Source organism: Streptomyces sp. DF42 (assembly GCF_058267695.1).
In genome coordinates this window covers 2,502,623-2,560,293 of the sequence record NZ_CM177859.1, presented here as the reverse complement: position 1 = coordinate 2,560,293, position 57,671 = coordinate 2,502,623, and the positions used below count along the sequence as shown (strand labels likewise).

Below are 57,671 nucleotides of genomic sequence, written 5' to 3'. Positions count from 1 at the left end.
CGCCAGAGCATGGGCAGCAGCGGCACCGCGACCGCGAGGAGCCCCAGCAGAGCCCAGCCCGCGATCTTGTACCACGGGAGGCCGTCGTCGCCCGGCGTGGCGGTGTCCAGCGGGAGCGCCGCCGCGCAGGCCTCGAGCTTCTTCAGCTGCGCCGAGCAGCTCGTGCTCGCCGACGGTGCCGCGGAGGCGGACGAGCCCGCCGACTGCGAGGGCCGCGTCACGTCGGGAAGGCTGTTGCCCGGCGTGTCCGTCTGCGTGTACGAGGGCGTCACGCCGCGGTTCGGCGTCGGCTCGAAGCGGGTCCAGCCCACGCCCTCGAAGTACAGCTCGGGCCAGGCGTGCGCGTCCTTGAGACCCACCGACACCGAGCCGTTCGCCTGTGGCGTGCCCGGGGCGAAGCCCACCGCGACCCGGGCGGGGATGCCCAGGCTGCGGGCCATCGCCGCCATCGCGAAGGAGAAGTGGACGCAGAAGCCCTCCTTGTCCTTCAGGAAGCGGGCGATCGCCTGCGGGCCGTTGCCCACCTGCACCTGGGTGCTGTACTGGAAGCCGCCGTTCATCGCGAAGTAGTCCTGGAGCTTGACCGCCTGTTCGTAGTGGCTGGTCGAGCCCTTGGTGACCGTGCGGGCGGTCCTGCCCACCACCGCGGGCACCGAGTCCGGAAGCCTGGTGTAGTCACGCTTCAGGGACGCCGGCGGCTCCGGGGCAGCGGCGAGCTGCTGCGGCGTCGGCTGCACATCGAGGCTCTTGACCAGATAGGTCTTGCGACGCGTGGTCTCTCCGTGGTCGCCGACCAGCGTCATGCCCACCGGTTCGTAACGCCACTTGCCACCGACGTCCACGCCACTGGGCGGGTACGGCATCGGCAGCCAGTCCTGGGCGTACCGGTCGGCGGCCGAGATCCGGGTCTCGATCTCCGCCCGCTTGACGTCCGGGGCGAGGCCGACCGGGGTCGGGAACTTGTCCGGTACGCCGGTGACATGCCGCTTGGACGGCTTCCAGGTGCTGCCGTCGAAGTCGTCGAGCGACACGATCCGCAGGTACATGTTCGAGAGGTCGTTGCTGTTCGTCTTGAGGGACAGGACCTGGCGGTCCTCGTCCACGTTCAGACTGTCGCGCAGCGACACCAGGGGGTTCACCGCGGAGATGGTGCCGCCGCTGCCGTTGCCCGAGCCCACGCCCGTCCCGGCCGCGTCCAGCAGGCCGCCGTTCATCGCGGGCAGAGCCGCCGGCACCACCAGGGCGACGCCCAGCGCGACCACCCCGATACGCCGGCCGGTGCGGACCGGCGCCACCGCGCCGGGCTCCCCGCTCTGGGAGCGCGCCGCACCGCCGAAGATCCGGCCCCACTGCGAGAGCCGTTCGCGTCCCTCGGCCAGGAGCAGCATCAGATAGCCGGCCGCCGCGACCAGGAACCACAGCCAGTCCGTCCCACCGTCGGAGAGTCCTGCGGCGACGGAGTACAGCGCGAGCAGGGGCAGTCCGGCCGGGGCGGCGCTGCGGAAGGTCACCGCGAGCGTGTCCACCGCGAGACCGATCAGCAGGACTCCGCCGAAGACCATCAGCCGGATGCCGGCGGACTCCAGGGGAGCCGGGATCGCATACCGCGCGATGTCGTCGCCCCCCTGGCGCAGCAGATCGGCGATGTGACGGAACGCCTCAGGCCCGGGGACGATCCCGAGCAGCGCCTGCTGCCGGGCGAAGACCAGGGTCAGCATCATCAGCGTGACGAGCGCCTGCGCCGCCACTGTCAGGGGCCGCGCCAGGGGCACTCGCCGGGTCGCCGCGCCCACGCCCGTCTGCACACCCAGCATGACGGCCACCTGAAGGATCCACGTGGCCGGGGTGAGCAGGGGCAGCAGGGCGCAGGACGTCATCAGAGTGGCCGCCCAGGCACACAGCGCCAGTCGTGCGCGCCCGCTCATGAGACCACCCCCTCACCGGTCGTCCCGCCCGCCGCGGCGAGGCCCGTGCGCTCACGGTCCGCCTGACGCCACAACCCAGCCAGCGAAGCGCCCCTGGGCACCCTCAGGGCTGTCCATCCCGCCTCCCGCAGCATTCGCAGCCGCTCCTCGCCCCTGTCCAACGGACCGGGCACATCGGTCGGTTCCCGCACCCAGCCGCCGGTGTCCAGCAGGAAGGCGACCGCGCCTCCGCTGCGCTGCCGCATCTTGGCGGCCACCGCGGCCTGTTCCTCGTCCAGATCGCCGAAGAAGGCCACGAGAAGCCCTTCGTTCCCGCCGCGCAGTACGTCGTACGCCCGGGACAGACCCGTGCCGTCCGAGTGGTCGACCACCGCGAGGGTGTCCATCATCAGTCCGGCCGAGTCGGCCGTCTCCTGGCTCGCGCCCGCGAACCCGTCGGCGCCCTCGCCGGGCACCGAGGTGCCGGTGTCGGTCAACAGGCGGACGGAGAAGCCCCGTTCCAGCATGTGCACCAGGACGGACGCCGTGCCCGACACGGCCCATTCGAAGGCCGAGTCGGGGCCCGCGCCCTCGAAGGCGATGCCCCGGGTGTCGAGCAGCACCGTGCAGCGGGAGCGCTGGGGCTGCTCCTCGCGGCGCACCATCAGCTCGCCGTAGCGGGCGGTCAGGCGCCAGTGGACGCGGCGCAGGTCGTCGCCGTAGCGGTAGCCGCGCGGGATCACGTCGTCCTCGCCGGCCAGGGCGAGCGAGCGCTGCCGCCCGTCGCCGTACCCCTTGGCCTCGCCCGTCAGCCGCACCGGCGGCAGCGCCTCCACGCGCGGGATCACCGTCAGGTTGTCGTACGTCGAGAAGGACCGGGTCAGCTCGCACATCCCGAACGGGTCGGTCAGACGCAGCTGCAGCGGGCCCAGCGGATAGCGGCCGCGCAGGTCGGAGCGGACCCGGTAGGACACCTCGCGGCGGCCTCCCGGCTCCACCCGGTCCAGTACGAACCGGGGGCGCGGGCCGAGCACGTACGGCACCCGGTCCTGCAGCATCAGCAGGCCGGTCGGCAGCCGCGAGACGTTGTCCATCCGCAGATGGACACGGGCTTCGCTGCCGGCGGGCACGCGCGCGGGGGAGAGGCGGCGGCTGCCGGCCACCCGGTAGCGCGTGCGGTACAGGAACAGCGCGCAGACCAGGGGCAGCACGGCGAGCAGCAGGCCGACCCGCAGCAGGTCGCTCTGTCCCAGGACGTAGGCGCAGACGGCGGCCGCGACGCCCGCCGCCAGGAAGGAGCGTCCGCGGGTGGTCAGGCCCGCGAGGGCCGTACGGACACCGCCCCTCTCGCTGTGGCCGGTGTCCGGGCGGCCCGTCCCCCCGGTAGTCATCACAACCTCCGCGGCGGTTGCTGGCCGTACGCCGCACTGCCGTGGCCCAGGGGGCCGTAGCCGCTCTGCTGGGGCGCCGCGGGCACCGGGGTGCGCTGCAGGATCTCCTGCACGACCTGCTCCGCCGAACGGCGGTTGAGCTGGGCCTGGGCGGTGGGCAGCAGGCGGTGCGCCAGGACGGCGACGGCGAGTGCCTGCACGTCGTCCGGCAGCGCGTACTCCCTCCCGCTCAGGGCAGCGGATGCCTTCGCCGCGCGCAGCAGATGCAGCGTCGCGCGCGGGGAGGCGCCGAGTCTGAGGTCGGGATGGGTGCGGGTGGCGGCGACCAGGTCCACCGCGTACCGCCGGACCGCGTCGGCGACGTGGACGCCGCGAACGGCCTCGACCAGCTTCACGATGTCGTGTGCGTGCGCCACCGGCTGCAGGTCGTCCAGTGGGTTCACCCCGCCGTGGATGTCGAGCATCTGCAGCTCGGCCTCCGCGCTGGGGTAGCCCATGGAGACCCTGGCCATGAAACGGTCGCGCTGGGCTTCGGGCAGCGGGTAGGTGCCCTCCATCTCGACCGGGTTCTGTGTGGCCACCACCATGAAGGGGCTGGGCAGCTCGTAGGTCGTCCCGTCGATGGTGACCTGGCGCTCCTCCATCGATTCCAGCAGCGCGGACTGCGTCTTCGGCGAGGCGCGGTTGATCTCGTCGCCGATCACGATCTGCGCGAAGATCGCGCCCGGCTTGAACTCGAAGTCCCGGCGCTGCTGGTCCCAGATGGACACACCTGTGATGTCCGAGGGCAGCAGGTCGGGGGTGAACTGGATACGTCGCACCGAACAGTCGATGGACTTGGCCAGCGCCTTGGCCAGCATGGTCTTGCCCACGCCGGGGACATCCTCGATCAGAAGATGTCCCTCGGCGAGCAGTACGGTCAGCGAAAGCCGCACGACCTCGGGCTTGCCCTCGATCACTCCTTCCACCGAACTGCGGACCCGCTCCACAGTGGCAGTCAGATCTGTAAGGCTCGCTCGATCGTCATAGGTCGTCACCCGGCCCTCCTCGGCCCGTTCTTTCTCCGGGCCGTCGCTCTGCGATGAGGACCGGCCCACCCCGAAACACGGACACCACGCGTGAATAGTTCCGCGCGACGTCACACACCGCATTCTTGCTGCCGTTACCGATTCGTGTCACTCGACTGTGGACAACTGGCTGCGATATGTCGGGTTTTGCGACGCTTGGGCTTCAGCGTGCGGCGGTTTTGCGAAAAACGAGAAGGGCCGGGGACGGTCACACGGGGTCGATCTCGCGCAGCAGGCCCGTCCTCACGTCGAAGACGAAGCCGCGTACGTCGCCGGTGTGCAGCAGGAACGGCGAGGTGCGCACGCGCTGCATGGACTGCCGCACGTCCTGGTCGACGTCCGCGAAGGCCTCGGCCGCCCAGGCGGGGCGCTGGCCGACCTCCCGCTCCAGTTCGGTGCGGAAGTCCTCGGTGATCGACTCCATGCCGCAGCCGGTGTGGTGGATGAGGACGATGCTGCGGGTGCCGAGCTTGCGCTGGCTGATGGTGAGCGAGCGGATCACGTCGTCGGTGACCACGCCGCCGGCGTTGCGGATGGTGTGGCAGTCGCCGAGCTGCAGGCCGAGCGCCTTGTGCAGGTCGATACGGGCGTCCATGCATGCCACGACCGCGACGTGCAGGACGGGGCGGGCGTCCATTCCGGGGTCGGTGAATTCGGCGGCGTACCGCTCGTTGGCGACCACGAGGCGGTCGGTGACGGTGTCTCCCCGTATTGCGCCTTCGGAGTCGGTGGGAACGGATGCGGAAGTCGTCATATCTATAACGTTACTGGTCACAAGCGATCCGGTCGCGGTGTGAGAGCGGGAAAAGGGAGTCATCACAGTCCTCTTGTGAGGTAACCCACATGGGTGGCCGGCAGGGAGCCGCGCGGATGATTTTCCCGGATTCACCGCATCGCACTCATGCCGGACCGCGACGCGCAGGCCGGTTGATTGACCGCGAGACACCGTGGACTAAAGTGACGCGAAGCGGGAGACGAGGCTCTCCCTGCTGGACTGCATTCCCCGGAGGCCCCGGCTCGCGCACGGACGGTCTCCCCACGTGCGCGGCGCGTACGTACGGCTCGGCCTCCTCCCGCTCCCGGTCGGCTGACGCTCTCGGCGCCGGCAGGCCTCCCCTTCACCGGGGGTCCCCCAGCTTGCTGGGGTAGGGCGGGGACCCGGCGGTGCGTACACCGTGCCGGATCTGAGAGGGCCCCTTGAGCCAGAGTCGACACGTCCCGGTGATGCTCCAGCGGTGCCTGGACCTGTTGGCCCCCGCCCTGCAGCGGCCGGGAGCGGTGGTCGTCGACTGCACGCTCGGCCTCGGCGGCCACAGCGAGGCCCTGCTCACCCAGTTCCCCGAGGCTCGGCTCGTCGCCCTCGACCGCGACAAGGAGGCGCTGCGCCTGTCGGGCGAGCGGCTCGCGTCCTTCGGTGAGCGGGCCACCCTGGTGCACGCGGTCTACGACGAGCTCCCGGACGTACTGGAACGGCTCGGCCTCGCGCGCGTGCAGGGCGTCCTGTTCGACCTCGGCGTCTCCTCCATGCAGCTCGACGAGGCCGACCGCGGCTTCGCCTACGCCCAGGACGCCCCCCTCGACATGCGCATGGACCAGACGACCGGCATGAGCGCCGCCGAGGTCCTCAACACCTACCCCCCGGGTGAACTCGTCCGGATCCTGCGCGCGTACGGCGAGGAGAAGCAGGCCAAGCGGATCGTGTCCGCGATCGTGCGCGAGCGCGGGAAGGAGCCGTTCAGCAACAGCGCGCGGCTCGTCGAGCTCATCAGGGACGCGTTGCCGCAGGCCGCCAAGCGAACCGGCGGCAACCCCGCCAAGCGCACCTTCCAGGCCCTGCGCATCGAGGTCAACGGCGAGCTCTCCGTCCTGGAGCAGGCGATCCCGGCCGCGGTGAAGTCGCTGGACGTGGGCGGACGGATCGCCGTCCTGTCGTACCACTCGCTTGAGGACCGCCTGGTCAAACAGGTGTTCGCAGCGGGCGCCGCGAACACCGCCCCGCCCGGTCTGCCGGTGGTGCCCGAGCGCTACCAGCCCCGGCTCAAGCTGCTCACGCGTGGTGCCGAACTTCCCACCGAGGAAGAGGTCGCCGAGAACCGGCGGGCGGCACCGGCGCGGCTGCGCGGCGCCCAGCGCATCAGGGAGGACGCCGAGTGAGTCGGATTTTCGAACGAGCCGGGGAGTGGGCGAGTTGGGAAACCGGACTCACTGGAGGCCTTGTGAGTAGGAAACCCGAACTGAGAGGGCGCGCCGCCCGGCTCGCCCGGCTCTTCCCGGGACCGGGAAACCGTGGACAGGCGGCCCGCACCCCCTTCGTCCTCCTCGTCGTGCTCCTCCTCGGCGGCGGACTGATCGGGCTCCTGGTGCTGAACTCCGCGGTCAGCGAGGGCTCGTTCCGGCTCGACGACCTCCAGAAGGACACCAAGAGCCTCACCGACGAGGAACAGGCGCTCCAACGGGACATCGACTCCTACTCCGCCCCGGAGGCCCTCCAGCGCCGCGCCCGTGAGCTGGGCATGGTCCCCGGCTCGGACCCCGCCTTCCTGAACCCCGACGGCACCGTGAAGGGCGTCCCCTCGGCCGCCGCCGAGCAGTCCGCGGCAGGGATGCCACTCGTCCTGCTCCCGCCGGAGGCCCTCGCCTCCGCACCGGACCCCGGCACGCCCCCCACTCCCACTCCGGTAGCCACTCCCACTCCGGCGGCCGCCCCCGCCCAGGCGACCACCCTCACTCAGGCGACCACCCCCGCCCAGACGACCACGATCCTCGGCAGGTGACGGAAGTGTCCGACAGGGAACCGCCGCGCCGCCGCGTGCCCGGCCCCGCACGTCCCGCCCGTCCCGTCGCCGGCCAGCGCCGCCCGAGCCCCGGCGCCCGCCCGGCCCGCCGTCCGGCGCCGGCCCGCCCCGCGGCCCCGAACGCACTGAGGCTGGGCAGCCCGCGTCCCCGGCTGCGCATGGTCAGCCTGGCGCTCACCCTGGTACTCATCGCGTTCGTCGTGCGGCTGCTGCAGGTGCAGGCCGTCGACGCGAGCGCGTACGCCGCCAAGGCCGAGCAGAACCGCTACGTCGGCCATGTCCTGGCCGCCGAGCGCGGCGGCATCACCGACCGCAACGGCGTGGCTCTCGCGGCCAGTGTGGACGCGTACGACCTCACGGCCGACCCCACGATGTTCAACCGCAAGCAGCTGAAGATCGACGACGGACCCGAGCAGGCGGCCGCGCTCCTCGCGCCGATTCTCGGCATGGACCAGGACACGCTCCTGAAGAAGCTGCGCCCTCAGAACAGGGAACTGCGCTACGTCCTGCTCGCCCGCCGGCAGACCCCGCAGGTCTGGAAGCAGATCAAGGACCTGAAGGCCGCGCTCACCGCGAAGGGCGAGAAGGACAAGTCCACGGTCAACGTCCTCGCCGGCGTCTTCGCCGACCCCAGCAGCAAACGCGTCTACCCCAACCAGGACCTCGCCGCCGGGATACTGGGCTGGGTCAGCGACGACGGCAAGGGCGGCGGAGGCGTAGAGCAGGAGTTCAACCAGGACCTCGCCGGCAAGGACGGCAAGATCCGCTACGCGCAGTCCGGCGGCCGCCTGGTGCCCACCGCGGGCTCCGCCGAGACGCCCCCCGTGCCCGGCAGCGACGTCGAGCTCACCATCGACCGCGACATCCAGTGGGCGGCGCAGAACGCGATCACCGAGCAGGTCAAGGAGTCCAGGGCGGACCGCGGCTACGTGATAGTGCAGGACACCCGGACCGGCGAGATCCTCGCCATGGCCAACTCACCCGGCTTCGACCCGAACGACCTGTCCAAGGCGAACCCGAACGCCCTGCACAACTGGGCCGTCGAGGACGCCTTCGAGCCCGGCTCCACCGCGAAGATCATGTCGATGGCGGCCGTACTGCAGCAGAACGTCGCCACCCCCCTCACGCATGTCGTCGTGCCGAACCGGCTGCACCGCGGTGACCGGCTCTTCAAGGACGACATCGACCACGCCACCTGGAACCTGACGCTCAACGGTGTGCTCGCCAAGTCCAGCAACATCGGCACCATCCTGGCCACCGGCCAGCTGGGCAAGACACAGGCACAGGCCAACAGGGTCCTCTACTCGTACCTGCGCAAGTTCGGCATCGGCAGCTACAGCGGACTCGGCATCCCGGGGGAGACCAAGGGCATCCTCGCCCCGCCCGACAAATGGTCGACGTCGCAGCAGTACACGATTCCTTTCGGCCAGGGTGTGTCCCTCAACGCGATGCAGGCGGCCTCCGTCTACTCGACCATCGCCAACGGCGGCGTCCGCGTCGAACCCACGCTCGTGCGCGGCACGAAGGGAGCCGACGGGCGCTTCACGCCTGCCGCGCAGCCGAAGAAGACCAGGGTCGTCAGTGCCAGGACGGCGAAGACGCTCGCCCAGATGCTGGAGTCGGTGGTGGACGACGAGGAGGGCACGGGCGCCAAGGCGCGCATCCCCGGCTACCGGGTCGCGGGCAAGACGGGTACGGCCAACCGCGTGGATCCGGCCACCGGCAAGTACCGCGGCTACACCTCGTCGTTCGCCGGATTCGCACCTGCGGACAACCCCCGCATCACCGTCTACTGCGCCATCCAGAACGCCACGAGCGGCAGTTACTTCGGCGGCCAGATCTGCGGACCCATCTACAAGAAGGTGATGGAGTTCGCACTGAAGACCCTTCAGGTCCCGCCCACGGGAGCCAAACCCGCGAACCTGCCGGTCTCCTTCACGCCCTGATCAGCGCAACCAGCCAGGAACGCTCCGTGACCATGATCACCCCCGGCCCGGGCAACCCGGGCACCCCCCGCCCCTCGCCCGCCCGTCGCCCACCGCCACCCTTGCCGGACCGCGCTGCGCGCGGGCCCCTATTTAGCCCGCAGGCGGGTGCGCCCGGTACGCTCACCGCCGTGCCACACGCTGATCAGTCCCAAACCACCCAGAAGGGCGCATCCGTGACCTATCCGGGGCCGCCCAGGCCGGTGCAGCTCTCCGTCACCCCCCTCGCGGAACTCGCCGATCAGCTGGGTGCCACCGCGCCGGAGAGCGCCGCCGAGGTCACGGGCATCACCCATGACTCGCGCGCCGTCCGACCCGGCGATCTGTACGCCGCCCTGCCCGGCGCCCGCCTGCACGGCGCCGACTTCGTCGTCCAGGCCGCAGGCCTCGGCGCGGTCGCCGTGCTGACCGACCCGATGGGGGCCGAGCGCGCCTTGGCGACCGGCCTGCCGGTCCTGGTGGTCGACGATCCGCGCGCGCAGATGGGCGAGCTGGCGGCCACGATCTACGGCCACCCTGGCCGCGACCTGCTCCAGATCGGCATCACCGGCACCTCCGGCAAGACCACCACCGCCTACCTCGTCGAGGGCGGTCTGCGGACCAAGAGCAACACCGGCCTCATCGGCACGGTGGAGATGCGCATCGGCGACGAACGCATCAAGTCCGAGCGCACCACCCCCGAAGCCACCGACCTGCAGGCCCTGTTCGCGGTCATGCGCGAGCGCGGCGTCGAGGCGGTCGCCATGGAGGTCTCCAGCCATGCGCTGGTCCTCGGTCGCGTCGACGGCTGCGTCTTCGACATCGGCGTCTTCACCAACCTCAGCCCGGAACACATGGAGTTCCACTCCGACATGGAGGACTACTTCCGGGCCAAGGCACAGCTGTTCACACCCGAGCGCAGCAGACTCGGCGTGGTCAACGCCGACGACGAGTACGGCCGGCGGCTCGCCAAGGAGGCCGCCGTCCCGGTCGTCACCTTCTCCGCCGAGGGCCACCCGGACGCCGACTGGCGCGCCGAGGACGTCGAGATCGGCCAACTGGACTCGACGTTCACGGTGATCGGCCCCCAGGGCGAGCGGATCCACGCCAAGGCGCCGCTGCCGGGCCCCTTCAACGTGGCCAACACCCTCGCCGCGATCGTCGCCCTGGCCGCCGCGGGCCTCGACCCGCAGACCGCCGCCGACGGCATCGCAGCCGTCCCGGGGGTGCCGGGACGGCTGGAGCGGGTGGACGCCGGCCAGCCGTATCTCGCGGTCGTGGACTACGCCCACAAGACCGACGCCGTCGAATCGGTCCTGCGCGCCCTGCGCCACGTCACCGAGGGCAAGCTGCACGTCGTGCTCGGCTGCGGCGGCGACCGGGACAGGACGAAGCGGGCCCCGATGGGCGCCGCCGTGGCCCGGCTCGCCGACACCGCCGTACTGACCTCCGACAACCCCCGCTCCGAAGACCCCCTCGCCATCCTTGCAACCATGCTCGAGGGCGCCGCGTCCGTACCGGCACACGAGCGCGGCGAGGTCCAGGTCTTCGAGGACCGGGCCGCCGCGATCGCCGCAGCCGTCGCCCGTGCGCGGCCGGGCGACACGGTACTGGTCGCCGGGAAGGGCCACGAGCAGGGCCAGGACATCGCCGGGGTGGTTCGTCCCTTCGACGACCGCCAGGTGCTTCGCGAAGCTATCCAGAAGACCCAGGGATGAACTTGTGATCGCCCTCTCTCTCGCCGAGATCGCAGAAGTCGTCGGCGGGCAGACACACGACATACCGGATCCGTCCGTCCAGGTCACCGCTCCGGTGGTCCGTGACTCCCGCGAGGTGGAGCCCGGCAGCCTCTTCGTCGCCTTCGTCGGCGAACGCGCCGACGGTCACGACTTCGCCCGGCAGGTCGTCGAGGCGGGCGCGGTCGCCGTCCTCGCGTCGCGCCCCGTGGGCGTGCCCGCGATCGTCGTCGAGGACGTCCAGACGGCACTCGGCGCCCTCGCACGTCATGTCGTACGACGCCTCGGGGCGACCCTCGTGGCCCTCACCGGCTCCGCGGGCAAGACCAGCACCAAGGACCTGATCGCCCAGGTGCTCCAGCGCAAGGCGCCGACGGTGTTCACGCCCGGCTCCCTCAACAACGAGATCGGGCTGCCGCTCACCGCCCTCACCGCCACCGAGGAGACCCGGTTCCTCGTCCTGGAGATGGGCGCCCGCGGCATCGGCCACATCCGCTACCTCGCGGATCTGACGCCCCCGAAGATCGGCCTCGTCCTCAACGTCGGGACCGCGCACATCGGCGAGTTCGGCGGCCGAGAGCAGATCGCGCAGGCCAAGGGCGAACTCGTGGAGGCCCTCCCCGAGGACGGCGCCGCGATCCTCAACGCGGACGACCCCCTCGTACGGGCCATGGCGGCTCGTACGAAGGCGAAGGTGCTCCTTTTCGGCGAGACCGACGAAGCGGACGTACGCGCCGAGAACGTGCGACTCACGGACACCGGACAGCCCGCCTTCAGGCTTCGCACACCCTCCGGTGCAAGCGACGTGACCATGCGCCTGTACGGTGAGCACCACGTGTCGAACGCGCTCGCCGCGGCCGCCGTCGCCCATGAGCTGGGCATGTCCGCGGAAGAGATCGCCACCGCACTCTCCGAGGCGGGCTCCCTCTCCCGCTGGCGGATGGAGGTCACCGAGCGACCGGACGGCGTGACCATCGTCAACGACGCCTACAACGCCAACCCCGAATCCATGCGAGCCGCCCTGCGCGCGCTCGCGGCCATGGGCCGGGGGCGGCGGACCTGGGCGGTGCTCGGCAAGATGGCCGAGCTCGGGGACGAGGCGCTCGCCGAGCACGACGCGGTCGGACGGCTCGCCGTCCGGCTCAATGTCGGCAAGCTCGTCGCGGTCGGGGGCAGGGAAGCGTCCTGGCTGCAACTGGGCGCATATAACGAGGGTTCGTGGGGTGAGGAGTCGGTGCACGTGTCCGACGCACAGGCGGCGGTCGACCTGTTGCGCAGCGAGTTGCGCCCGGGGGACGTCGTCCTCGTGAAGGCGTCCCGTTCGGTCGGCCTCGAGAGTGTCGCCCAGGCGCTGCTCGCGACCGGTGCCGAGGGTGAGGTTGCCGCCCGATGATGAAGCAGATCCTGTTCTCAGGAGTCATCGGCCTGTTCCTGACCCTGGTGGGCACCCCGCTGCTGATCAAGCTGCTGGCCCGCAAGGGCTACGGCCAGTACATCCGTGACGACGGCCCGCGCGAGCACGCCAGCAAGCGCGGTACGCCGACGATGGGCGGTATCGCCTTCATCTTCGCGACGGTGGCCGCGTACTTCCTGTCCAAGGTCATCACCGGTTTCACGCCGACCTATTCGGGTCTGCTGGTGCTCGGCCTGATGGTCGGCATGGGCCTGGTCGGTTTCCTCGACGACTACATCAAGATCGTCAAGCGGCGTTCGCTGGGCCTGAGGGCCAAGGCGAAGATGGCCGGCCAGCTGATCGTCGGCATCAGCTTCGCGGTGCTCGCCCTGCAGTTCCAGGACGCCCGCGGCAACGCCCCGGCCTCGACGAAGCTGTCCTTCATCACCGACTTCGGCTGGAAGATCGGCCCGATCCTGTTCGTGGTCTGGGCGCTGTTCATGATCCTCGCGATGTCGAACGGCGTGAACCTGACGGACGGTCTGGACGGTCTGGCCACCGGTGCCTCCGTGCTCGTCTTCGGCGCCTACACCTTCATCGGCGTCTGGCAGTTCCAGGAGTCCTGCGCCAACTCGCAGACCCTCACCAACCCGCACGCCTGCTACGAGGTGCGCGATCCGCTCGACCTCGCGGTCATCGCCTCGGCACTCATGGGTGCCTGCCTCGGCTTCCTGTGGTGGAACACCTCGCCCGCCAAGATCTTCATGGGTGACACCGGTTCGCTGGCCCTCGGCGGTGTCCTCACCGGTCTGGCGATCCTCTCCCGCACGGAGCTGCTGGTCGCCATCATGGGCGGCCTCTTCGTCCTCATCACCATGTCGGTCGTCATCCAGGTCGGCTCCTTCAAGCTCACCGGCAAGCGGGTCTTCCGAATGGCCCCGCTCCAGCACCACTTCGAACTCAAGGGCTGGTCCGAAGTCCTTGTGGTGGTCCGCTTCTGGATCATCCAGGGCATCTGCGTGATCGTCGGACTGGGCCTCTTCTACGCGGGATGGGCAGCGGACAAGTGACCGACTGGCAGGGCAGGCACGTCACCGTCGCCGGGCTCGGCGTCTCCGGAATCCCGGCGGCCAAGGTGCTGCACGCGCGCGGGGCCGTCGTCACGGTCGTCAACGACGGCGACGACGCACGCGCGCGTGAACAGGCCGCCGAACTGGAGGCGCTGGGCATCACGGTGCGCCTCGGTGACGGAGCGACCCTGCCGAAGGGCACCGAACTCGTCGTCACCACACCCGGCTGGAAGCCGGACAAGCCGCTGTTCGAGGCGGCCCGTGCGGCCGGCGTCGACATCTGGGGCGACGTCGAACTCGCCTGGCGCCTGCGCGGCCCGGACGCGGCACCCTGGCTCGCCGTCACCGGCACCAACGGCAAGACGACGACGGTGCAGATGCTCGCGTCGATCCTGACGGCCGCCGGTCTGCGCACCGCCGCCGTGGGCAACATCGGTGTCTCGCTCCTCGACGTGGTCCTCGGCGGCGAGCAGTACGGCGATCTCGATGTACTGGCCGTGGAGTTGTCGAGCTACCAGCTCCACTGGGCCCCCTCCCTGCGCGCGCACTCCGCCGCCGTCCTGAACCTCGCCCCGGACCACCTCGACTGGCACGGCTCCATGGAGGCCTACGCCGCCGACAAGGGCCGTATCTACGAGGGCAATCGAGTCGCCTGCGTCTACAACGCCGCCGACAAGGCCACCGAGGACCTGGTGCGCGAGGCCGACGTCGAGGAGGGCTGCCGGGCCGTCGGCTTCACCCTGGGCACCCCGGGCCCCTCCCAACTCGGCGTGGTGGACGGCATCCTGGTCGACCGCGCCTTCGTCGAGAACAGGCAGCAGAACGCCCAGGAGCTCGCCGAGGTCTCCGACGTCAACCCGCCGGCCCCGCACAACATCGCCAACGCTCTTGCGGCGGCGGCCCTCGCGCGCGCCTTCGGGGTGCCCGCCGCGGCCGTACGCGAGGGCCTTCGGAACTTCAGGCCGGACGCGCACCGCATCGCGCACGTGGCCGACGTGGACGCGGTCGCGTACATCGACGACTCCAAGGCCACCAACACCCATGCGGCCCAGGCCTCGTTGGCGGCGTACGAGTCCATCGTGTGGATCGCCGGCGGCCTCGCCAAGGGCGCGACCTTCGACGAGCTGGTCGCCAAGTCGGCCGAGCGGCTTCGCGGTGTCGTGCTCATCGGGCAGGACCGGGCCCTGATCCGTGAAGCCCTGGCGCGACACGCGCCGCAAGTACCCGTCGTCGACCTCGACCGGACCGACACTGGGGCGATGCTCGCGGCTGTCCAGGAGGCCCAGCGGCTCGCGGTCGCCGGCGACACGGTGCTGCTGGCCCCGGCCTGCGCCTCCATGGACATGTTCGCCAACTACAACAAGCGCGGTGACGCGTTCGCCCAGGCGGTCGGCGAACTCGGCGCGGGCGCCTGACGGCGGGTCTCGGCCACATAGGGTGCTGCGGGACCCTTGGAGGGACGGATGACTCGGATGTGGCGCGGGTTCTGTGGGTTGGCGCGAGGAGCCGGTGATGTCCAGTAGCCGTACCGGCCGTCCCCCGGTGCAGCGGCCGGCGAGGCGGCCCGCAGCGCCCCGTCCGCCCCGCGACAACCCCGTACGCCGGCTGTACCTCAACGCCAAGCGTGCCTGGGACCGGCCGCTGACCGCGTACTACCTGATCTTCGGCGGCAGCCTGCTGATCACCGTGCTCGGCCTGGTGATGGTCTATTCGGCCTCCCAGATCACCGCGCTGCAGATGTCCCTGCCGGGCTCGTACTTCTTCCGCAAGCAGCTCCTGGCCGCCGTCATCGGCGGTGTCCTGCTGCTGATCGCCTCGCTGATGCCGGTCAAGCTGCACCGGGCGCTCGCCTATCCGATCCTCGCGGGCGCCGTGTTCCTGATGGCGCTGGTGCAGGTGCCGGGGATAGGGATGTCGGTCAACGGCAACCAGAACTGGATCGCGCTCGGCGGCTCCTTCCAGATCCAGCCCAGCGAGTTCGGCAAGCTGGCGCTGGTGCTGTGGGGCGCGGACCTGATGGCGCGCAAACAGGACAAGAAGCTGCTGAACCAGTGGAAGCACATGCTGGTGCCGCTCGTCCCGGTCGCCTTCATGCTGCTCGGCCTGATCATGCTCGGCGGCGACATGGGTACGGCGATCATCCTCACGGCGATCCTGTTCGGCCTGCTGTGGCTGGCCGGTGCGCCGACCCGGCTGTTCGCGGGCGTGCTGTCGATCGCCGCCGTCCTCGGTGTGATCCTCATCAAGACCAGCCCGAACCGCATGGCCCGGCTCGCCTGCATCGGCGCCACCGAACCCAAGTCCGGGGTCGCCGACTGCTGGCAGGCCGTGCACGGCATCTACGCGCTCGCATCAGGCGGAATCTTCGGATCCGGGCTTGGCGCGAGTGTGGAAAAATGGGGCCAACTCCCGGAAGCGCACACAGACTTCATCTTCGCCGTCACCGGTGAGGAACTGGGCCTGGCGGGGACGCTGTCGGTACTCGCCCTCTTCGCGGCTCTAGGCTATGCGGGTATCCGCGTGGCCGGACGCACGGAGGACCCCTTCGTCAGGTATGCCGCGGGAGGCGTGACCACCTGGATCACCGCGCAGGCGGTGATCAACATCGGTGCGGTGCTCGGCCTGCTGCCGATCGCCGGTGTCCCCCTCCCGCTGTTCTCCTACGGAGGATCCGCCCTGTTGCCGACCATGTTCGCCATCGGGCTGCTGATCGCGTTCGCGCGTGACGAGCCCGCTGCGCGGGCGGCGCTTGCCATGCGGCAACCTCGCTTTGGTAGAAAGCGGGCGAGAGGCGTGCGGGACCGGGGGCCTCGGAGATGGAACACAATGCGACGGCGTGCCTCGGCGGCGCGCTCGTCCGGAGAGCGGTGAATTTCGGTGCATGTCGTACTCGCCGGTGGGGGGACCGCCGGCCACATCGAGCCCGCGCTCGCCCTCGCGGACGCCCTGCGCAGGCAGGACCCGACCGTGGGGATCACGGCCCTGGGCACGGAGCGGGGCCTGGAGACCACGCTCGTTCCGCAGCGGGGCTATGAACTCGCGCTGATCCCTGCCGTGCCACTGCCGCGCAAGCCCACGCCCGAACTCATCACCGTCCCGGGCCGACTGCGCGGCACGATCAAGGCGACCGAGCAGATCCTGGAGCGCACGAAGGCGGACGCCGTCGTCGGCTTCGGCGGTTACGTCGCCCTGCCCGGCTACCTCGCCGCCAAGCGCCTCGGTGTGCCGATCGTGATCCACGAGGCCAACGCCCGTCCCGGCCTCGCCAACAAGATCGGCTCGCGCTACGCCGCCAGGGTCGCCGTCTCCACCCCCGACAGCAAGCTGCGCGACGCCCGCTACATCGGCATCCCGCTGCGCCGCGCCATCGCCATGCTGGACCGGGCCGCCGTCCGCCCCGAGGCCCGCGCGATGTTCGGGCTCGACCCCAACCTGCCCACGCTGCTGGTCTCCGGCGGCTCGCAGGGCGCCCGCCGCCTCAACGAGGTCGTCCAGCAGGTCGCACCCTGGCTGCAGCAGGCCGGCATCCAGATCCTGCACGCGGTCGGCCCGAAGAACGAACTGCCGCATGTGCAGCAGATGCCGGGAATGCCCCCGTATATCCCGGTAAGTTATCTGGACCGGATGGACCTCGCGTACGCGGCGGCCGACATGATGCTCTGCCGTGCGGGCGCGATGACCGTCGCCGAACTCTCCGCCGTCGGACTCCCGGCCGCCTATGTCCCGCTGCCCATCGGCAACGGCGAACAGCGGCTGAACGCCCAGCCGGTGGTGAAGGCCGGCGGCGGGCTGCTGGTCGACGACGCGGAACTGACGCCCGACTGGGTACGGGGCAACGTCCTGCCCGTGCTCGCCGACCCGCACCGGCTGTACGAGATGTCCCGCGCCGCCGCCGAGTTCGGCCGTCGGGACGCCGACGACCTGCTCGTCGGCATGGTGTACGAGGCGATCGCCGACCGTCGTGCACGTCAATAGGACTGTATTTCAATGTAGGTGAAGGGCAGGGAGCGTGGCCGGACCGACCACCGCCGAACGCGGTGAACGCCAGCAGGAGTCGTCCGGCCCGCCTCCGGCACGGAGGTTGAGGCTCCCCCGCCCTCGTACGATCATCATCCTGGCCATCGTGCTCGTCCTTCTCGGGGCGGGCGTCGTCTGGCTGTTGTACGGCTCGCACTGGACGCGCGTGGAGCGCGTATCGGTCTCGGGCACCAGCGTTCTGACGCCCGCCGAGGTGCGCGAGGCGGCCGAAGTCCCGGTCGGGGCGCCGTTGATTTCCGTCGACACCGCTGCGATCGAGACGCGCCTCAGCCGAAAACTACCCCGAATTGACACGGTTGACGTGGTCCGCTCCTGGCCCCACGGAATCGGCCTGAAAGTGGTTGAGCGCACTCCGGTTCTGATTGTCCAAAAAGGCGGAAAGTTCGTCGAAGTGGACGATGAGGGTGTCCGTTTCGCCACGGTTTCCCAGGCCCCGAAAGGCGTTCCGGCACTGGAATTGGCCCTGGCCTCCCCGGGCTCGTCGGCCGCGAGCCTGCGGCGCTTCGGCGAGGACGGGTTGGTGCGGGAGGCGGTGCGCGTCGCCCGTGCCATTCCGGACGCCGTCGCCCACGTCACCGAGGCCGTCAAGGTGCGTTCATACGACGACATCTCACTGGAGTTGGGTGACGGCCGGAGGGTCGCCTGGGGGAGTGGCGACAAGGGTGCCGCGAAGGCCCGTACGCTCACCGCTCTCATGAAAGCAGCTCCCGATGCGCGGCACTTCGACGTTTCGGTTCCCACCGCGCCTGCGTCAGCAGGGAGTTGACGCACGTCCGCGCAGGCCAGCACCCTGGTTGGTCACTGCTACGGCTGATCACATAGGGTGAAAAGAAAAACGGGAGGTTCGGCGTGTTCGTTGAACGTGCGCCACTTGTCGACTTAGTGTCCTGTTCAGAAGACTCCAGGGAACAGACACACTGGTAACCCTAAACTTCAACGTTAGGGTTCGGGTCGGCGCTATGGACCGTCCCATTCGGCATCAGTCGTCGGATCACGGGCAACCGCGAGAAGGCGACACGTAACTCGAGGCGAGAGGCCTTCGACGTGGCAGCACCGCAGAACTACCTCGCAGTCATCAAAGTCATCGGTGTCGGCGGCGGTGGTGTCAATGCCATCAACCGGATGATCGAGGTCGGTCTCAAGGGCGTCGAGTTCATCGCCATCAACACCGACGCTCAGGCGCTGTTGATGAGCGACGCAGACGTCAAACTCGACGTCGGCCGTGAACTCACCCGCGGACTCGGCGCCGGAGCCAACCCGGCCGTCGGCCGCAAGGCCGCCGAGGATCACCGCGAGGAGATCGAAGAGGTCCTCAAGGGGGCCGACATGGTCTTCGTGACGGCCGGAGAAGGCGGCGGCACCGGTACCGGCGGCGCGCCCGTTGTGGCCAACATCGCACGCAACCTGGGCGCCCTCACCATCGGCGTGGTCACCCGCCCGTTCACCTTCGAGGGCCGGCGTCGCGCCAACCAGGCCGAGGACGGCATCGCCGAACTCCGCGAAGAGGTCGACACCCTCATCGTCATCCCGAACGACCGGCTGCTGTCCATCTCGGACCGCCAGGTCTCGGTGCTGGACGCCTTCAAGTCGGCCGACCAGGTCCTGCTCTCCGGTGTCCAGGGCATCACCGACCTCATCACCACCCCCGGCCTGATCAACCTCGACTTCGCCGACGTCAAGTCCGTGATGTCCGAGGCCGGTTCGGCCCTCATGGGCATCGGTTCGGCCCGCGGGGACGACCGCGCGGTGGCCGCGGCCGAGATGGCGATCTCCTCGCCGCTGCTGGAGGCGTCGATCGACGGCGCCCGCGGTGTGCTGCTCTCCATCTCCGGCGGCAGCGACCTCGGTCTGTTCGAGATCAACGAGGCCGCCCAGCTGGTCAGCGAGGCCGCCCACCCCGAGGCCAACATCATCTTCGGCGCGGTCATCGACGACGCCCTCGGCGACGAGGTGCGGGTCACCGTGATCGCGGCCGGCTTCGACGGCGGCCAGCCGCCCTCCAAGCGGGACAACGTCCTCGGTTCGTCCTCCGCCTCGGCCCGCCGCGACGAGCCCACTCCCGTACGGCAGTCCGAGAGCCGTCCGTCCTTCGGCTCGCTGGGCAGCGTCACGCCGAAGGAGGACCCGGAGCCCGCGCCGGAGCCGGCGAACGACATCCCCGTCGCCCCGCCGGTCCCGCCGTCGCGGTCCTACGACAGCGCAGCCGAGGAACTGGACGTGCCGGACTTCCTGAAGTGATAGGACAGCGCTCCGAAACGAGCACTGTGAGCGGCGCGCACTTCGCCTTCACCGACCGGTGGGGCGGGGTGAGCGCCGTTCCGTACGAGGAGCTCAACCTCGGCGGAGCGGTCGGCGACGACCCCGACGCCGTACGGACCAATCGCGAGCTGGCCGCCAAGTCCCTTGGTCTGGACGCGGCTCGGGTGGTGTGGATGAACCAGGTGCACGGCGCGGAGGTGGCGGTGGTCGACGGGCCGTGGGGCGATCGTCCCGTACCCGAGGTCGACGCCGTCGTCACGACGCGGCGCGGTCTCGCGCTCGCCGTCCTCACCGCCGACTGCACGCCCGTCCTGCTCGCCGACCCTGTCGCCGGGGTCGTCGCCGCGGCCCACGCGGGACGGCCCGGCATGGTCGCCGGGGTCGTCCCGGCCGCCGTACGGGCCATGACGGAACTCGGTGCCGAACCGGGCCGGATCGTCGCCCGCACCGGCCCCGCCGTCTGCGGCCGGTGCTACGAGGTGCCGGAGGCGATGCGCGCCGACGTGGCCGCCGTCGAGCCGGCCGCGCACGCCGAGACGAGCTGGGGCACGCCCGCGGTCGACGTGACCGCCGGAGTGCACGCGCAGCTCGAGCGGCTCGGGGTGCACGACCGGGAGCAGTCGCCGGTGTGCACGCTGGAGTCGGACGATCACTTCTCGTACCGCCGCGATCGCACGACGGGGCGACTCGCGGGATATGTCTGGTTGGACTGAGAGGCATGACGGACCGTAAGGACGAACTCGCCCAGAACCTGGCGAAGGTGGAGCGTCGCATCGCCGCCGCGTGCGCGGCCGCCGGGCGCAAGCGCGAGGACGTGACCCTGATCGTGGTCACCAAGACGTACCCGGCGAGCGACGTGCGGATCCTCGCGGAACTCGGAGTGCGGCATGTGGCCGAGAACCGCGACCAGGACGCTGCCCCCAAGGCAACCGAATGTTCGGATCTGCCCCTGACTTGGCATTTTGTGGGTCAACTGCAGACCAACAAGGTGCGTTCCGTGGTCGGTTATGCCGGCCTGGTGCAGTCCGTCGACCGCACTCGGCTCGTCACTGCGCTCTCGAAGGAGGCGGTGCGACAGGAGCGCGAACTCGGCTGCCTGATCCAGGTCGCGCTCGATGCGGAGGAGGCCGCGGCGGGCGGGGGCGGACGCGGGGAGCGCGGCGGCGTCGGGCCCGGCGGCGTCGCGGAGTTGGGTGAATCGGTGGCACGGGCGCCCGGGTTGCGACTGGATGGTCTGATGACCGTCGCGCCGCTCACCGGCCCTTACGCGGGACGCGAACTGGCGGCATTCGAGCGGTTGATGGATTTGTCGACCGACCTGCGCCGAGACCATCCGGCTGCCAACATGGTCTCGGCGGGAATGAGTGCGGACCTCGAACAGGCCGTGGCGGCCGGAGCGACACATGTACGCGTCGGTACCGCGGTACTCGGAGTCCGTGCCAGGCTCGGGTAACGTCGCCAGGAAGTCGGACCACAGCAGAAAATATGGTCAATGCCGCCGAAGGCGGGCGTAACGACCTCGTGGATCGCGGGCACTTGGCAGTCGTCAGCCCGATCCACCACAGAGCGGAGGACTCAGAGCATGGCCGGCGCGATGCGCAAGATGGCGGTCTACCTCGGCCTCGTGGAGGACGATGGGTACGACGGCCGGGGATTCGACCCCGATGACGACTTCGAGCCCGAACTGGATCCCGAGCCCGAACGGGACCACCGGCGGCACGAGCCGTCCCACCAGTCGCACGTAGCACATCAGTCCCAAAGGGACGAAGAGGTGCGAATCGTGCAGCCGCCCGTGTCTCGCGAACCGGTAGCTCGTTCGGCTTCGCTAGGCGCGGAATCCGGCCGTCCGGCGCGCATCGCGCCCGTGGCGTCCATCACACAAGAACGCGCAAGCCTGGAGAAGAACGCACCGGTGATCATGCCCAAGGTCGTGTCGGAACGAGAGCCTTATCGGATCACCACGCTTCACCCGCGGACCTACAACGAGGCCCGTACCATCGGGGAACACTTCCGTGAGGGCACCCCGGTGATCATGAATCTGACTGAGATGGATGACACAGATGCGAAGCGACTTGTCGACTTTGCGGCCGGTTTGGTGTTTGGTCTTCACGGCAGCATCGAGCGGGTGACGCAGAAGGTGTTCCTGTTGTCGCCTGCTAACGTCGATGTCACGGCGGAGGACAAGGCCCGCATCGCAGAGGGCGGGTTCTTCAACCAGAGCTGAGACACACGACCGGAAACAGCGATACAAAGCAGTACCGCAGCACGGAAACAGGGGAGAGGGAAGCACGGGTCATGAGCGTGGTTTTGGATGTCATCTACATCGCGCTGATGTGTTTCCTCATCGTGCTCATCTTCCGGTTGGTCATGGACTACGTCTTCCAGTTCGCCCGCTCGTGGCAACCCGGCAAGGCGATGGTGGTCGTTCTGGAGGCCACCTACACTGTCACTGATCCACCGCTCAAGCTTCTGCGGCGGTTCATTCCGCCGCTGCGTCTCGGGGGCGTGGCGCTCGATCTGTCCTTCTTCGTACTGATGATCATCGTCTACATCCTGATCTCGATCGTGAGCCGGCTGTGATCGATGTGACCTACCGTCTTGCCGAATGCCGACGACTACGTTGAGGTGAAGAGATGCCGTTGACCCCCGAGGACGTGCGGAACAAGCAGTTCACGACCGTCCGCCTCCGAGAAGGCTATGACGAGGACGAGGTCGATGCCTTCCTCGATGAGGTCGAAGCCGAACTGACCCGCCTGCTCCGGGAGAACGAGGACCTGCGCGCCAAACTGGCCGCGGCGACGCGTGCTGCTGCCCAGAACCAGCAGAACATGCGCAAGCCCCCGGAGGGTCCCGGCGGCCCCGGTCCGCAGGACCAGCAGCAGGGTATGCCCCAGCAGGGCGGTATGCCGCAGCAGGGAATGCCGCAGCAGGGAATGCCGCAGCAGGGAATGCGTGGGCCGGGCGGACCCGTGCCCGCCGGCATATCGGGCCCGCCGCAGCAGCAGATGGGTGGCCCCATGGGTGGCCCGCCCCAGCTGCCGAGCGGTGCCCCGCAGCTGCCCGCCGGTCCCGGCGGTGGTCAGGGTGGTCCCCAGGGTCCCGGTCCGATGGGCCAGGGTCCGATGGGTCAAGGCCCCATGGGTCAGGGCCCGATGGGTGGCCAGCCCCCCATGCAGCAGCAGATGGGTGGCCCGATGGGCGGCCCCATGGGAGGTCCCATGGGCGGCCCGATGGGCGGCCCCGGTCAGGGCCCCGGTGGCGACAGCGCTGCCCGTGTCCTCTCGCTGGCCCAGCAGACCGCCGACCAGGCGATCGCCGAGGCCCGTTCCGAAGCCAACAAGATCGTCGGCGAGGCCCGCAGCCGCGCCGAGGGCCTCGAGCGTGACGCCCGTGCCAAGGCCGACGCGCTGGAGCGGGACGCGCAGGAGAAGCACCGCGTCGCGATGGGCTCCCTGGAGTCCGCCCGCGCCACGCTGGAGCGCAAGGTCGAGGACCTGCGCGGCTTCGAGCGCGAGTACCGTACGCGCCTGAAGTCGTACCTGGAGTCCCAGCTGCGTCAGCTTGAGACTCAGGCCGACGACTCGCTGGCTCCGCCGCGCACTCCGGCGGCCGCGTCTCTGCCGCCGTCCCCGGCGCCCTCCATGGCACCGGCCGGCGCGAGCGCTCCGTCGTACGGCGGCAACCCGACCATGGGTGGCGCCCCGGCTCCCGCTGGTCCGTCCTACGGCGGCCAGCAGCAGATGTCCCCGGCGATGACCCAGCCGATGGCTCCGGTGCGGCCGCAGGGCCCGTCGCCGATGGGTCAGGCTCCCTCGCCGATGCGCGGGTTCCTTATCGATGAGGACGACAACTGACGGCCGCGGCACGGTGAGTAGTACGCCGTAGACGCCGGCAGCGTTCAAAAGGGCGGGGCCCCGGATTTCGATCCGGGGCCCCGCCCTTTTGCGCGTATGGAGGGAGCGATGCCCGTGCCGGCCTCTACGGCGCGGGCTGTGTCATCAGCGGCTCCGCCGCGGGGAGTTGGTCGCACCCCCGCGGCGGAGCCGCTGATGACGAGTGGCTAGACCTTCCGGAGGCGGAACGTCAGCGACAGGCCCTCGTCGGTGAACGGCTCGCCGTATGTGTCGTCCGCCTCGCCCTGGGCGCTGTGCTCATTCAAGAAGGCCGTCGCCAGGACCTCGTCGGCGATCAGGCCCGCGTGCTCGCTCAGCGCCGCGATGACGGCGGGGTCGGTCGAAGTCCAGCGCAGCGCGATGCGGTCGGCCACGTCGAGGCCGCTGTTCTTGCGGGCCTCCTGGATCAGGCGGATCGCGTCACGGGCCAGGCCCGCCTGGCGCAGCTCCTCGGTGATCTCCAGGTCGAGGGCGACCGTGGCACCCGAGTCGGAGGCCACCGACCAGCCCTCGCGCGGCGTCTCCGTGATGATCACCTCGTCGGGAGCGAGGGTGATCGTCTCGCCGTCGACCTCGACCGAGGCCGTGCCCTCGCGCAGCGCGAGCGAGAGCGCGGCCGCGTCGGCGTTCGCGACGGCCTTGGCCACGTCCTGGACGCGCTTGCCGAAACGCTTGCCGAGGGCGCGGAAGTTGGCCTTCGCGGTCGTGTCGACCAGGCTGCCGCCGACCTCGCTCAAGGACGCGAGCGAGCTGACGTTCAGCTCCTCCGTGATCTGCGCGTGCAGTGCGCGGTCGAGGGTGTCGAAGCCGGTCGCGGCGACGAGCGCACGGGACAGCGGCTGCCGGGTCTTCACGCCCGACTCCGCGCGCGTGGCGCGGCCCAGCTCGACGAGCCGGCGCACCAGCACCATCTGCTTCGACAGCTCCGGGTCGATCGAGGCCAGGTCCGTCTGCGGCCAGGAGGCGAGGTGCACGGACTCGGGCGCGCCCGGGGTGACCGGCACGATCAGGTCCTGCCACACCCGCTCGGTGATGAACGGGGTCAGCGGGGCCATCAGCTTGGTGACCGTCTCGACGACCTCGTGCAGGGTGCGCAGCGCCGCCTTGTCGCCCTGCCAGAAGCGGCGCCGGGAGCGGCGGACGTACCAGTTGGACAGGTCGTCGACGAACGCCGACAGGAGCTTGCCTGCGCGCTGGGTGTCGTACGCCTCCAGGGACTCGGTCACCTGGTCCGTGAGCGCGTGCAGTTCGGACAGCAGCCAGCGGTCCAGGACCGGGCGGTCGGCCGGTGCCGGATCCGCCTCGCTGGGCGCCCAGTTGGAGGTGCGCGCGTACAGGGCCTGGAAGGCGACCGTGTTCCAGTACGTGAGGAGCGTCTTGCGGACGACCTCCTGGATGGTGCCGTGGCCCACGCGGCGTGCCGCCCACGGAGAGCCGCCCGCCGCCATGAACCAGCGGACCGCGTCCGCTCCGTGCTGGTCCATCAGCGGGATCGGCTGCAGGATGTTGCCCAGGTGCTTGGACATCTTGCGGCCGTCCTCGGCGAGGATGTGGCCGAGGCAGACGACGTTCTCGTAACTGGACTTGTCGAAGACCAGCGTGCCGATCGCCATCAGCGTGTAGAACCAGCCGCGGGTCTGGTCGATGGCCTCGGAGATGAACTGCGCCGGGTAGCGGGCCTCGAAGAGTTCCTTGTTCTTGTACGGGTAGCCCCACTGCGCGAACGGCATCGAACCCGAGTCGTACCAGGCGTCGATGACCTCCGGCACGCGCGTCGCCGTCTTCGCGCACTGAGGGCAGGCGAAGGTGACGTCGTCGATGTACGGGCGGTGCGGGTCGAGGTCGGACTGGTCGGTGCCGGTCAGCTCGGTGAGCTCCGCGCGGGAGCCGACGACGGTGAGGTGGTCGTCCTCGCAGCGCCAGATCGGCAGCGGGGTGCCCCAGTAGCGGTTGCGGGACAGTGCCCAGTCGATGTTGTTGTTCAGCCAGTCGCCGTAGCGGCCGTGCTTGACCGTGTCCGGGAACCAGTTGGTGTTCTCGTTCTCCTGCAGCAGACGGTCCTTGATGGCCGTGGTGCGGATGTACCAGGACGGCTGCGCGTAGTAGAGGAGCGCGGTGTGGCAGCGCCAGCAGTGCGGGTAGCTGTGCTCGTACGGGATGTGCCTGAAGAGGAGGCCGCGCTGCTGGAGGTCCTCGGTGAGCCGTTCGTCCGCCTTCTTGAAGAAGACACCGCCGACCAGGGGGACGTCCTCCTCGAAGGTGCCGTCCGGGCGGACGGGGTTCACGACGGGCAGGCCGTAGGCGCGGCAGACCTTGAGGTCGTCCTCACCGAAGGCGGGGGACTGGTGGACCAGGCCCGTACCGTCCTCGGTCGTGACGTATTCGGCGTTGACGACGAAATGTGCCTCGGCCGGGAACTCCACGAGCTCGAACGGACGTTGGTAGGTCCAACGCTCCATTTCCTTGCCCGTGAAGGTCTGGTCCGTGGTCTCCCAGCCCTCGCCGAGCGCCTTGCCGACGAGCGGCTCGGCGACGACGAGCTTCTCCTCGCCGTCGGTCACGACGACGTAGGTGACCTCGGGGTGCGCGGCGACGGCGGTGTTGGAGACCAGCGTCCAGGGCGTCGTCGTCCACACCAGGAGCGCGGCTTCGCCGGCGAGCGGACCGGAGGTGAGCGGGAAGCGGACGTACACGGACGGGTCGACGACCGTCTCGTAGCCCTGCGCCAGCTCGTGGTCGGAGAGGCCCGTGCCGCAGCGCGGGCACCAGGGGGCGACGCGGTGGTCCTGGACCAGCAGGCCCTTGCCGTAGATCTCCTTGAGCGACCACCAGACCGACTCGATGTACTCGGGGTCCATCGTGACGTACGCGTCGTTCAGGTCGACCCAGTAGCCCATGCGGGTCGTGAGCTCTTCGAACGCGTCGGTGTGGCGGAGGACGGACGCACGGCACTTGTCGTTGAAGGCGGCGATGCCGTACGCCTCGATGTCCTGCTTGCCGCTGAAGCCGAGTTCCTTCTCGACCGTCAGCTCCACCGGGAGGCCGTGGCAGTCCCAGCCGGCCTTGCGGGCCACGTGGTAGCCGCGCATGGTGCGGAAGCGGGGGAAGACGTCCTTGAAGACGCGGGCCTCGATGTGGTGGGCGCCCGGCATGCCGTTGGCGGTGGGCGGGCCCTCGTAGAACACCCACTCGGGGCGGCCCTCGGACTGCTCCAGGCTCTTGGCGAAGATCTTCTGCTCGCGCCAGAAGTCGAGCACGGCGTGCTCGAGGGCGGGCAGGTCGACCTGGGCGGGCACCTGGCGGTACGTCGGCGTTGTCATCAGCGAGCTTCCTCCGGCGGACTTGCTGCCTTCCGTCCGGAGGGACGAGAGCTGTGTCACTTCCTGCGCCGGGTTCGGCGCGCTCCCGCGGTACCACCCTCCTTGGCTCCCGGGTGCGTGCTCTGCACCTGTGAGCCCCCTCATTGGGGTCGCGATGCCGGCTCTACTCGCCCTTGCGGGGCTTTCTTCCGGCGGCTCCGGGGTGATCTTCACGTCGCGCCTGCCCCCGGGCTTCCACCGTCCCCGGGTCGCTCTGGGCTGCGTACGCCGCTACTCGTCCCCATCCATGCTTTTCGCTCCGCCCAGTGTACGGCGCCGCACGGACAGCGGCCGACCGGTTTTCGGGTACCCGGGGGCGCGGGTGCCGGACGGGCGGCGATGACCCGAATGGCGCGGTACGCCTGTTCGGATCCTGCGGCGGTCGGTCCGGCGGATTACCCCGCGGGGAGCTGGGCACAACGCAGGCAGGCTTGCGAGCGGCGGGCGCGGGCCGGGCGAATCCGGGGGTGTGCCCCGTTGCCGCGGGGCTCAAGTCGATTTATCGTCCCAGCACGATTCGCGTGCAAGATCACAATATGTGAAGGGGCCGCGGCCATGGTGGCGAAGAAGACCGCCGTACAGCAGTCGGCGTCCGACGGGTCCACCCAGGCCTCCGGCGGTGCGGCCAAGGATGTGAGCGGGAAGAAGAGCGCGCGGGGAGGGGTTCCGGCGCGTACGGCCACGACGGCCGCGAAGTCGGTGAAGACGGTGCGGGGGGCCGCCGGCAGTAGGGGGCCGGGGGCCGCGAAGAAGACGGCTCGGGGGAAGCAGAGCACCACCAAGAAGGCGACCGACTCCAAAGTGACCGACTCCAAGGCGACTGCGTCGAAAGGTGAGGCCGCGGAGGAGCCTGAGAGATCTACGGGCGCGGGGAAGGCGACCGGCGGAGGCAAGGCGACGGGCGGCAGGGGGGCGGCCGCCGGTAAGGGCGCCGAGAAGGCGGGGGCTGCGCAGAAGGCCGGGGTGAAGAAGGCGGCCATCAAGAAGGCGGCCACCAAGAAGGCGGCTTCGAAGAGGTCCGCCGCGAAGGAGACGGTCGCGAGGAAGGTGGCCGGGAAGAAGGCCGCGGGCAAGAGGACCGCCGTATCGGAAGGCGCCGCCGAACCGGGCGGTGCCGGGCGACGTGTCGGTAAGAAGACCGCGGCCGGGCAGGACTCGGACGAGCGGGACGCGGGAACGAAGACCGTGGCCGGCGCCGGGGCGGGGGAAACCGCGGGCAAGAAGGCTGCGAAGCGGGCGGCCGGGAAAGCCGGGAAGGGGAAAGGCGCCGCAGCGGATGCCGGAAGCGAGGGCGTGAAGCGGGGCGGTGGAAAGGCCGCGGAAGGCGTGGGCGTGAAGCCGGGTGCCGGGAAAGCCGGGGGCGTGAAGGGCGTGGGTGTGAAGGGTGCGGGTGTGAAGGGCGCGGGTGGGGCGCGGGGCGCGGGGGAGGGCGCGGCCGCGAAGAGTGTGGGTAGGAAGCGTACGGCCAGGACGGTGGGTGCGGCGGAGGCCGCGGAGCAGACGGGAGCCACGACAGTGGTTACGAAGAAGACTCCAGGCACGGCCACAGCGGCGAAGACCGCCCTGCCCAAGGCACGGCTCGCCGCGGCTGAGCCGGGCGAGCTCGCGGTTCGCCCCGGCGAGGAGCCCTGGACCCCCGAGGAGGTCGAGGAGGCGCGTGCCGAGCTGCTGTCCGAGGGGCAGCGGCTGCGCGACGAGATCACCGCGTCCGAGAACGCCGTCGCCGGCCTGATGCGGGACTCAGGGGACGGCGCGGGCGACGACCAGGCGGACACCGGCACCAAGAACATCACGCGAGAGCACGAGCTGGCGCTCGCTGCCAACGCGCGCGAGATGCTCTTGCAGACCGAGCACGCCATGCAACGGCTGGACGCCGGCACCTACGGGCTGTGCGAGAACTGTGGCAACGCCATCGGCAAGGCCCGCATGCAGGCGTTCCCCCGGGCCACCCTGTGTGTCGAGTGCAAGCAGAAGCAGGAACGCCGGTACTGAGGGCCGGGGGAGGCGTGTCGTACCCTCGTCCTCAGTCAGGTACCTAGGTTGAGGGACTCACGTGGCAGAGGCGGAACGCATCATCGGTACGCCGGATTCCCCAGAAGCGGCGGGGACCGAGCCGGAGCAGGGCGAGACCGCACGCCCCGGGGGCAGGCGCCGTATCGCCGTGCTGTTCGCGGTCGCCGCCTTCGCGTACGCACTCGACCTGGTCAGCAAGATGATCGTGGTCGCCAAGCTGGAGCATCACGCGCCGATCGAGATCATCGGGGACTGGCTGAAGTTCGAGGCGATCCGTAACGCGGGCGCGGCCTTCGGCTTCGGCGAGGCCTTCACCGTGATCTTCACCGTGATCGCCGCGGCCGTGATCGTGGTGATCGCCAGGCTCGCCCGCAAGCTGTACAGCGTGCCCTGGGCGATCGCACTCGGCCTGCTGCTCGGCGGTGCGCTCGGCAACCTCACCGACCGGATCTTCCGCTCGCCCGGCGTCTTCGAAGGCGCTGTCGTCGACTTCATCTCGCCCAAGGGCTTCGCGGTCTTCAACCTGGCCGACTCCGCGATCGTGTGCGGCGGCGTCCTGATCGTGCTGCTGTCGTTCAAGGGACTCGACCCGGACGGCACTGTCCACAAGGACTGAGCGGGGGCCTGAGCGCACAGGCTGGCGTACGGGGCTGTCCTACCGGTCCGGCATACTCGACGGGTGAGCACCGTTCCCGAGATCCGTACCCTGCCCGTGCCCGACGGCCTGGAGGGCGAGCGCGTCGACGCCGCCATCTCCCGCATGTTCGGCTTCTCCCGGACGAAGGCCGCCGAACTCGCCGCGGCGGGGAAGGTCACGGTCGACGGCTCGGTGGTCGGGAAGTCCGAGCGGGTGCACGGCGGCGCCTGGCTCGAGGTCGAGATGCCGCAGGCACCCGCGCCCGTGCAGATCGTCGCGGAGCCGGTCGAGGGCATGGAGATCGCGTACGACGACGATGACGTGGTCGTGATCGTCAAGCCGGTCGGTGTCGCCGCCCACCCCAGCCCCGGCTGGACCGGGCCGACCGTCATCGGCGGCCTCGCCGCGGCCGGCTACCGCATCTCCACCTCCGGCGCCGCCGAGCGCCAGGGCATCGTGCACCGGCTCGACGTCGGCACGTCCGGCCTGATGGCCGTGGCCAAGTCCGAGCGCGCGTACACGTCGCTCAAGCGCCAGTTCAAGGAGCGCACGGTCGACAAGCGCTACCACACGCTCGTGCAGGGCCACCCGGACCCGACCAGCGGCACCATCGACGCCCCCATCGGCCGCCACCCCAACCACGACTACAAGTGGGCGGTCACGGCCGAAGGCAAGCCGTCCGTGACGCACTACGACCTCATCGAGGCGTTCCGTGCGGCCTCCCTGCTCGACGTGAAGCTGGAGACCGGCCGCACCCACCAGATCCGCGTGCACATGGCCGCGCACCGCCACCCCTGCGTCGGCGACCTGACGTACGGCGCCGACCCGACGCTCGCCAAGCGGCTGTTCCTGACCCGGCAGTGGCTGCACGCGGTGCGGCTCGGCTTCGAGCACCCCGGCGACGGACAGTGGGTCGAGTTCGAGAGCGACTACCCGGCCGACCTGCAGAAGGCCCTGGACCAGGTCCGCGAGGAGACGTACGGGTGAGCACGCACGGGTACGTGGTGCGCGTCGCCGAGGACCCCGCCGACCAGGAGATGTGCTTCGCGGTCCGCAAGGAGGTCTTCGTCGGCGAGCAGGGCGTGCCCGAGGACATCGAGTACGACGCGTACGACGCCGTGGCGGTGCATGTGCTGGCCGTGCGGGCGGACGGGGTGCCGCTCGGCACCGGGCGGCTGCTGCACGGAGAGCGGGCCGCGGCGAAGACCGACGGCGACCTGACGGTGGGTTCGCTCGGGCGGCTCGCGGTGACGCAGCAGGCGCGCGGGCTCGGCGTCGGGGCGGCGCTGGTGCGCGCCGTCGAGGACGCGGCACGCGCGCGTGGGCTCGCAGCGGTGGATCTGCACGCGCAGACGCATGCGCTCGGGTTCTACGAGCGGCTCGGATACGAGGCGTACGGACCGGAGTACCTGGAGGCGGGCATCCCGCACCGGGCGATGCGGCGCGCCCTGTAGCGGGCGGGCCCGGGGCGGCAGGCAGGGTCGCGTGGCAGGCTTGAGGTCCGCTGCCCGTACGTCGACCCTCCCGGAGCGCTGAGCGTGGATCAGTTGGCCCTGTTGTTCGTGCTGTTGCTCGGGGCCCTGGTGAGTGTCCCGGTCGGGGACCGCTTCGGGCTGCCGGCGCCGGTGCTGATGACTCTCCTGGGCATCGTCCTCGCCGTACTCGACTTCGTGCCGAACGTCGACGTCCCGCCCGATCTGATCCTGCCCCTGCTGCTCCCGCCGCTGCTGTACGCGGCGGTGCGGCGGACGTCCTGGCGGCAGTTCGCGGCCAACCTGCGGCCGATCTTCCTGCTGGCCGTGGCGCTGGTGTTCGTCACCACCGTGTGCGTGGCCGCCGTCGCGCACGCGATCGTGCCGGGGCTGCCCATCGCCGCCGCCGTGGCGCTCGGCGCGCTGGTCGCCCCGCCGGACCCGGTCGCGGCGACCGCGGTCGCGGGCCAACTCGGGCTGCCGCGCCGCCTGGTGTCCATCCTGGAGGGCGAGGGGCTGTTCAACGACGTCACGGCGATCGTGCTCTACCACGTGGCGATCGCCGCTGCCGTCAGCGGGGAGTTCCATCCGGGGCGGGCCGCCCTCGACCTGGTGCTCTCCGCCGTGGTGGCGGTGGCGATCGGGGTCGCGCTCGGCTGGGGCGCCAACAGGCTGCTGGATCTGCTGGATGACCCGACCCTGCAGATCGGGCTGACGCTGCTGGTGCCGTACGCGTCGTATGTGCTCGCGGAGGAGCTGCACGGGTCCGGCGTGCTCGCCGTGCTGATGACCGCGCTGTTCCTCGCCGAGTACGCCAACGACGCCGACGACGTGATGACCCGGCTGGCCGGGCACACCTTCTGGAACGTGGTCGACACGCTCGTCACGGGCGTCGCGTTCGGGCTGATCGGCCTCGAACTGCACAACGCGATCCGGACGGCGGCCGGGCGGTGGGGCGAGATGCTCGGCTGGGCGGGGGTGATCGTGGCCGTGGTGGTCGTCGTACGGCTGGTGTACCTGTTGCCGGCGACCTGGCTCACCAAGCGGCTGCATGCCAAGCGGGACCATGACGAGGACATCCCGATGACCTGGCGGGAGACCGTCGTGATGTGGTGGTCGGGGATGCGGGGCGTGGCCTCGGTGGCGTTGGCGCTGGCGATTCCGCTGAAGACCGACGACGGTTCGGCCTTCCCGGACCGGGACGAGATCGTGTTCATCGCCTTCGGAGTGATCATGGGCACGCTGGTGCTGCAGGGGCTCACTCTGCCGTGGCTGGTGAGGCGGCTCGGAGTGCGGGCCGACACCGAGCGTGAGAAGGACTTCGAGAAGGCACTCGCCGTCCGGGCGGCCAGGGCGGCCAAGCAGCGGCTGAGGGAGATCGAGGAGGGCGAGGAGCTGCCGGAGGAGCTGTCGGAGCAGATGCTGCGGCGGGCCTTCGACATCGGGGTGCGGATCAGCCCGGACATGGGCGACGAGGAACGGCGGGGGGCGCACGAGCACCGGGCGCGCCGGCTGAAGCGGGTGCGGCGCATCCAGGGCGAGATGCTGAGCGCCGCGCGGCACGAGGTGCTGGCGGCGCGCAGCGAGCCCGGAGCGGATCCGGAGATCGTGGACCGGGTGTTGCGCCACCTCGACGTGCGCAGTCTGCGGTGACCTTCCGGCGGCGTGGGTTTCCGGGTCGTTTCGCGTTCGGCGGCTCTCGGTGCGTAGGGTCGGATCATGACTCGTAATGTCGTGATCAGCGGTGGCGGTACGGGCATTGGACTCGCGGCGGCGCAGGTGTTCGCGGCGGACGGGGACCGTGTCCTGTTGCTCGGGCGGCGCGCGGAGGTGCTCGATGAGGCGGCGGTGCCCGGGGCCTCGACGTACGCGGTCGATCTGAGTGATCCGGCAGCGGTACGGGGGGTCGCCGACCACGTGGAGCGGGAGTTCGGGACCGTGGACGTGCTGATCCACTCTGCCGGAGGCACGGGGCAGATGGAGCCGGCGTCGGACAGCGCCGATCCGCTCGACCGGGTCGCGCACGACTGGACCGTCAACTTCCGGATCAACACCCTGACCGCCGCGCTGCTCACGGAAGCCCTCAGGGACCGGCTGGCCACGCCGGGCGGACGGGTGCTGTTCGTCAGCTCCATCGCCGCCTACCGGGGGTCCGGCAGCGGGGCGTACGCGGGAGCCAAGGCCGCGTTGCACCCGTACGCGCATGACCTCGCCCGGGAGCTCGGACCGCGCGGGATCACCGCGAACGTCGTCGCGCCCGGGTACATCGAGGACACCGAGTTCTTCGGGCCGCGGATCGACCCCGAGCGGCGCGAGCGGCTCGTGGGGGACACCCTGAACAAGCGCGCCGGCACCCCCGGCGACGTGGCCGCGACCCTGCACTGGCTCGCCTCGCCGGCCGCGGGGCATGTCACCTCGCAGGTCGTCCAGGTCAACGGGGGTGCGGAGCGCGGTCACTGAGGCCTCGTACGGTCCCGGCGCGGGCCCTCAGCCGTGGCCCGTCCGGGGTGGCTCGTGCGCGCGGTGGGCCGCGCCGTCCGGGAAGCCGTCGGGTGAACGCCGGCCCGCGGGCAGAGCCGCGTCCGCCGTGTTGACCCGGGGCAGGGCGTACGGGTGCCGCTCGCACAGCCAGCGGACCATCTGCTCGCGCACCGTGACCCGCACCGCCCAGATGTCGTCCGCGTCCTTGGCCGTCACCAGGGCCCGCACCTGCATGGTGTTCGGGGTGGTGTCGGTGACGGCCAGGCCGTAGTCGCGGCCGTCCCAGGCCGGGCACTCGCGCAGGATGTCGCGGAGCCTCTCGCGCATCTGCTCCACCGGCGCCGTGTGGTCGAGGTGCCAGTAGACGATGCCGGTCATCTGCGGGGTACCGCGCGACCAGTTCTCGAACGGCTTGGAGGTGAAGTACGACACCGGCATGGTGATCCGGCGCTCGTCCCACGTCCGTACGGTCAGGAACGTCAGCGTGATCTCCTCGACCGTGCCCCACTCGCCGTCCACCACGACCGTGTCGCCCAGGCGCACCATGTCGCCGAAGGCGATCTGCAGCCCCGCGAACATGTTGCTGAGCGTGGACTGTGCGGCGACACCGGCGACGATGCCGAGGATGCCGGCCGAGGCCAGCAGCGAGGCGCCGGCCGCGCGCATCGCGGGGAACGTGAGCAGCATCGCGGCCACCGCCACCACACCGACGATCGCCGTCACCACACGCATGATCAGTGACACCTGGGTGCGCACCCGGCGGACCCGGGCGGCGTCGTGGTGGGCGCGCGCGTAGCGGGTGTACGTCGACTCGACGATGGCGGCCGCGATCCGCACCACCAGCCAGGCCGTGGACCCGATCAGTACCAGCGTCAGCACCTGGCCGACGCCGACCTTGTGTTCCTCGGTCAGCTGCGCCTGGTCGTAGGACCCTCTCAGCATCGCCGCGCACAGCACGAGCTGGTAGGGCACGCGGGCGCGGCGCAGCAGGCCCCACAGGGGCGTCTCGCTGTGCCGTTGGTCGACCTTGCGCAGCAGTAGATCGGTGGCCCAGCCGATGAGCAGTGTGATCACGACCGAGCCGCCGATCACGATCAGCGGGCGGAGTACGTTCTCCATGCCTCCGAACGTAACCGGCCCGAGGGGGCAATGAACATGTGACTTCGGGCGTGCAATGGGTATGGCCGCCGAACCGCGTTGTCAGTACCGGCTGGCACCATGGCCTCATGAACATCATGCTCTTTCACTCGACCTACGGCCTCAGGCCCGCGGTGCGCGAGGCCGCTGACCGGCTGCGCGGCGCCGGGCACGAGGTCTGGACGCCGGACCTCTTCGACGGGCGGACGTTCGAGACGGTCGAGGAGGGCATGGCCTTCAAGGACGAGATCGGCAAGGACGAACTGCTCAGGAGAGCCGTCCTGGCCGCCGCGCCGTACTCGGAGCGGGGCCTTGTGTACGCCGGGTTCTCGCTCGGTGCCTCCATCGCGCAGACTCTCGCGCTCGGCGACGAGAAGGCCCGCGGGCTGCTGCTCCTGCACGGCACCTCGGACATCGCGTCGAACGCCTCGGTGGACGACCTGCCGGTCCAGCTGCATGTCGCCGAGCCGGACCCGTTCGAGACGGACGACTGGCTGACCGCCTGGTATCTGCAGATGGGCAGGGCGGGCGCCGACGTCGAGGTGTACAGATACGCGGGGGCCGGCCACCTCTACACCGACCCAGAGCTGCCGGACTACGACGGGGAGGCCGCCGAGGCCACCTGGCGGGTGGCACTCGGCTTCCTCGAAACGCTCTAGACCGGGTCGTAGGTCCGCTCGACCTTCTGCGTGCCGGTGCGTGTGCGGTACGAACGCACCCATGTCGAGGTCGCGTCGGCCTTCGTGCGGTCGGACAGGACGTAGTAGTCCATCTGCGCCCGGTCGGCGGTGATGTCGAGGACGCCGTAGCCGTGGCGGTCGGTGTCGACCCAGTGGACGTGCCGGTTGGCGGCGCGGATGATCGGCGAGGCGATCGCGGAGACCGTGCCCTCGGGGACCTTCACGATGTCGTCGAGGTTGTCGGACGTCACCGAGGTGACCACGAACTCCGTGGCGGCGGAGGCCGACAGCGGGTAGGTACCGGCGTCCACGGGCACGTCGTTGGCCCAGGCCATGTGGATGTCGCCGGTCAGGAAGACGGTGTTGCGGATCGCGTTGGAGCGCAGGTGGGCCAGCAGCTCACGGCGGTCGTCCGTGTAACCGTCCCACTGGTCGGTGTTGAGGGCGAGGCCCTCCTGCGGCAGCCCGAGCAGCTTCGCCAGCGGCTTGAGCAGGTCGGCGGAGAGGGAGCCGACGGCGAACGGCGAGATCATCACCGAGTTGCCGACCAGCCGCCAGGTGGTGTCGGAGGCCTTCAACCCGGCCTTCAGCCAGTCGAGTTGGGCGCGCCCGGTGATCGTACGGTCCGGGTCGTCGACCGAACCGCTCGCCGTGGACGCCTGCTGGGAGCGGAAGGAGCGCAGGTCCAGCAGGGACAGGTCGGCGAGCTTGCCGAAGCGCAGCCGGCGGTAGGTGGTGCCCGCGATCGCCGGGCGGACCGGCATCCACTCGAAGTAGGCCTGTTTGGCTGCCGCCTTGCGGTCCGTCCAGGTGCCCTCGGCGCCCTCGGTGTGGTTGACCGCGCCGCCGGACCAGGCGTTGTCGGCGAACTCGTGGTCGTCCCAGATCGCGACGACCGGCGCCTTGTGGTGCAGGGCCTGCAGATCCGGGTCGGTCTTGTACTCGCCGTGCCGGGTGCGGTAGTCGGCGAGCGTGATGATCTCGTGGGCCGGGGCGTGCGGGCGGACGACCGTGCCGCGGGCCGCGTACTCGCCGGACTTGTACTCGTAGATGTAGTCGCCGAGGTGCAGCCAGGCGTCCAGGTCGCCACGGGCCGCGAGATGGCGGTACGAGGCGAAGTAGCCGCCCTCCCAGTTGGCGCAGGAGACCACGCCGAAGCGCAGGCCGGACACGGCAGCGTCCGCCGCGGGCGCGGTGCGGGTGCGCGCCGCCGGGGAGTCCGTACCGCCCGCCGAGAAGCGGAACCAGTAGTCGGTGGCCGGCTGCAGGCCCCGTATGTCCGCCTTGACGGTGTGGTCGGAGGCGGCGGTGGCGTTGATCGAGCCCTTGGCGACGATGTTCGTCAGCGCCTTGTCCTTGGCGACGATCCAGCTGACCTCGGTGTCCGGGCCGAGCCCCGAGCCGGGTGTCGCCTCGGCGGTGGGCGTCACCCGGGTCCACAGCAGGATGCCGTCGGGCAGCGGGTCGCCGGACGCGACGCCGTGCAGGAACTGAGGGGTCTCGGCGGCGGCGCGGGCCGGGAGCGCGGCGGCGAGCGGGCCGGCCAGCACAGCGGTCGCCGCCGCGGCCTTGACGACCGTACGGCGGCGGGGCTTGGGGGAGTTGAGGTCCTGGGATGCCTCTGACGTTCTGTATCGACTGGTCACGACCGATCAGGTTACTGATCGGTAAGCGCAGGAGCGGGCGAACTCCGAAAGTTCGCCCGCTCTTCATGCGGAACGTGAAATTCCGTGTCGGAGTCACGACGGCCGAGCCGGCCCTGCCGGCTTCCGCCTTTCCGGGCCCCGCCCCGCCGTCGGTCCTCCCTTTGAAGCGGAACGTGAAATGCGTCACGGTTCGCATTCGCCGTTCGGCGCCGCCTCCATCACAACAAAGCGCCCCCTCGGACCCATTGAAGGAATGCCGAGGGGGCGTTTCAAGCAATCGCGGAACCGGCCGGATGCCGGCCGGTTCGGACGCCGGTCAGCAGTGCTTCACGGTGCCCGACTTGAGAGCCAGGTGTCCGCTGTAGATCCAACCCTCGTTCACGCGGACCCACTGGTTGCCGTAGCTGTTGACGGTGAAGCACCAGGCGTTCAGGTCGTGGCCCGGCGCCATGCTCATCAGCGCCGTACACTCCGACGCGGGCTCCTTGTACGCCTTCGCGCCGCCCACGACCACGACAACCCCGTTGGATATGTTGCTCGCCGACACGTGATCGCAGGCTGCGGCAGCCGCCGTGCCCGCGGTCGCCACGTTCACCGCGATGCCGCTCACGGCCAGCGCGGTCGCCCCGAGTGCCCCCGCCAGCTTCTTGTGGAATCCCATGTGCACCCCTCGTTTTCTTACCAAGGTCATCTTGCGAACCCTGATTCAACCGGCTGCCGATGGAGCCCACCACAGGGATTTTGGAAAACATCTGGCCGAAATGTTCCCCGGCGGGAGCGCGATTTCCGCGCCGCGATTACCGCCGGGAAGCGACGTCGTCGTCCGGGGCGGACGGCCCGGGACGGTCGAGCCCCGGAATGCGGACGACGCGGAAGAGGCCGACGAAGATCTGGTGGTCGGCGCGGGCGCGGGCACCGTAGGAGTGGGCGAACTCCACCAGCCCCGCGGCGAAGCCGTCCTCGACGCGGGCGACGGCGGCGTCGATGGCGTCCTCGGTGGAGAACGGCACCAGCGAGTGGCCGCTCTCGTCGTCCGCCGCCGCGTGCATGACGGCGGTAGCGAGGAGCTCCCCCGGCACCGACGACCGGCGGGAGGGCCTCTGAATGACGGGTCGGTCACCACGACGGACCAGGCCGAGGCAGGTCACGCGCACTTTGTCGCGAACGGTGACAAGCTCGCCGTCCGTTCTGCGACTACACCTGGGTCGAGGCGTAATCGCCTGACCTTTGAGTCGCAAGTCGAATGGGAAGTGTCCCGGGCCTGAAGCCGGCCCGGGACACTTCCCATTTCCGTGGGCTGCGGAACTAGGAGTTGAGAGCCTTCTGTATTGCGGCATTGAAGTCGGTGACCGACATGGGAGGGTTCTTGCCGTCGCTGCCGGTGACGATCTTGCCGTCCATAAGCAGCGTCGGGGTCCCCTGGAAACCGTACTTCTTTCCATCCGTGTTGAACTTGCCGCCCATCACGAGGGCCCACTTGTCGTAGGTCCCCTTCTTCACGGCATTCTGGAACGCCGTGTTGTTCTTGAGGGCGCTCACGGTGTTCGCCACCTTGATCAGGTAGTCGTCGCTCTTGAACTTGTCGTCCTGCTCATCCGGGTGGTATTTCGTCGAGTAGAGAGCGGTCTTGTACTCGAGGAAGGCCTCGGGGCTGACGTTCAGGGCCGCGCCCAGTGCACTCAGCGCGTTCTTGGAGCCCTCGCCCGGGATATTGGTGTCGATGAACGTGGCGCCGACGTACTGAATTTTGAACTTGCCGGCATCGAGATCCTTCTTGACCGTCGAGCCGACCGTCTGCTCGAACTGGGCGCAGACCGGGCAGCGCGGGTCCTCGTACATCACGAGGGTCTTCTTGGCTGTGCTCTTTCCGATGACGACGGTCGTACCGTCCGTCCCCGTGCTGTTGGCCGGCTTGACCAGCTTCTCCTTTTTCACCGCATCCCAGCCGCTGGGCTTGTTGGCCTGGACGACGGCGTAGCCTATGCCGCCGGCCGCCGCCAGCACGGCCACGACCGAGCCGGCCACGATGATCTGCCGCTTGGTCTTGGCCCGCTTGGCCTGACGCTCGCGTTCCTGCCGCAGCCGCTCCCGGGCCGCCGTCTTCGAGCTCTGGCTGTTCCGCTTGCTCATGTTGGTGTTCTCCATGTGGGACGCGCACCTGTCGTACGCGGGATACGTGTGGGGGAGTGATCGTGCTCGGAGGTGTCGCTCAGACCACGGCGACCGAGCACGGCGGTCCACGCCGTCCCAGGGAGTGCACGAAAAGCCGGTCGCGGACGACGGCGGAGGGCAGCCAGCGGCGCCACATGCGCCGTAGCGCCGAGGCCGGCCGCACGGTCACCGCGCTGACCGCCAGCTGCAGGGGGCGGACCGCTGTCCACGCTGTCGCGCCGACCGCCCGCAGCAGCTGGGCCAGGGCCCGCTCACCGCGGCGCAGCCAGGCGGTGGCGAGCAGGCCGACTCCGATGTGCGCGCCGAGCAGCAGCCAGGCGGCGGCCGGGTCGGCGTGCGCGAGCAGCGCGGCGAGCCGGTCGCCGCCGGTGTGGGTCATCCGCGCCAGCGGAGTGCCGACCTGTGTACGGCTTCCGCACAGCAGGTCCCAGCCGACGGAGCGCAGGGCGCCGGCCACCGGGCCGCCCGCCCGGCCGTAACAGACGTGCTGACCGGTGGTGAAGACCGTGTCCGCGGCCAGCTCCAGAGGGATCAGCAGGGCGGCGATCGGTCCGAAGCCGCGCTCGCGGCCGGCCAGTGCGTAGGCGACCACGAACACGGTGACGGCTACCGCGGCCACCGTGTTCAGCGGCAGCGGGACCTGCGACAGCAGCACGTGCGACGCGGTGCTGAGCGTCACGACGAGTGACGTGAACAGCGCCGCGCGAAGCGCTCTGAGTCGGGTCCCGGATATGTCCATGGCGAGGGAGAGTCTGTCACGAGCCCTGCTAAAGGACCCCTAAAAGGTCCCTGTGAGATCTCCGACCGTCACAGACCCGGAATCCGGCCGTTGCGGAACAGGTCCACGAAGATCTGGTGGTCGGCACGCGCGCGCGTGCCGTAGCTGTGCGCGAAGTCGGTCAGCAGACCCGCGAAGCCGTCCTCGTCGGCGGCGATCGCCGCGTCGATGGCCCGCTCGGTGGAGAAGGGCACGAGGGACTCGCCGGACTGGTCGTCCGCCGCCGCGTGCATGGTGGCCGTGGCCCGGCCGAGGTCGGCGACGACGGCCGCGATCTCCTCCGGGTCGTCGATGTCGCCCCAGTCGAGGTCGACCGCGTACGGCGAGACCTCGGCGACCAGCTGCCCGGCGCCGTCCAGCTCGGTCCAGCCCAGCCACGGGTCGGCGTGCGCCTGCAGGGCGCGCTGCGAGATCACCGTGCGGTGGCCCTCGTGCTGGAAGTAGTCCCGGATCGCCGGGTCGGTGACGTGTCGGGAGACTGCCGGGGTCTGGGCCTGCTTGATGTAGATCACCACGTCGTTCTCCAGGGCGTCGCTGTGGCCCTCGAGAAGGATGTTGTACGACGGGAGACCGGCCGATCCGATGCCGATGCCGCGGCGGCCGACCACGTCCTTCACGCGGTACGAGTCGGGGCGGTCGAGCGAGGCGTCCGGCAGCGTCTCCAGGTAGCCGTCGAAGGCCGCCAGGACCTTGTAGCGGGTCGCCGCGTCCAGCTCGATGGAGCCGCCGCCGGGGGCGAAGCGGCGCTCGAAGTCGCGGATCTCCGTCATCGAGTCCAGCAGCTCGAAGCGGGTCAGCGAGCGGGCGTCGCGCAGGGCGTCCAGCAGCGGGCCCTGGGCGGTGTCCAGGGTGAACGGCGGCACCTCGTCGCTCTTGGCGCCGGTCGCCAGGGCGTGGATGCGCTCGCGGTACGCGCCCGCGTACACCTCGACCAGCTCGGTGATCTGGTCGTCGCCGAGCGCCTTCGCGTATCCGACGAGGGCGATGGAGGCGGAGAAGCGCTTGAGGTCCCAGGTGAAGGGGCCGACGTACGCCTCGTCGAAGTCGTTGACGTTGAAGACCAGGCGGCCGTTGGAGTCCATGTACGTGCCGAAGTTCTCCGCGTGCAGGTCGCCGTGGATCCACACGCGTGAGGTGCGCTCGTCCAGGTACGGTCCGCCCCGCTTCGACCCGAACTGCGAATTCGCGGTGAGGTCGTGGTAGAAGAGGCACGCCGTGCCCCGGTAGAACGCGAACGCGGAGGCCGCCATCTTGCGGAACTTCACGCGGAACGCGGCGGGGTCGGCGGCCAGGAGCCGGCCGAAGGCGGTGTCGAAGACGGTGAGGATCTCCTCGCCGCGCTGCTCGTCGTTGAGCTCGGGTACCGACATCGCGGGGTGCCTCCTGGTGCCTGGATGTGTACGACGGCGTTTCTGTAGTTTCCAACGGGCGAGGGTGCGCGGAAGTGCCCGCGATCCTCGCAGTGAAGGTACGCGGGGGAGCCCCCGGAGTGTCAGTGCCGAGGCATAGACTTCGACGCTGTCCCCCAGACTGGCCGCCCGCCTGTCGCCGAGTGCCCACCCGTCGCCCGACCACCACCCCTCAACGAGGCGCTTCGCGCCGCAGCGCTTTATTTTTGGAGGCCACGCCGTGTCAAAGCCGCCGTTCACGCACCTGCACGTCCACACCCAGTACTCGCTGCTGGACGGTGCCGCGCGGCTGAAGGACATGTTCGACGCGTGCAACGAGATGGGCATGACCCACATCGCCATGTCCGACCACGGCAACCTTCATGGTGCGTACGATTTCTTCCACTCCGCGAAGAAGGCCGGAGTCACCCCGATCATCGGGATCGAGGCGTATGTCGCCCCCGAGTCGCGGCGCAACAAGCGCAAGATCCAGTGGGGCCAGCCGCACCAGAAGCGCGACGACGTCTCCGGTTCCGGTGGTTACACCCACAAGACGATCTGGGCGGCGAACGCGACGGGCCTGCACAACCTCTTCCGGCTTTCCTCGGACGCGTACGCCGAGGGCTGGCTGCAGAAGTGGCCCCGTATGGACAAGGAGACCATCTCCCAGTGGTCCGAGGGCCTGATCGCCTCCACCGGCTGCCCCTCCGGCGAGGTGCAGACCCGGCTGCGCCTCGGTCAGGAGGAGGAGGCCCTGAAGGCGGCCGCCGACTACCAGGACATCTTCGGCAAGGACCGGTACTTCCTGGAACTGATGGACCACGGCATCGACATCGAGCACCGGGTCCGTGACGGCCTCCTGACGATCGGCAGGAAGCTCGGTATCCCGCCCCTGGTCACCAACGACTCGCACTACACGTACGCGCACGAGGCGACCGCGCACGACGCGCTGCTGTGCATCCAGACCGGCAAGAACCTCTCCGACCCGGACCGCTTCCGCTTCGACGGCACCGGCTACTACCTGAAGTCCACGGACGAGATGTACGCCATCGACTCCTCGGACGCCTGGCAGGAAGGCTGCCGCAACACCCTCCTGGTGGCCGAACAGGTCGACACCGCCGGGATGTTCGAGGCCAAGAACCTCATGCCGAAGTTCGACATCCCCGACGGCTTCACCGAGGTCACCTGGTTCCAGGAGGAGGTCCGCCGCGGCATGGAGCGCCGCTTCCCCGGCGGCGTCCCCGACGACCGCCAGAAGCAGGCCGAGTACGAGATGGACGTCATCATCCAGATGGGGTTCCCGGGCTACTTCCTCGTGGTCGCCGACTTCATCATGTGGGCCAAGAAGCAGGGCATCGCGGTCGGCCCCGGCCGTGGCTCCGCGGCCGGCTCGATCGTCGCGTACGCCATGGGCATCACCGACCTCGACCCGATCCCGCACGGCCTGATCTTCGAGCGGTTCCTCAACCCCGAGCGCGTGTCCATGCCCGACGTCGACATCGACTTCGACGAGCGTCGGCGCGTCGAGGTGATCAGGTACGTGACGGAGAAGTACGGCGCCGACAAGGTCGCCATGATCGGCACCTACGGCAAGATCAAGGCGAAGAACGCCATCAAGGACTCCGCGCGCGTGCTGGGCTACCCGTACGCGATGGGCGACCGCCTCACCAAGGCGATGCCCGCCGACGTCCTCGGCAAGGGCATCGACCTCAGCGGCATCACCGACCCCGCGCACCCGCGCTACAGCGAGGCCGGCGAGATCCGGGCGATGTACGAGAACGAGCCGGACGTCAAGAAGGTCATCGACACCGCCAAGGGCGTCGAGGGCCTGGTCCGGCAGATGGGCGTGCACGCCGCCGGCGTCATCATGTCCAGCGAGCCCATCGTCGACCACGCCCCGGTCTGGGTGCGCCACACGGACGGCGTGACCATCACGCAGTGGGACTACCCCCAGTGCGAGTCGCTCGGCCTGCTGAAGATGGACTTCCTCGGCCTGCGCAACCTGACGATCATGGACGACGCCGTCAAGATGGTGAAGTCCAACAAGGGCGTCGACCTCGACCTGCTGGCCCTCCCGCTCGACGATCCGACGACCTTCGAACTGCTCCAGCGCGGCGAGACCCTGGGCGTCTTCCAGTTCGACGGCGGCCCCATGCGCTCACTGCTGCGCCTGATGAAGCCCGACAACTTCGAAGACATCTCCGCCGTGTCGGCGCTCTACCGTCCGGGCCCGATGGGCATGGACTCGCACACGAACTACGCGCTGCGCAAGAACAAGCTCCAGGAGATCACCCCGATCCACAAGGAGCTGGAGGAGCCCCTCGAAGAGGTCCTCGCGGTCACCTACGGCCTGATCGTCTACCAGGAGCAGGTGCAGAAGGCCGCCCAGATCATCGCCGGCTACTCGCTCGGCGAGGCCGACATCCTGCGCCGCGTGATGGGCAAGAAGAAGCCCGACGAACTGGCCAAGAACTTCGTCCTCTTCCAGGCCGGCGCCCAGAAGAAGGGCTTCAGCGACGAGGCGATCCAGGCCCTGTGGGACGTGCTGGTCCCCTTCGCCGGCTACGCCTTCAACAAGGCGCACTCGGCCGCGTACGGCCTGGTCTCGTACTGGACCGCGTACCTCAAGGCCAACTACCCGGCCGAGTACATGGCCGCCCTGCTGACGTCCGTCAAGGACGACAAGGACAAGTCGGCGATCTACCTCAACGAGTGCCGCCGCATGGGCATCAAGGTGCTCCCGCCGAACGTCAACGAGTCGGTGCACAACTTCGCCGCGCAGGGCGACGACGTGATCCTCTTCGGCCTGGAGGCCGTCCGCAACGTCGGCACGAACGTGGTCGAGTCGATCATCAAGAGCCGCAAGGCCAAGGGGAAGTACGCCTCCTTCCCGGACTACCTCGACAAGGTGGAGGCGGTCGCCTGCAACAAGCGCACCACGGAGTCGCTGATCAAGGCGGGCGCCTTCGACACCATGGGCCACACCCGCAAGGGCCTCACCGCGCACTTCGAGCCGATGATCGACAACGTGGTCGCGGTCAAGCGCAAGGAGGCCGAGGGCCAGTTCGACCTCTTCGGCGGGATGGGCGAGGAGGAGAGCAGCGAGCCCGGCTTCGGACTCGACGTGGAGTTCACCACCGACGAGTGGGAGAAGGCCTATCTGCTCGCCCAGGAGCGGGAGATGCTCGGTCTGTACGTCTCCGACCACCCGCTCTTCGGTCTGGAGCACGTGCTGTCCGACAAGGCCGACGCGGGCATCTCCCAGCTCACCGGAGGCGAGCACGCGGACGGCGCGGTCGTCACCATCGGCGGCATCATCTCGGGCCTGCAGCGCAAGATGACCAAACAGGGCAACGCCTGGGCGATCGCCACGGTCGAGGACCTCGCCGGCTCCATCGAGTGCATGTTCTTCCCGGCGACCTACCAGCTGGTGTCGACCCAACTCGTCGAGGACGCGGTCGTGTTCGTCAAGGGCCGCCTCGACAAGCGCGAGGACGTGCCACGGCTGGTGGCGATGGAACTCCAGGTGCCGGACCTGTCGAACGCGGGCACCAACGCGCCCGTGATCCTCACCATCCCGGCCACCCGGGTCACCCCGCCGATGGTCAGCCGCCTCGGCGAGATCCTCAGCCACCACCGGGGCGACAGCGAGGTCCGGATCAAGCTGCAGGGCCCGACCAGGACGACCGTCCTGCGCCTCGACCGCCACCGGGTCAAGCCCGACCCGGCGTTGTTCGGCGACCTCAAGGTGCTGCTCGGCCCGTCCTGCCTGGCCGGCTGAGGGCGGGCACACGGACATGCGCGAGGGGCGCACCCTGCACGGGGTGCGCCCCTCGGCTTGTGCCTGGGTCTCAACAACCCTTTATTCAGATGTCAGTTGTGACCGAAGCTCTTCTGCCGGCCCTTGCGGGGCATGTCGCCCGGGGTGATCTGCGTGGCACGCTGCTCGGCCTGTGCCTCCATCGAGGTCTCCTGGGCCTGCTGCTGTCCGCGCTCGGACTGCGGCTGCTTACGGTTCTGCTTCTTGTTCTTGGCCATGGTTCTGCCTCCTGTGGGGGATCTAGGGGCCAGGGCCGGGACCAGATTCACATAGGCTGACAACGAGCGCATTTCGGATAATTACCGTCTGTTACAGGGCTTGTCGGAGCGCGAGGGTGCGAGGTCCGCGCCGAAACGCCACGCCGAAGATCGAGTTCGGGCCGTTAACCCCCGCGCAGTCGGGCAGACTCGAAGGAAGCCCGAAGCAAACCTCCCGGAAAGAGGGTGGAACGCGTGGACCGCTGCATCGTCCTGGTGGACGCCGGGTATCTGCTGGGGGCCGCCGCCAGTCTCCTCGCCGGTGAGCCGTCACGCTCCCGCATCACCGTCGATCACACCGCCCTCATCCAGGCCCTGCGTGAACGCGCCGAGTCCGACACCGAGCGGCCGCTGCTGCGCATCTACTGGTTCGACGGCGCCCCCGACCGCGTCCCGCAGCCCGAGCACCGCCGGCTGCGCGTGATGCCCCGGGTCACCGTCCGGCTCGGTGCCCTGACCCGCAGCGACGGACGCTGGGCCCAGAAGGGCGTCGACGCCGCCATGCACGCCGAGCTGACCGAGCTGGCCCGCAACCGCGCCTGCTCCGACATCGTCCTCGTCACCGGCGACGGCGATCTGCTGCCGGGCATGATGGCCGCCAAGGAGCACGGCGTCGCCGTACATCTGTGGGCGGTTCAGGCGGCCGACGGTGACTACAACCAGTCCGAGGACCTGGTCGCGGAGGCGGACGAGCGGCGTGTCCTCGACCGCACGTGGATCACCAAGGCCGTACGGGCCAAGGACCTCGGCGGAATCTGCGCGCCGTCGCCGGTGCCCCGGCCCGAGATCGCCGCGATCCTCTCCGCGCCGCTGCCCGACTCCTCGCTCGCCCAGCGGCCCGAACGGACCGCCGAGGAGGTCGAGCACGCCCCGGCCGAAGCCTCGGAGAACGGCACGCAGGAGCGGGTCCCCGCGCCCAAGGGAGTGCCCACCCCCAAGGACCTGGCCGCGCTGCGTGCCCCCGGAGTGCAGCCCGCCCAGCATCCCGCCAACGCGACCCTGCGCTGGTCCTCCGACAAGGGCTGGGTCGACCGGCCCGTCGCGGAGGCCCCCGAAGCCGCCTCGATGCCGACGCTGGCGCAGCTGACCACGGCGGAGCAGCGGTGGGCCGACCGGGAGGAGGACATCACGACGGTCGGCGGCGATCCCTTCGAGGTCGGGCAGGTGTTCGCGCGGCGGTGGATGGAGAGGCTGGGCGACCAGAGCCATCTGCAGAAGCTGTCCGGGATGTACCCGCGGGTCCCGCACCGCGTCGACGGGGAGCTGCTGCGCTACGCCGCCCGCTTCGGGCTGCTCGCCCACAAGGACGACCAGATCGACGAGCACGACCGGTACGCGATCCGGGCCGGGTTCTGGCGGGAGATCGACGTACGGACGGCCGCGGAGCACGCGCCTGCCGGGGAGTAGTTCCTTACCGGTGGATGTGCCGTTATGGGGCGACCCGGGAGCGGCCGGACGCCGTCGACCCCGTACCCTCGTCCTTTGTGAGTACGCGCGCGGCACAGGCACTTCGGCATGGTGGGGATGTCGTGTGCGCGGTGCGCGGGCTGACCAAGACCTATCCGGCGATGCGGGCGCGGCGGGGTGTGCCGGGGACGCCCGAGGTACGGGCCACGGACGACGTACGTCTGGACATCCGCCGGGGTGAGATCTTCGGTCTCCTCGGCCCGAACGGGGCCGGCAAATCCACCCTCGTCCGACAGCTGACCGGGCTGATGCGGCCCGACTCCGGGCGGGTCGAGATCCTCGGGCACGACATCGTGCGGCACCCGGAGCGGGCCGCGCGGATCCTCGCCTACCTGGGACAGGAGTCCAGCGCGCTCGACGAGCTGACCGTGTCGCTGGCCGCCGAGACGACCGGGCGGCTGCGTGGCCTTCAGGCGCGGCAGGCGCGGGACGAGCGGGACGCCGTACTCGAGGAGCTGGGCCTGACGGCGATCGCCGGGCGGCCGCTCAAGAAGCTGTCCGGGGGGCAGCGGCGGCTCGCGTGCCTCGCCGCCGCGCTGGTCGGGGAGCGGCCGCTGCTCGTGCTCGACGAGCCCACCACCGGGATGGACCCGGTGGCCCGGCGGGCCGTGTGGGCGGCCGTGGACCGGCGGCGGGCCGAGCGCGGGACGACCGTGCTGCTCGTCACCCACAACGTCATCGAGGCCGAGACCGTCCTCGACCGGGTCGCCGTCCTCGACCGGGGCCGGGTCATCGCCTGCGACACCCCCGCCGGGCTCAAGGAACAGGTCGCCGGGGAGGTCCGGGTCGAGCTGGTGTGGCGCGAGACGGCGCCCCTGCACGTCCCCGAGGTCGCCGCGCTCAAGGAGCGGGCCGCCGAGGCCGGGCGCCGCTGGACGCTCAGGCTCGCCCCCGAGGAGGCGAGGGCGGTCGTCGCCACCGTCACCGGCGGCAGCGCCTTCGCCGCGCTCGACGACTTCACGCTGGCCACGCCCAGCCTCGAGGACGTGTACCTGGCGCTGGGCGGCGCCGCGCAGCAGGGGCTGGTGAAGGCATGAGCGACGTGGTCGTGAGTGCGCGGACCGCCGCGGCCGTATGGTCCCTACGGGAGAGGCCCAGCGCCTCAGTGGGCCCGAGCGAGAAGGGGAGCAGCGCGACGTGAGTGTCGTACCCGCCGATGCCCTGCCGGGCAGTGCCCTGGCGGTGGAGGAGGCCGACAGCGGCGCGGCCGAGCTCGGGCCGCGGGCGCGGATGTGGCCCGCTCTCGTCGCCGTGTACCGGGCGCAGCTGTCGCGCGCGCGGGTCGCGCGGATTCCGCTGCTGTTCGTGGCGACCTTCCAGTCGGTCGGGATCATGGTCCTGATGCGCGGGGTCGTGGACGGCGGGGGCGAGGCCGAGTCGGTGGTGGCCGGGGCGTCGGTGCTCGTGGTGGCGTTCGTCGCGCTGAACCTGCTGGCTCAGTACTTCGGGCAGCTGCGGGCGAGCGGGGGACTCGACCACTACGCCACGCTGCCCGTGCCGCCGGCGTCCGTGGTGCTGGGGGCGGCGGGCGCGTACGCGTCGTTCACTGTGCCGGGGACCGTGGTCACGGCGGTGTTCGGGTGCGCGCTGTTCGGGTTGCCGATGGCGCACCTGTGGGTGCTCGTCGCGGTGATTCCGCCGGCGGGCGCCGCACTCGCGGGGCTGGGGGCGGCGCTCGGCCTGCTCGCGCCCCGGCCCGAACTGGCCACGCTGCTCGGGCAGTTGGGCATGTCCGCGGCGCTGCTGCTGGGGGTGCTGCCGGCCGACCGGATGCCGGAGGCCGTGCGGTTCGCCCGGGATCTGCTGCCGTCGACGTACGGCGTCGAGGCCTTCGCGCGGACCTTCCGGCCGCATCCCGACTGGGCCTTCGTGGCCGGGGACCTCGCCGTGTGCGCCGGCGTGGGTGTCCTCTCGCTCGCCGTCGCCACCTGGGCGTACCGGCGGGCTGCCGTCCGGTGACGCGCCGCACAGGCGGGCCTGGCACGATGGCAGGGTGACCGCACCGTTGACTCCGCCTCCGCCGCCGCATGAACCGTCCTCGCAGAACGCGTGGCAGCCGCCGGCTGCCGGACATGTGGCTCCCGCACCGCATGAGGCATCCTGGGACGGTACGTACGGACAGGACGGGCCCGGGATGAAGACCGAAGTGCGGGAGGCCGCCGTGATCACGGTGGTGGTGGCGCTCGCCGGTGTGCTGCTCGGGGTGCTGTGGTGGTGGCTGGCCCCGCATGTGCCGCTGGTCGGGAACGTGGTCGACAAGAGGTGGATCGTCTATCTGGCGGACAGCGAGGGGGAGCAGGCGATCGGAGTGGACGGAACGTTCACTCTGCTTGCGGTGGCCTTCGGCGCGGTGAGCGCGCTCGCGGTCTTTCTGTGGCGGCGGCGTGGGGGAGTGCCGTTGGTCGTGGCGCTGGGGGCCGGGGGGCTGCTCGGGTCCCTGCTGGCCTGGAAGATCGGGGTGTGGCTCGGGCCCGCGCAGGATGTGATCGCCCATGCGAAGGCTGTGGGCGAGGGGGTCAGGTTCTCTGCGCCGCTGAAGCTTGGGGCCAAGGGGGCGTTGTTGGCGTGGTCGTTGGCCGCGCTGGTGGTGCACCTCGGGTTGATGGCGTTGTTCGGGCCCCGGGATCCGGAGCCGTATCGGGAACACGGGGGTGTTCCCGAAGATCCTTACGGGGCGCCGATGGCGTAGGGAGTGGGGCTCCGGCGTGGGGCGGGCCGGTGCCGTTGTGGTCGCGGCGGTCTGTTTTCGCCCCCGCCGCCCTTCCCGTCCCGTCCCCAGGGGCTCCGCCCCTTCGACCCCGCCGGGGGCTCCGCCCCCTGGACCCCGATCGGCCTGACGGCCTCGTCCTCAAACGCCGGACGGGCTGTAAGGGCGCGGGCCGGTGCGGAGAGGTGCGGCCTCGACCGCGGGACGGGCTGAAAGGGCGCGGGCCGGTGTGGAGGGGTGCGGCCTCGTACGCCGACGGGCTGAAGTGATCCGGCCGGCGGTGAGAGGCACGGTTGTGCCGGGCGGTGGCCGTGGTTGGAGCGGCCCTTCTTGGTGCGCCACTTGCGTTTTCGGGTTTTCTTCGACATGTCCCTCGTACTGACCGAGCACGGGGCAGTCGTCGAGTGGTCAGGCGCGTCCGATGGGGGCCAGGACCGCTTCCGTCAGCTTGGTCAGGTCCTCGGGGGAGAGTTCGACCTCGAGGCCGCGGCGGCCCGCCGAGACGCAGATCGTGGTGTGGGCCGAGGCCGAGGCGTCCAGGACCGTGGGGAGTCTGCGGCGCTGGCCGAGGGGGGAGATGCCGCCGCGGACGTAGCCCGTGGTGCGCTCGGCCAGGGACGGGTCCGCCATCGCGGCGCGTTTGCCGCCGACGGCCGAGGCGAGGGCCTTCAGGTCCAGCTGGCCCGCCACCGGGACCACCGCGACCGTCAGCGCGCCGTCCACGTCCGCCACCAGGGTCTTGAAGACCCGGTCGGGTGAGACGCCCATCGCCTCTGCGGCCTCCTCGCCGTACGACGGGTGGGAGGGGTCGTGGTCGTAGGAGTGGACCGTGTACGTGACGCCGGCGGAGGTCAGGGCCACCGTCGCCGGAGTGCCGCCCGGCTGCTGCTGTTTCTTCGGCTTCTTCGCCATCTGGGCCTTCGCAGTGAGGTCAGTTGAGGCTCGTCCGGCCGCGCGTCAGGTCCGACGCCGGCAGTGACGGCAGGCTACGGATGATCGACGTCTCGGAGCGAAGGAGTTTCAGCTCGTCGCGCAACCGGGACGCGGTGTCCGGGGCCTGGAGCAGGCGCTGCTTGGTGGGCGTGTCCAGCATCATCGCCGCCGCCACCAGATAGGAGACCACGGACGGCTCGTCCGGGAGGTCGGCGCCCGTCGAGAGCGAGCGCTCACGCGCGCCCGCCAGGCGCTTCTGGTACTGGCGGAACGCGCGCAGCACGCCCTCGGCCAGCGCGCCCGCCTCGTCACCCGGTTCCTCCGGGAGTTCTTCCAGCTCCGCCGTCAGATACGGGCCCGACGCGTCCACGGACACCAGACGCACCCGGGTCGTCCCCGTCGCCAGGACCTCGAAGGTGCCGTCGGCGCGCTCGCGGATCGTCGCCGCGTCCGCGACACAGCCCGTCGCGTGGAACGACTTCGCGGGGTCGGTACCGAAGCCCGCCGAGGGCCCCCGGTCGGGCAGGGCCGTGGGGTCAGGCATGCCGGGCGCGCTCGGTGCCACCTCGTGGCCGTCGCGGATCGCCACGACGGCGAACCGGCGCGGTTCGTCCTCGGGTGCCTTGAGCAGTTCGCGCATCATTGCGCGATAGCGCTCCTCGAACACGTTCAACGGAAGCACCAGACCCGGGAACAGCACCGAGTTGAGGGGGAAGAGGGGGAGACGGACGGTGGTCACGGCGCAAAAGCCTAATGGTCGCCGGAGCCGGCGCGTCCGCCGCGCTCACTCCGTGGATACCGGGACGGGGTCAGAGGGCCTGCCGCACGGGCGCGGATGTCGCCGCGCACCCTGAGGAACAGGGCCAGCGGGTCGTCCGACATCCGGTCCCAGGGGAAGGACGTGGCACAGGGGCCGATCCGGTGGACTTCGGCGAGGGCGTCCTGCCAGCGGTCCAGCCGTACGAGGACGTACATCAGCTTGTTGCGGATCTCGGCCGGCCACGGGTCGGCGACCGGGAAGCGGGCGGACAGCGCGATCGCCCGGTCGGCCGCCGCGTCCAGCCGCTCGCGTGGCACCTCGGCACCGCCGCCGCCGTCGGTCAGGTAGGCCAGCGCCGCACGCGACGGCAGGGCCTGGATGAGGGAGTCCGGCGGGGCGTCCTGCGCGGCCCGGTCGGCGAAGTCGAAGCACTCGAGGTGGGAGCCCTGCCAGGAGGCGGCCAGATAGCGCAGGGCCGCCACATGGCAGCCGTAGTGGTGCGGGGCGCGGGGCAGTGCCGCCTCCCAGAGTTCACCGAAGTACTTGGGTCCGGCCCCGGTGCCGCGCGCGTGGTCCAGCGCGAGCCGCCACGGCACCGGGTCGCGGTCGTCGCCGCGGGCGGCCGCCGTGATCAGGGGACTCACCTCGCGCAGCAACTCCGCGCGCGCCGGGGAGCGCCAGGCGTGGTCCACCGCGAGCTGGGCTCTGAGCAGCAGCACGTCCGGGTCGTGCGGGGCGTCGGCGTACCAGCTCTCCAGCCACTGCGGGCGGGAGTGCGCGAAGGCCGCGAGCCGTCTCGTGTACCGGTCGCGGTTCTCCCAGGCGGCGGTGGCGCGCGTGGCGGCGAGCAGTGCGGCCGCGGCGCCGTGCTCGCCGCGCGCGGCCGCGACCAGCGCGGGGCCGAGGTGGTCGTCGGGCGCGTCGAGGAGCACCTCGTCGTCGGCGGGGAGTCCGGTGACGGGGCGCGGCGTGGTCCGGGGCGTCCGGGCCGTGCGACTGAACGGGTGCAGCAGAGCCATGGTGTCGACCATTGAAAGGCCGCAGGTCAACCCCGCGCCAGGGCCTATCGGCAACTCATGGAAAGTTGTACGCGGATCGGTCAAGTGCAGGTAAAGGGCGGCTGTTCAACAACTGTTCGGTCGTTGAGGACCGAGTCACGGGTTCCGCCGTACGTCAGTTGCGCCGCAGCATCCTCGTGGCCCCCGCCGCCACCGTCGTCGCCAGGATCCAGCCCAGCAGGATCATCGCCGCGGCCAGCCACTGCCAGCCGCCCTGCAGCCGCCAGACGCCGACCTGGCCCAAATCGATGACCGGGAGCAGCAGGTCGAGGGCGAACAGGGCCGGGTTCCACGGGGGGTGCCCCCCGGGCTGCACCGGCGGATGGCTCGCGTGTGCGAAGGCCAGCGAGCCCGCCGCCCACAGCACCGCCATCCACACCGCGGCCCGCCCCGGCCGGTACCCGTAGGCCACCGTCCAGTCCTGCACGTACCCCCAGAGCTTGGCGGCGATCGGCAGGCTCTCGCGGCGTCGGCGCTGCTTGGCGAGGAGCACCTCGCGGGCGTCCTCGTCCTCGCCGCCGGACCGCAGCACGGAGGCCAGTCGCTCGTACGGCTCCGGGTTGTACTCGGCGGTCGCGGCGGCCACCCAGTCGAGCCGCTCGGCGAGCGGGAAGGGCCCCTGCGGTACGAGGTTCTCGTACTGGAAACCGCCCATGTGGAGGTTGCCCGGGCCCGGCCAGGCGCTCGCCCGGTCGATCAGGTTGACGACCCGGGCGCCCGACAGGACGACCTTGCCGCGCTGCGGCCGCTCCCCGAGGAAGCGCAGCTCGGGCGTCTGCACCCGGCGCAGCGACAGTTCCTGGTCCTCGGTGAAGGTGAACCGGGCCCGCTCCAGGTCGACCGCGTCCTCGAACCGCCCGTCGTCCAGCCGCACCCCGCCCTGGCACTCGAACCGCTGGATCCGCGTCCCGCGCGCGGGCGTCGCGCCGCTCAGCATCGAGGCGCCGACGCCCGCCGGGGTCAGGTACAGCGTGCGTCCGACGGTCAGCTGGGGAGCGTTCAGCGCGAGCCGGGAGTACGGGTTGGCCAGCCGCGCACCGCGCAGGCTCAGCGAGACGCCGACCTTCGCGCTGCGCAGGCTCAGCTCGCCGTGCGACTCCAGCAGTTCGGCCTGCAGGTCCTGGCCGACGGTCATGCCGTCGGCGGCGATCGAGCGGCCGCTGCGGTCGCGGTAGACGATCGCCTGGTTGAGCATCAGATCCGTACCGATGTGCGCGTCGGTCAGCCGGATGCCGCCCTGGAAACGGCAGCGCGGGAGGTGCAGATCGCCCTCCGTGTGGACGCGGGCCGCCTCCAGGCGCGGCACCGAGCAGTCCACCAGCCGCAGGGTCGTGAAGTGGGCCTCCGGCAGCAGGACGTCCCGCTCGAAGCGGCAGTCGCGCATCTCGACGTACGGCGTGACCGTGCCGCCCGCGAGGTCCAGGGCGTCGCTGATCTGCACACCGCGCAGCTTCAGGGCCGACACACGGCCGGCCAGCGCGGGCGGGCCGTCGAGCAGCAGCCAGCACACGATGCGCGCCCGCACGGTCCGCGCGGGCCCCCAGGGATGGCCGCCGTGCGGATCGTCGACCGTTGTGTCTCCGCTGCTGAGGTCGTACACACTGCCGTTGCGGAATGCCTGCCACATCCCGGCCTCGGCGGCGGTCAGATCCTCCGGCAGGTCTCCGGTGCGGATACCGGCCCCCTCCGTCACTGCTCTTCCAGCACTGCTCTTCGAACCTCCTGGCTCACACGTTTCGCACAACTGTTCATGCCCGCTGTGTGACGCCTCGAACGCTAGACGTGAAGGCGATCTTCCGGGTTCCGCCGAGTTCTGTATCAGCCATTGATACGCGCGAACGACGCCCGAGCAGGGTCTGAGAGAATTGAGCCCGTGCTGCAATATTCCTTCTTGGCCCGCATCGATCTGCGCGGCGACGCCCTTCCCGAGGGACCCGCCCTGCGCGACCTGCTGCCCCGAGCCGACTTCGACGTCTCGGCCGCCCTGGAGAAGGTGCGTCCGATCTGTGAAGCCGTGCATCATCGGGGTGACGCGGCGCTGATCGACTTCGCCGAGAAGTTCGACGGGGTGCGCCTGGAATCCGTACGGGTCCCGGCCGCGGCGCTCGAAAAGGCTCTTGAGGAGCTCGACCCCGCCGTGCGCGCGGCCCTGGAGGAGTCCATCCGGCGCGCCCGCCTCGTCCACCGCGAGCAGCGCCGCAGCACCCACACCACCCAGGTCGTGCCGGGCGGCTCGGTCACCGAGAAGTGGGTGCCGGTCGAGCGGGTCGGGCTGTACGCGCCCGGCGGACGGTCCGTCTACCCGTCCTCCGTGATCATGAACGTCGTGCCGGCCCAGGAGGCCGGCGTTCCGTCGATCGCACTCGCCTCGCCCGCCCAGGCCGAGTTCGGCGGACTGCCCCACCCGACGATCCTCGCCGCGTGCGCGCTGCTGGGCGTCGACGAGGTGTACGCGGCCGGTGGCGCGACCGCCGTCGCGATGTTCGCGCACGGCACCGAGTCGTGTGCCCCGGCCAACATGGTCACCGGCCCCGGCAACATCTGGGTCGCCGCCGCCAAGCGCTACTTCACCGGCAAGATCGGCATCGACGCCGAGGCCGGCCCCACCGAGATCGCGATCCTCGCGGACGACACGGCCGACCCGGTGTACGTCGCCTCCGACCTGATCAGCCAGGCCGAGCACGACCCGCTCGCCGCCGCCGTCCTGGTCACCGACTCCGTCGCGCTCGCGGACGCGGTCGCGAAGGAGCTGGAGCCGCAGGTCGCGGCCACCAAGCACATCGAGGACCGGATCCGCCCGGCCCTGGCCGGCCGGCAGTCCGCGATCGTGCTCGTCGACGGCGTGGACGAGGGGCTGCGGGTGGTCGACGCCTACGGCGCCGAGCACCTGGAGATCCAGACGGCCGACGCGGCCGCCGTGGCCGACCGGGTGAAGAACGCGGGCGCGATCTTCATCGGCCCCTGGGCGCCGGTCTCGCTGGGCGACTACGCGGCCGGCTCCAACCACGTGCTCCCGACCGGTGGTTGCGCCTGCCACTCCTCGGGCCTGTCCGTCCAGTCCTTCCTGCGCGGCATCCACATCGTCGACTACACGAAGGACGCGCTGGCCGAGGTCGCGCATCACGTGGTCACGCTGGCGGAGGCGGAGGACCTGCCGGCGCACGGCGCGGCGGTCAAGGCACGGTTCGGTTGGAAGGTACCCGAGAGCAAGTGACTGGCATCGACGATCTCCCCGTACGGGACGAGCTGCGCGGCAAGTCCCCTTATGGCGCGCCCCAGTTGGACGTCCCCGTACGGCTGAACACCAACGAGAACCCGTACCGGCTGCCCGAGCCGCTGGTCGAACGCATCGCCGAGCGTGTCCGTGAGGCGGCCCGGGACCTCAACCGCTACCCGGACCGGGACGCCGTGGAGCTGCGCACCCAGCTCGCGAGGTATCTGACGGACACGTCGGGTCACGAGGTCGGCCTGGCCAACGTCTGGGCGGCCAACGGCTCCAACGAGGTCATCCAGCAGCTGCTGCAGACCTTCGGCGGACCGGGGCGCACCGCCATCGGCTTCGAGCCGTCCTACTCGATGCACGGGCTCATCGCGCGGGGCACGGGCACCGGCTGGATCTCGGGTCCGCGCACCGAGGACTTCACGATCGACCTCCCGGCCGCCGAGCGGTGGATCGCCGAGAACAAGCCGGACGTCGTCTTCGTCACCACCCCCAACAACCCCACGGGCAACGCGGTCCCACGCGAGACGGTCCTCGCGCTGTACGAGGCCGCGCAGGCGGCGAAGCCGTCGATGGTGATCGTGGACGAGGCGTACATCGAGTTCAGCCACGGCGACTCGCTGCTGCCACTCATCGAAGGTCGGCCGAATCTCGTCGTCTCCCGGACGATGTCGAAGGCCTTCGGCGCGGCCGGACTGCGCCTCGGCTACCTCGCCGCGCACCCGGCCGTCGTCGACGCCGTCCAGCTCGTACGACTGCCGTACCACCTGTCGGCCGTCACCCAGGCGACCGCGCTGGCCGCCCTGGAGCACACCGACACGCTGCTGAAGTACGTCGAGCAGCTGAAGGCGGAGCGGGACCGGCTGGTGAGCGAGCTGCGCGCGGCCGGTTACGAAGTCGTCGAGTCCGACGCGAACTTCGTGCAGTTCGGCAGGTTCGAGGACTCCCACACGGTCTGGCGGCAGATCCTCGACCGGGGCGTCCTGGTCCGGGACAACGGCGTACCCGGGTGGCTGCGGGTGTCCGCCGGTACCCCCGAAGAGAACGACGCGTTCCTGGACGCGGTCCGTGAACTACTGAGCTTTGTGGGGGACACCCCCACACCCCCGAAGGAGCAGAGCGCATGAGCCGCGTTGGACGTGTGGAACGGGCGACGAAGGAGACGTCGGTGCTCGTCGAGATCGATCTCGACGGCAGCGGCAAGGTCGACGTGTCGACAGGCGTCGGCTTCTACGACCACATGCTCGACCAGCTCGGCCGGCACGGTCTGTTCGACCTGACCGTGAAGACCGAGGGCGACCTGCACATCGACTCGCACCACACCATCGAGGACACCGCCCTCGCGCTCGGCGCCGCCTTCAAGCAGGCCCTCGGCGACAAGGTCGGGATCTACCGCTTCGGCAACTGCACGGTCCCGCTGGACGAGTCCCTCGCCCAGGTCACGGTGGACCTGAGCGGCCGCCCGTACCTCGTGCACACCGAGCCCGAGAAGATGGCGCCGATGATCGGCGAGTACGACACGACGATGACCCGGCACATCCTGGAGTCCTTCGTCGCCCAGGCCCAGATCGCGCTGCACGTGCACGTGCCGTACGGGCGCAACGCGCACCACATCGTCGAGTGCCAGTTCAAGGCGCTCGCGCGGGCCCTGCGCTACGCCTCCGAGCGCGACCCGCGCGCGGCCGGCATCCTCCCGTCCACGAAGGGCGCGCTGTAAAGCCATGAACGGACTGTCGACCATCCTGATCGTCGTCGGCCTCTTCCTGGTCGGCGGCATCATCTCCTTCGCCAAGCAGCAGATGCCGAAGAGCCTCATCGTGCTGCTCTCCATCAGCGCCGGGATGTGCCTGCTCGCGGGCGTGCTGAGGCTGGAGGTGTGGAATTGAGCAGCCCCAGGAAGGTCGTGGTCTTCGACTACGGCTTCGGGAACGTCCGCTCCGCCGAGCGTGCCCTCGCCCGTACCGGAGCCGACGTCGAGATCACGCGTGACTTCGACACGGCCATGAACGCCGACGGCCTGCTCGTGCCGGGCGTCGGCGCCTTCGCCGCCTGTATGCAGGGCCTGAAGGAGGCGCGCGGCGACTGGATCGTCGACCGCCGGCTGTCGGGCGGCCGTCCGGTCATGGGCATCTGCGTCGGCATGCAGATCCTGTTCGCGCGCGGCATCGAGCACGGC

Annotated in this window: 49 protein-coding genes and 1 pseudogene (2 of these 50 running past the window's edge); 33 read left to right on the top strand and 17 right to left on the bottom strand. The window is 70.3% G+C overall.

Going from position 1 to position 57,671, the window contains the following annotated elements; translation table 11 throughout:
- The 4 genes from ACYUED_RS11705 to ACYUED_RS11690 all read right to left on the bottom strand — a co-directional run.
- A protein-coding gene (locus ACYUED_RS11705; protein ID WP_491292214.1) for a transglutaminase TgpA family protein crosses the window boundary here: on the bottom strand, window positions 1–1,925 show its 5' portion. The gene continues 577 nt to the left of window position 1, outside the view; the window shows 1,925 of its 2,502 coding nt (coding positions 1–1,925); its start codon is at window positions 1,923–1,925; its stop codon lies off the left edge, out of view.
- Window positions 1,922–3,295, bottom strand: a complete 1,374-nt coding sequence (locus ACYUED_RS11700; RefSeq protein WP_491292213.1) for a DUF58 domain-containing protein — start codon at window positions 3,293–3,295, stop codon at window positions 1,922–1,924. Before ACYUED_RS11700 ends, ACYUED_RS11705 begins: the two co-directional genes overlap by 4 nt.
- Window positions 3,295–4,332 (bottom strand): AAA family ATPase, encoded by a 1,038-nt coding sequence (locus ACYUED_RS11695; RefSeq protein ID WP_491292212.1) that lies wholly within the window; start codon window positions 4,330–4,332, stop codon window positions 3,295–3,297. Before ACYUED_RS11695 ends, ACYUED_RS11700 begins: the two co-directional genes overlap by 1 nt.
- Before the next feature lie 238 nt (window positions 4,333–4,570).
- Window positions 4,571–5,179 carry a beta-class carbonic anhydrase gene (locus ACYUED_RS11690; RefSeq protein WP_491292211.1) on the bottom strand — a complete coding sequence of 203 codons (609 nt, stop codon included), beginning with the start codon at window positions 5,177–5,179 and terminating at the stop codon, window positions 4,571–4,573.
- A 380-nt stretch (window positions 5,180–5,559) separates the two neighbouring features.
- Here ACYUED_RS11690 and rsmH point away from each other — a divergent pair, with 380 nt between their 5' ends.
- The 16 genes from rsmH to ACYUED_RS11610 all read left to right on the top strand — a co-directional run bounded on the left by rsmH (window position 5,560) and on the right by ACYUED_RS11610 (window position 23,471).
- Window positions 5,560–6,516, top strand: coding sequence for a 16S rRNA (cytosine(1402)-N(4))-methyltransferase RsmH (gene rsmH / locus ACYUED_RS11685; RefSeq protein ID WP_491292210.1), 957 nt, complete (start codon window positions 5,560–5,562; stop codon window positions 6,514–6,516).
- Between the two features lie 62 nt (window positions 6,517–6,578).
- On the top strand, window positions 6,579–7,136 hold the full coding sequence (ftsL, locus tag ACYUED_RS11680; protein WP_491292209.1) for a cell division protein FtsL: 558 nt from the start codon (window positions 6,579–6,581) through the stop codon (window positions 7,134–7,136).
- Between the two features lie 5 nt (window positions 7,137–7,141).
- Complete coding sequence (locus ACYUED_RS11675; protein WP_491292208.1) at window positions 7,142–9,103, top strand: peptidoglycan D,D-transpeptidase FtsI family protein; 1,962 nt, start codon at window positions 7,142–7,144, stop codon at window positions 9,101–9,103.
- A gap of 215 nt (window positions 9,104–9,318) precedes the next feature.
- Window positions 9,319–10,839 carry a UDP-N-acetylmuramoyl-L-alanyl-D-glutamate--2,6-diaminopimelate ligase gene (locus ACYUED_RS11670; RefSeq protein ID WP_491294214.1) on the top strand — a complete coding sequence of 507 codons (1,521 nt, stop codon included), beginning with the start codon at window positions 9,319–9,321 and terminating at the stop codon, window positions 10,837–10,839.
- Between the two features lie 4 nt (window positions 10,840–10,843).
- Window positions 10,844–12,250, top strand: coding sequence for a UDP-N-acetylmuramoyl-tripeptide--D-alanyl-D-alanine ligase (locus tag ACYUED_RS11665; RefSeq protein ID WP_491292207.1), 1,407 nt, complete (start codon window positions 10,844–10,846; stop codon window positions 12,248–12,250).
- Window positions 12,247–13,320, top strand: a complete 1,074-nt coding sequence (gene mraY, locus ACYUED_RS11660; RefSeq protein ID WP_491292206.1) for a phospho-N-acetylmuramoyl-pentapeptide-transferase — start codon at window positions 12,247–12,249, stop codon at window positions 13,318–13,320. Before ACYUED_RS11665 ends, mraY begins: the two co-directional genes overlap by 4 nt.
- On the top strand, window positions 13,302–14,735 hold the full coding sequence (gene murD, locus ACYUED_RS11655) for a UDP-N-acetylmuramoyl-L-alanine--D-glutamate ligase (protein WP_491292205.1): 1,434 nt from the start codon (window positions 13,302–13,304) through the stop codon (window positions 14,733–14,735). Before mraY ends, murD begins: the two co-directional genes overlap by 19 nt.
- A gap of 97 nt (window positions 14,736–14,832) precedes the next feature.
- Entirely contained in the window at window positions 14,833–16,191 is a 1,359-nt protein-coding gene (gene ftsW, locus ACYUED_RS11650; RefSeq protein WP_266512714.1) for a putative lipid II flippase FtsW, read from the top strand.
- Between the two features lie 6 nt (window positions 16,192–16,197).
- The gene (gene murG / locus ACYUED_RS11645) at window positions 16,198–17,295 is read left to right on the top strand and encodes an undecaprenyldiphospho-muramoylpentapeptide beta-N-acetylglucosaminyltransferase (protein ID WP_266679222.1); all 1,098 of its coding nucleotides are present in this window, start codon (window positions 16,198–16,200) and stop codon (window positions 17,293–17,295) included.
- A gap of 34 nt (window positions 17,296–17,329) precedes the next feature.
- Window positions 17,330–18,124, top strand: coding sequence for a cell division protein FtsQ/DivIB (locus ACYUED_RS11640; RefSeq protein WP_491292204.1), 795 nt, complete (start codon window positions 17,330–17,332; stop codon window positions 18,122–18,124).
- Between the two features lie 278 nt (window positions 18,125–18,402).
- Window positions 18,403–19,596, top strand: a complete 1,194-nt coding sequence (ftsZ, locus tag ACYUED_RS11635; RefSeq protein ID WP_266512707.1) for a cell division protein FtsZ — start codon at window positions 18,403–18,405, stop codon at window positions 19,594–19,596.
- Window positions 19,593–20,330, top strand: a complete 738-nt coding sequence (pgeF, locus tag ACYUED_RS11630; protein ID WP_491292202.1) for a peptidoglycan editing factor PgeF — start codon at window positions 19,593–19,595, stop codon at window positions 20,328–20,330. The genes ftsZ and pgeF overlap by 4 nt, the downstream gene beginning before the upstream one ends.
- A gap of 5 nt (window positions 20,331–20,335) precedes the next feature.
- Window positions 20,336–21,070: a YggS family pyridoxal phosphate-dependent enzyme gene (locus tag ACYUED_RS11625; protein ID WP_491292201.1), complete on the top strand. Its 735-nt coding sequence runs from the start codon at window positions 20,336–20,338 to the stop codon at window positions 21,068–21,070.
- Window positions 21,071–21,199: 129 nt separating this feature from the next.
- Window positions 21,200–21,841 carry a cell division protein SepF gene (locus ACYUED_RS11620; protein WP_266512699.1) on the top strand — a complete coding sequence of 214 codons (642 nt, stop codon included), beginning with the start codon at window positions 21,200–21,202 and terminating at the stop codon, window positions 21,839–21,841.
- A 71-nt stretch (window positions 21,842–21,912) separates the two neighbouring features.
- On the top strand, window positions 21,913–22,197 hold the full coding sequence (locus ACYUED_RS11615) for a YggT family protein (RefSeq protein ID WP_016435858.1): 285 nt from the start codon (window positions 21,913–21,915) through the stop codon (window positions 22,195–22,197).
- Between the two features lie 53 nt (window positions 22,198–22,250).
- Window positions 22,251–23,471, top strand: coding sequence for a DivIVA domain-containing protein (locus ACYUED_RS11610; RefSeq protein WP_491292200.1), 1,221 nt, complete (start codon window positions 22,251–22,253; stop codon window positions 23,469–23,471).
- Window positions 23,472–23,677: 206 nt separating this feature from the next.
- On the opposite strand, the gene ileS is transcribed toward ACYUED_RS11610, so the two are convergent.
- Window positions 23,678–26,830 carry an isoleucine--tRNA ligase gene (gene ileS / locus ACYUED_RS11605; protein WP_491292199.1) on the bottom strand — a complete coding sequence of 1,051 codons (3,153 nt, stop codon included), beginning with the start codon at window positions 26,828–26,830 and terminating at the stop codon, window positions 23,678–23,680.
- 594 nt (window positions 26,831–27,424) lie between these two features.
- Between ileS and ACYUED_RS11600 the strand changes: the two genes are divergently transcribed.
- The 6 genes from ACYUED_RS11600 (at window position 27,425) to ACYUED_RS11575 (ending at window position 33,451) form a co-directional block, all read left to right on the top strand.
- Window positions 27,425–28,861, top strand: coding sequence for a TraR/DksA family transcriptional regulator (locus tag ACYUED_RS11600; protein WP_491292198.1), 1,437 nt, complete (start codon window positions 27,425–27,427; stop codon window positions 28,859–28,861).
- Window positions 28,862–28,922: 61 nt separating this feature from the next.
- Window positions 28,923–29,498: a signal peptidase II gene (gene lspA, locus ACYUED_RS11595; RefSeq protein WP_491292197.1), complete on the top strand. Its 576-nt coding sequence runs from the start codon at window positions 28,923–28,925 to the stop codon at window positions 29,496–29,498.
- 63 nt (window positions 29,499–29,561) lie between these two features.
- Window positions 29,562–30,506 (top strand): RluA family pseudouridine synthase, encoded by a 945-nt coding sequence (locus tag ACYUED_RS11590; RefSeq protein ID WP_266512680.1) that lies wholly within the window; start codon window positions 29,562–29,564, stop codon window positions 30,504–30,506.
- On the top strand, window positions 30,503–30,973 hold the full coding sequence (locus ACYUED_RS11585; RefSeq protein WP_491292196.1) for a GNAT family N-acetyltransferase: 471 nt from the start codon (window positions 30,503–30,505) through the stop codon (window positions 30,971–30,973). The genes ACYUED_RS11590 and ACYUED_RS11585 overlap by 4 nt, the downstream gene beginning before the upstream one ends.
- Before the next feature lie 84 nt (window positions 30,974–31,057).
- A complete protein-coding gene (locus tag ACYUED_RS11580) occupies window positions 31,058–32,644 on the top strand; it encodes a Na+/H+ antiporter (RefSeq protein WP_491292195.1) in 1,587 nt (528 codons plus the stop codon).
- A 66-nt stretch (window positions 32,645–32,710) separates the two neighbouring features.
- Window positions 32,711–33,451 (top strand): SDR family NAD(P)-dependent oxidoreductase, encoded by a 741-nt coding sequence (locus ACYUED_RS11575; RefSeq protein ID WP_491292194.1) that lies wholly within the window; start codon window positions 32,711–32,713, stop codon window positions 33,449–33,451.
- Between the two features lie 27 nt (window positions 33,452–33,478).
- Here the strand turns inward: ACYUED_RS11575 and ACYUED_RS11570 are convergent, their stop codons facing one another.
- Window positions 33,479–34,591, bottom strand: coding sequence for a mechanosensitive ion channel family protein (locus ACYUED_RS11570; protein WP_491292193.1), 1,113 nt, complete (start codon window positions 34,589–34,591; stop codon window positions 33,479–33,481).
- Between the two features lie 107 nt (window positions 34,592–34,698).
- On the opposite strand from ACYUED_RS11570, the gene ACYUED_RS11565 reads away from it, so the two are divergent.
- Window positions 34,699–35,268, top strand: coding sequence for a dienelactone hydrolase family protein (locus tag ACYUED_RS11565; protein ID WP_491292192.1), 570 nt, complete (start codon window positions 34,699–34,701; stop codon window positions 35,266–35,268).
- On the opposite strand, the gene ACYUED_RS11560 is transcribed toward ACYUED_RS11565, so the two are convergent.
- The 6 genes and pseudogenes from ACYUED_RS11560 to ACYUED_RS11535 all read right to left on the bottom strand — a co-directional run bounded on the left by ACYUED_RS11560 (window position 35,265) and on the right by ACYUED_RS11535 (window position 41,255).
- Window positions 35,265–36,935 carry an alkaline phosphatase D family protein gene (locus ACYUED_RS11560; RefSeq protein WP_491292190.1) on the bottom strand — a complete coding sequence of 557 codons (1,671 nt, stop codon included), beginning with the start codon at window positions 36,933–36,935 and terminating at the stop codon, window positions 35,265–35,267. The genes ACYUED_RS11565 and ACYUED_RS11560 overlap by 4 nt on opposite strands.
- Before the next feature lie 316 nt (window positions 36,936–37,251).
- Window positions 37,252–37,596 carry a hypothetical protein gene (locus ACYUED_RS11555; RefSeq protein WP_491292189.1) on the bottom strand — a complete coding sequence of 115 codons (345 nt, stop codon included), beginning with the start codon at window positions 37,594–37,596 and terminating at the stop codon, window positions 37,252–37,254.
- Between the two features lie 136 nt (window positions 37,597–37,732).
- Window positions 37,733–37,996, bottom strand: a pseudogene (locus ACYUED_RS11550) (hypothetical protein); the annotation flags it as partial.
- A gap of 244 nt (window positions 37,997–38,240) precedes the next feature.
- Entirely contained in the window at window positions 38,241–39,065 is an 825-nt protein-coding gene (locus ACYUED_RS11545; RefSeq protein ID WP_491292188.1) for a thioredoxin domain-containing protein, read from the bottom strand.
- A gap of 79 nt (window positions 39,066–39,144) precedes the next feature.
- On the bottom strand, window positions 39,145–39,846 hold the full coding sequence (locus ACYUED_RS11540) for a hypothetical protein (protein WP_491292187.1): 702 nt from the start codon (window positions 39,844–39,846) through the stop codon (window positions 39,145–39,147).
- A 68-nt stretch (window positions 39,847–39,914) separates the two neighbouring features.
- A complete protein-coding gene (locus ACYUED_RS11535) occupies window positions 39,915–41,255 on the bottom strand; it encodes a DUF2252 domain-containing protein (protein WP_266679182.1) in 1,341 nt (446 codons plus the stop codon).
- Window positions 41,256–41,514: 259 nt separating this feature from the next.
- Here ACYUED_RS11535 and dnaE point away from each other — a divergent pair, with 259 nt between their 5' ends.
- A complete protein-coding gene (gene dnaE / locus ACYUED_RS11530; protein WP_491292186.1) occupies window positions 41,515–45,054 on the top strand; it encodes a DNA polymerase III subunit alpha in 3,540 nt (1,179 codons plus the stop codon).
- 92 nt (window positions 45,055–45,146) lie between these two features.
- Here the strand turns inward: dnaE and ACYUED_RS11525 are convergent, their stop codons facing one another.
- Window positions 45,147–45,311, bottom strand: a complete 165-nt coding sequence (locus ACYUED_RS11525; protein ID WP_266512647.1) for a hypothetical protein — start codon at window positions 45,309–45,311, stop codon at window positions 45,147–45,149.
- A 234-nt stretch (window positions 45,312–45,545) separates the two neighbouring features.
- Between ACYUED_RS11525 and ACYUED_RS11520 the strand changes: the two genes are divergently transcribed.
- The 4 genes from ACYUED_RS11520 to ACYUED_RS11505 all read left to right on the top strand — a co-directional run bounded on the left by ACYUED_RS11520 (window position 45,546) and on the right by ACYUED_RS11505 (window position 49,506).
- Window positions 45,546–46,757, top strand: coding sequence for an NYN domain-containing protein (locus ACYUED_RS11520; RefSeq protein WP_491292185.1), 1,212 nt, complete (start codon window positions 45,546–45,548; stop codon window positions 46,755–46,757).
- A 122-nt stretch (window positions 46,758–46,879) separates the two neighbouring features.
- Entirely contained in the window at window positions 46,880–47,854 is a 975-nt protein-coding gene (locus ACYUED_RS11515; RefSeq protein WP_491294213.1) for an ABC transporter ATP-binding protein, read from the top strand.
- Between the two features lie 100 nt (window positions 47,855–47,954).
- Window positions 47,955–48,776, top strand: coding sequence for an ABC transporter permease (locus ACYUED_RS11510; RefSeq protein ID WP_491292184.1), 822 nt, complete (start codon window positions 47,955–47,957; stop codon window positions 48,774–48,776).
- Between the two features lie 34 nt (window positions 48,777–48,810).
- Complete coding sequence (locus ACYUED_RS11505; RefSeq protein WP_491292183.1) at window positions 48,811–49,506, top strand: AAA family ATPase; 696 nt, start codon at window positions 48,811–48,813, stop codon at window positions 49,504–49,506.
- Window positions 49,507–49,932: 426 nt separating this feature from the next.
- Here the strand turns inward: ACYUED_RS11505 and ybaK are convergent, their stop codons facing one another.
- From ybaK to ACYUED_RS11485, 4 genes are all read right to left on the bottom strand, one after another.
- Window positions 49,933–50,436 (bottom strand): Cys-tRNA(Pro) deacylase, encoded by a 504-nt coding sequence (gene ybaK / locus ACYUED_RS11500; protein WP_491292182.1) that lies wholly within the window; start codon window positions 50,434–50,436, stop codon window positions 49,933–49,935.
- 19 nt (window positions 50,437–50,455) lie between these two features.
- Window positions 50,456–51,196: an LON peptidase substrate-binding domain-containing protein gene (locus ACYUED_RS11495; protein WP_491292181.1), complete on the bottom strand. Its 741-nt coding sequence runs from the start codon at window positions 51,194–51,196 to the stop codon at window positions 50,456–50,458.
- 11 nt (window positions 51,197–51,207) lie between these two features.
- On the bottom strand, window positions 51,208–52,248 hold the full coding sequence (locus ACYUED_RS11490) for a hypothetical protein (protein ID WP_491292180.1): 1,041 nt from the start codon (window positions 52,246–52,248) through the stop codon (window positions 51,208–51,210).
- Window positions 52,249–52,390: 142 nt separating this feature from the next.
- Complete coding sequence (locus tag ACYUED_RS11485; RefSeq protein ID WP_491292179.1) at window positions 52,391–53,968, bottom strand: oxidoreductase; 1,578 nt, start codon at window positions 53,966–53,968, stop codon at window positions 52,391–52,393.
- Between the two features lie 180 nt (window positions 53,969–54,148).
- On the opposite strand from ACYUED_RS11485, the gene hisD reads away from it, so the two are divergent.
- The 5 genes in view from hisD to hisH are tightly spaced (at most 4 nt apart) and all read left to right on the top strand, a layout consistent with a single transcriptional unit that may run on beyond the window.
- Window positions 54,149–55,489, top strand: coding sequence for a histidinol dehydrogenase (hisD, locus tag ACYUED_RS11480; protein ID WP_491292178.1), 1,341 nt, complete (start codon window positions 54,149–54,151; stop codon window positions 55,487–55,489).
- A complete protein-coding gene (locus tag ACYUED_RS11475) occupies window positions 55,486–56,622 on the top strand; it encodes a histidinol-phosphate transaminase (RefSeq protein WP_491292177.1) in 1,137 nt (378 codons plus the stop codon). Before hisD ends, ACYUED_RS11475 begins: the two co-directional genes overlap by 4 nt.
- Window positions 56,619–57,212, top strand: coding sequence for an imidazoleglycerol-phosphate dehydratase HisB (hisB, locus tag ACYUED_RS11470; protein ID WP_491292176.1), 594 nt, complete (start codon window positions 56,619–56,621; stop codon window positions 57,210–57,212). The genes ACYUED_RS11475 and hisB overlap by 4 nt, the downstream gene beginning before the upstream one ends.
- 4 nt (window positions 57,213–57,216) lie before the next feature.
- Window positions 57,217–57,381 (top strand): hypothetical protein, encoded by a 165-nt coding sequence (locus ACYUED_RS11465; protein ID WP_266512623.1) that lies wholly within the window; start codon window positions 57,217–57,219, stop codon window positions 57,379–57,381.
- Window positions 57,372–57,671, top strand: partial view of an imidazole glycerol phosphate synthase subunit HisH gene (hisH, locus tag ACYUED_RS11460; protein ID WP_491292175.1) — the 5' portion only. 348 nt of this gene lie beyond the right edge of the window; the window shows 300 of its 648 coding nt (coding positions 1–300); the start codon lies at window positions 57,372–57,374; the stop codon falls past the right edge of the window. The genes ACYUED_RS11465 and hisH overlap by 10 nt, the downstream gene beginning before the upstream one ends.

Bases quoted from the DNA above. Each gene is read 5' to 3' on its own strand.
- ACYUED_RS11625 (WP_491292201.1), top strand. From the start codon at position 20,336: ATGACGGACCGTAAGGACGAACTCGCCCAGAACCTGGCGAAGGTGGAG.
- ACYUED_RS11620 (WP_266512699.1), top strand. From the start codon at position 21,200: ATGGCCGGCGCGATGCGCAAGATGGCGGTCTACCTCGGCCTCGTGGAG.
- ACYUED_RS11700 (WP_491292213.1), bottom strand. From the start codon at position 3,295: ATGACTACCGGGGGGACGGGCCGCCCGGACACCGGCCACAGCGAGAGG.
- ACYUED_RS11545 (WP_491292188.1), bottom strand. From the start codon at position 39,065: ATGAGCAAGCGGAACAGCCAGAGCTCGAAGACGGCGGCCCGGGAGCGG.
- ACYUED_RS11465 (WP_266512623.1), top strand. From the start codon at position 57,217: ATGAACGGACTGTCGACCATCCTGATCGTCGTCGGCCTCTTCCTGGTC.
- mraY (WP_491292206.1), top strand. From the start codon at position 12,247: ATGATGAAGCAGATCCTGTTCTCAGGAGTCATCGGCCTGTTCCTGACC.
- ACYUED_RS11535 (WP_266679182.1), bottom strand. From the start codon at position 41,255: ATGTCGGTACCCGAGCTCAACGACGAGCAGCGCGGCGAGGAGATCCTC.
- ileS (WP_491292199.1), bottom strand. From the start codon at position 26,830: ATGACAACGCCGACGTACCGCCAGGTGCCCGCCCAGGTCGACCTGCCC.
- ACYUED_RS11555 (WP_491292189.1), bottom strand. From the start codon at position 37,596: ATGGGATTCCACAAGAAGCTGGCGGGGGCACTCGGGGCGACCGCGCTG.
- murD (WP_491292205.1), top strand. From the start codon at position 13,302: ATGGGCAGCGGACAAGTGACCGACTGGCAGGGCAGGCACGTCACCGTC.
- ACYUED_RS11600 (WP_491292198.1), top strand. From the start codon at position 27,425: ATGGTGGCGAAGAAGACCGCCGTACAGCAGTCGGCGTCCGACGGGTCC.
- hisB (WP_491292176.1), top strand. From the start codon at position 56,619: ATGAGCCGCGTTGGACGTGTGGAACGGGCGACGAAGGAGACGTCGGTG.
- ACYUED_RS11565 (WP_491292192.1), top strand. From the start codon at position 34,699: ATGAACATCATGCTCTTTCACTCGACCTACGGCCTCAGGCCCGCGGTG.
- ACYUED_RS11490 (WP_491292180.1), bottom strand. From the start codon at position 52,248: ATGGTCGACACCATGGCTCTGCTGCACCCGTTCAGTCGCACGGCCCGG.
- ACYUED_RS11540 (WP_491292187.1), bottom strand. From the start codon at position 39,846: ATGGACATATCCGGGACCCGACTCAGAGCGCTTCGCGCGGCGCTGTTC.
- ACYUED_RS11570 (WP_491292193.1), bottom strand. From the start codon at position 34,591: ATGGAGAACGTACTCCGCCCGCTGATCGTGATCGGCGGCTCGGTCGTG.
- ACYUED_RS11610 (WP_491292200.1), top strand. From the start codon at position 22,251: ATGCCGTTGACCCCCGAGGACGTGCGGAACAAGCAGTTCACGACCGTC.
- ftsW (WP_266512714.1), top strand. From the start codon at position 14,833: ATGTCCAGTAGCCGTACCGGCCGTCCCCCGGTGCAGCGGCCGGCGAGG.
- ybaK (WP_491292182.1), bottom strand. From the start codon at position 50,436: ATGGCGAAGAAGCCGAAGAAACAGCAGCAGCCGGGCGGCACTCCGGCG.
- ACYUED_RS11575 (WP_491292194.1), top strand. From the start codon at position 32,711: ATGACTCGTAATGTCGTGATCAGCGGTGGCGGTACGGGCATTGGACTC.
- ACYUED_RS11525 (WP_266512647.1), bottom strand. From the start codon at position 45,311: ATGGCCAAGAACAAGAAGCAGAACCGTAAGCAGCCGCAGTCCGAGCGC.
- ACYUED_RS11690 (WP_491292211.1), bottom strand. From the start codon at position 5,179: ATGACTCCCTTTTCCCGCTCTCACACCGCGACCGGATCGCTTGTGACC.
- ACYUED_RS11615 (WP_016435858.1), top strand. From the start codon at position 21,913: ATGAGCGTGGTTTTGGATGTCATCTACATCGCGCTGATGTGTTTCCTC.